This window comes from Paractinoplanes lichenicola (genome assembly GCF_016785085.1).
GTDB lineage: Bacteria > Actinomycetota > Actinomycetes > Mycobacteriales > Micromonosporaceae > Actinoplanes > Actinoplanes lichenicola.
In genome coordinates this window covers 56,159-113,010 of record NZ_JAENHO010000002.1, presented here as the reverse complement: position 1 = coordinate 113,010, position 56,852 = coordinate 56,159, and the positions used below count along the sequence as shown (strand labels likewise).

Below are 56,852 nucleotides of genomic sequence, written 5' to 3'. Positions count from 1 at the left end.
CAGCGCCTCTGGGAACGCTTCCGGGCCGCTCAGGACGCCTTCTTCACCCGCCGCAGCGAGGTCTTCTCGGCCCGCGACGCCGAATACAAGGGCAACCTCGACAAGAAGCAGGCGATCCTGGCCGAGGTGGAGGCGCTCGACGTCGACGCCGACCCGCGGGGCGCGCAGAACAAGATGCGTGACGCGCAGGCCGCCTGGCACGACGCGGGCCGGGTGCCGCGCGAGTCGGCCGCCTCGCTCGACCGTCGCTGGCGGGCCGCCGAGGAGCGCATCCGCGTGGCGATGGACTCGGCCTGGCGCAAGACCACCCCGCAGGACAACCCGCTGCTGCAGCAGATGCGCGAGCAGGTGGCCGAGGCCGAGCAGCGCCTCGAACGAGCCAAGGCCGCCGGCGACGCCAAGCGGGTCAAGGAAGCGGAGCAGGCGCTCAACTCGAAGAAGCAGTTCCTGGCCCTCGCCGAGCAGGCTTCCTGAACCCATCCCGTACGAGTTCCGGCGGCTCCTCAACCTTCCGAGGGGCCCCCGGTTCTCCGGTCCCGCTTCGCCCGGCACGTGACACATCGCTCTCAGGGGGCGGCGTGCCCGCTCGGCGTGTGCGATCCTCTCCGCTGATCGAGCGGAGGAGATCGATGGCGGGGAACGTACGGTGGGCCGGGGTTGTGGCCGTGCTGGCGCTGGCCGGCGGCTGCGCGGAGATCGATGCGGGCGAGACGGTGTGGACGCTCTGGGCCGAGAAGTGCCCGGCCTGGACTGCTCCCGAACTGGCCGCGGCGGCACCGTCGGGCCCGCCCCAGACGGCCGACCTGCCCCACGTCACGACGCTCACCTGCGCCTACGGTTCGGCCGAGAAGCCGCCCGCGGTGATCGCGCACGTGCAGGTCGGCAAGAACGACGACCTTCGCGCCGCGGCCGTCGACGAGGCCCGCGAGCAGCGGGAGGCGGCCCGCGCCAACGACGAGCCGTTTGCGAGGTTGAGGTATTTTCCCAGCCCCGCGCAGGTCTACGCGTCCGGCGAGGGTGCGCTGGAGGCCACCCTGTGGACGGGCAACGCCAAGGTCCAGGCCACGATCCTGCTGCAGTCGCCGGTCACCACGCAGAAGCAGCTCGACGGGCACAAGGATCTGGTCAGCACCGCGCTGGAGGATCTAGCGGCCGGCGCCCTGACCTAGCCTTTCCAGCTCGGCCGGCGAAGCGTTGCCGCCCGAGCAGACGACGGCCACCTCGCGGCCGGCGAAGCGGTCCGGGAATTCCAGCAGGGCGGCCAACGCGGCCGCGCCGGCGCCCTCGGCCAGGGTGTGGGCGGTCGTGGCGAGCAGGCGTTGGGCCTCGGCGATGCGGTCGTCGGAGACCAGCACGAAGTCGGTCAGGTGCTTGCGCAGGATCTGCTGCGGCAGGTCGTAGCCGCGGCCGGTGGCCAGGCCCTCGACGCGGGTCTCGTTGGGGCGGACGCACGGGGTGCCCGAGCGCCACGAGTCGTGGGCCGCGGGCGAGGCCGCGGACTGCACGGCGATCACCTCGCAGCGCGGCGCCAGCGCCTCGGCGACGATCGCGGCGGCGGCCGCGCCCGTGCCGCTGCCGACGGGCACGACGATCGCTTCCAGGCCCGGGCGCGCGGTCAGGATCTCCTCGTAGAGCGTGCCCACGCCGGCCAGCAGCTCCGGGGTGTCGCCCGGGCTGACCAGGCGGTGACCGGTCTTCGCGGCGAGCTCGGTGGCGTGGGCTTCGGCATCGGCCAGCCGCGCGCCGGTCAGGACGACCGTGGCGCCCCAGGCCCGCACCGCGGCGACCTTGGCCGGGTTGGCGCCCTCGGGCATGACGATCGTGCACGGGGTGTCGAAGAGGTGGCCGGCCCAGGCCATCGACTGCGCGTGATTGCCGGTCGAATAGGTGACCATGCCACGACCGGGCGTCGAGGCGAGCAGGTTGAGCGCGCCGCGGGCCTTGAAGGCGCCGACCGGCTGCGTGTTCTCGTGCTTGACGTGCACGGTCGCGCCGACGGCGGCGTTCAGCACCGGGTACGACCACATCGGGGTGGGCGGCAGGTGGCGGGTGACTGTGGGGACGGCGGCGCGCACATCGGCGTACGAGAACATGCCTTTGATCGTCGCCCCGGCATCACTGATCGGTCCAATGCCACCTGCCGAGGAAACTCATAGACGGGATCGATAGGTTGGCCTGATGCTCGACGTCACCCGCCTGCGCGTGCTGGTCGCCGTGGCCCGGCACAAAAGCGTCACCGCCGCCGCCGAGGCGCTGCATTACGCCCAGCCCTCGGTCAGCCACCACCTCGCCCGGCTCGAGGCCGAGACCGGCAGCCGGCTGGTGCAGCGGGTGGGTCGCGGGATCCGGCTGACCGAGGCGGGACGGCTGCTGGCCGATCGGGCCGAGGAGATCCTGGGCCGCCTCGACGCGGCCGAGGAGGAGCTGGCCGCGCACTCGGGGCTGCGGGCGGGACGCGTCCGGCTGGCGGCTTTCCCCTCGGCCCTCGGCACCTTCGTGCCCGCCGCGGCGGCCGCCTTCGACGCCGAGCATCCCGGAGTCGACCTGCGCTTCCGTGAGGCCGAGCCGCCCGAGGCGATCGGGCTGCTGCGCCGGGGCGAGGTGGACGTGGCGGTGATCTTCACGCATGACGACGGTCCCGACGTGGCCGGCCTGCGCACCGAGCAGCTCTTCGAGGACGAGACCTACCTGGTCGCACCCGAGGACTGGCCGGGTGACCGGCTCGCCGACCATCGCGAGCGACGCTGGATCGGCGGGTGTGAGCGGTGCCGCGACGAGCTGCTGCGGGCGTGCGCGGCCGAGGGGTTCACGCCCGACATCCGGTTCACCACCGACGACTACGTGGCGGCGCAGCAGCTGGTGGCGCGCAACCTCGGGGTCACCACGCTGCCCGCGCTCGCGCTGACGGCCCATCGCAACGACCGCGTACGGGTGGTGAGGTTGCCCGGACGGGTGCGGCGGGTGCTCGTCGCGGTGGCCGGGGCGGCGCCCGACCCGCCCGCGACGAGGGCGCTGCTGGAGCGGATCAGAGCGAGCAGCCCTCGGCCGCCGGCAGCGGGGCCGGAACCCCGAGCGACGGCAGGCCGAGCGAGACACCCTTGAGCTTCGGCGTGCGGCCGGCCTCGAAGGCGTCGCCCGCGCGGGTGCGGCGGTGGCTGAGCGGCTCGCCGTCGGCGTTGAGGTGGTGCGGCGCCGCGTACGTCACCACGGTCTCGACGATGTCGCCGGGGCGCGGGGCGAGGCCGCCGGTCGCGAAGTGCACCAGCCGGCCGTCCCGGGCCCGGCCGCTCATCCGGCCCGTACGCTCGTCCTTGCGCCCCTCGCCGACCGCGACGAGCACCTCGACCTTCTCGCCGACGAGCCGCTTGTTCTCGGCCCACGTGGTCTCCTCGAGCAGCGCGATCAGCCGCTCGTAGCGCTCCTGCACGACGGCCTTGGGCAGCTGCTCCTCCATGATCGCGGCGGGGGTGCCGGGGCGCTTCGAATACTGGAACGTGAAGGCGCTGGAGAACCGGGCCCGCCGCACGACCTCGAGGGTCTGCTCGAAATCCTCGTCGGTCTCGCCGGGGAAGCCGACGATGATGTCGGTGGTGATCGCGGCGTCGGGCATCGCGGCCCGCACCTTGTCGATGATGCCGAGGTATTTCTCCTGGCGGTAGCTGCGGCGCATGGCCTTGAGCACCCGGTCGGAGCCGGACTGCAGCGGCATGTGCAGCGAGTGGCAGACGTTCGGCGTCTCGGCCATCGCGGCGATCACGTCGTCGGTGAAGTCCTTGGGGTGGGGGCTGGTGAAACGCACCCGCTCCAGCCCCTCGATCTGACCGGTCGAGCGCAGCAGCTTGCCGAACGCCAGACGGTCGCCGAACTCCACCCCGTACGAGTTGACGTTCTGCCCGAGCAGCGTGACCTCGAGGACGCCCTCTTTCGTCAGGGCTTCGACGTCGGCCAGGATTTCGCCGGGGCGGCGGTCCTTCTCCTTGCCACGCAGCGACGGCACGATGCAGAACGTGCAGGTGTTGTTGCAGCCCACGGAGATCGAGACCCAGCCCGCGTACGTCGATTCGCGCTTGGTGGGCAGCGTCGACGGGAACACCTCGAGCGACTCGAGGATCTCGACCTCGGCCTCCTGGTTGTGCCGGGCGCGTTCGAGCAGCGCGGGCAGCGAGCCGATGTTGTGGGTGCCGAAGACGACGTCGACCCAGGGCGCCTTCTTGACGATGTCGCCGCGGTCCTTCTGGGCCAGGCAGCCGCCGACCGCGATCTGCATGTCCGGATTCTTGACCTTGGTCGGGCGCAGGTGGCCGAGGTTGCCGTAGAGGCGGTTGTCGGCATTTTCCCGTACGGCACAGGTGTTGAACACCACGACGTCGGCCGACTCGGGGTCGGCGGCGCGCACGTAGCCCGCGTCCTCCATCAGACCGGAGATGCGCTCGCTGTCGTGCACGTTCATCTGGCAGCCGTACGTGCGCACGTCGTACGTGCGCGTGGCGCCCACAGTCTCTGTAGTCATGGCAATTGACCAGGGTACGCCGTAGTCGATTCAGGCGGCAGGGCGCTCGCAACCAGTGGGTCCGCCGTCGCACGAACGCACGTTGCGCCGCTCCGGGCCGTCGTCGGTCTCGACCTCGTCGACGTGCACCAGCCCGAGGCTGCCGTCGGGCCGGGCCAGCACGTACCTCGTCGGGTCGAGGGTGTCGTCCGGAAGGATGATCTCGACCTCGAGCCGCACCGCGACCGCGCTGGCCGCGGTGGCCTCGGCGAGGTCCTCCGGGGCCAGGTAGACATCGATCAGCGTCGGGAAGTCGCCCCCGACGTGATAGACGTCGCACAACATGGCGCCACCGGCCGGCTCCGGGCCGAGCGGCACGACTGAGCGCTCCAGCGCGCCCGCGAGCGCGCTGTGGACCCGCTCCTCGGATAGGGACGATGAGGCGGCCCAGTTCCAAAGGCCGCCTGTCGGATCCATGTCAGCCATACCGAACATGGTGGACAAAGGTCGCGCCTCGCACTTCCTGTGTTACCGCTCCGTGACCATTCTCGGTGTGAACCGATACAACAGCCCCCATAGAGTGTGCCCATCCGGGTGATCCGCCAGAACAGGGACGGTGGTCCAGCAGTGTCCGACGAGGCTCTCATCGTCCTCGACAAAGTGAACAAGTGGTTCGGTCCGCTGCACGTGCTCAACGACGTGAGTCTCACCGTCGCCAAGGGCGAAGTCGTAGTCGTGATCGGACCGTCGGGTTCCGGTAAATCCACGCTTTGTCGCTCCATCAACCGGCTCGAGCCGATCAACGACGGCACCATCACCTTCGACGGCCAGGCGCTGCCCGCCGAGGGCCGCCCGCTCGCGCGGCTGCGCAGCGAGGTCGGCATGGTGTTCCAGTCCTTCAACCTGTTCGCGCACAAGACGATCCTGCAGAACGTCATGCTCGGCCCGCTGAAGGTGCGCAAGGAGAAGCCGGCCGTCGTCCGTGACCGTGCCATGTCCCTGCTCGACCGGGTCGGCATCGGCAACCAGGCGGAGAAATACCCGGCCCAGCTCTCCGGCGGCCAGCAGCAGCGCGTGGCCATCGCCCGCGCCCTGGCCATGCAGCCCAAAGCGATGCTGTTCGACGAGCCCACCAGCGCCCTCGACCCCGAGATGGTCGGCGAGGTGCTCGAGGTCATGACCTCGCTCGCCAAGGAGGGCATGACGATGGTGGTCGTCACGCACGAGATGGGCTTCGCCCGCCACGCCGCCAACCGCGTGGTCTTCATGGCCGACGGTCAGCTCGTTGAGTCCGCTCCCCCGGCCGAGTTCTTCGCCAACCCGAAGAGCGACCGCGCCAAGGACTTCCTCTCCAAAATCCTCACGCACTAGGTCCAGAAGACAGAAACAGAATTCGAGGAGCGACACCATGCGCATCACCCGATTGGCCGCCACGCTCGGAGCGCTCACCATGGCGCTGGCCGTGGCCGCGTGCGGCGGGGACGACGAGGGCACCGGCAGCGGCAGCAGCGCCAAGGGCATCGAGGGCAAGGCCGCCAGCGGCAAGCTCGTCATCGGCGTCAAGGCCGACCAGCCCGGCCTCGGCCTGCAGACCGGCAGCACCTACGCCGGCTTCGACATCGAGATCGGCAAGATCATCGCCAAGGGCCTGGGCGTTCCGGATTCCGGCATCGAGTGGAAGACCACGGTCTCCTCGAACCGTGAGCCGTACATCCAGCAGGGCCAGGTTGACCTGGTCGTGGCGACGTACACGATCAACGACGAGCGCAAGAAGGTCGTCAACTTCGCCGGGCCGTACTACAAGGCCGGCCAGGACCTGCTCGTCCCGACCGCCTCGACCATCACCGGCCCCGAGGCGCTGGCCGGCAAGCGGGTCTGCTCGGTGAGCGGCTCGACCCCGGCCAAGCGGATCCAGACCGACTACAAGGACGCCAAGCTCCAGCAGTTCGACTCGTACTCGAAGTGCGTGACGGCGCTGGCCGGCGGTCAGGTCGACGCGGTCACCACCGACGACATCATCCTCGCCGGGTACGCCGCGCAGGACCAGTACGCCGGCAAGTTCAAGGTGGTCGGCAAGCCGTTCAGCGAGGAGCCGTACGGCATCGGCCTCAAGAAGGACGACTCCGCGGGCTGCAACAAGATCAACGACATCCTGAAGGCGGCCGCGACCGACGGGTCGTACAAGAAGGCCTGGGACGACACCCTGGGCAAGAGCGGCACCCCGGCGCCGGAGCTCGACACCGCGGCGCTCTCCAACTGCAGCTGATCCACTTCTAGTCGGCGGGGCCGGGCGACCGGCCCCGCCGCCTTTTGTTCCACCTCACTAGCCGAAGGTGCCGATGGACGTCTTCTCCGACCCGCTGAACCGGGACGTGTACATCACCGGGTTCCTCTGGATCCTGAAGCTCACCGTGGCCGGCGGCGCCGGCGCTCTGGTGCTGGGTGTGCTGCTCGCCGCGATGCGGGTCTCGCCGGTTCCGGTGCTGCGTGGCTTCGGCACCGCCTGGGTCAACATCTTCCGGAACACCCCCCTCACGCTGATCATCTTCTTCTGCTACTTCGGTCTCTTCTCGACGCTGGGCCTCTCGCTCGCCGACGACATCGACCTCAACAACTTCTGGCTCGGCGTGATCGGCGTGGCGGTCTACACCGCGGCGTTCGTCTGCGAGGCCATCCGCTCCGGTATCAACACGGTGCCGCCGGGCCAGGCCGAGGCGGCCCGGGCGATCGGCATGACGTTCCTGCAGACCCTGACGATCGTCATCCTGCCGCAGGCCGGCCGGGCGGTCATCGCGCCGCTGGGCAGCATCCTCATCGCCCTCTGCAAGAACACGACCATCGTCGGCACGATCGGCCTGATGGAGTCGTCGAGCGCGATGAAGCAGCTGATCAACGAGAACGGCGACAACGTCATCCCGATCTTCCTGGTCTTCGCGGGCACGTTCGCCATCGTCCTCATCCCCACCGGCTACGCGTTCGGCTGGCTGGCGAATCGTCTGGCGGTAAAGCGATGAGCACGGATGCGGTTCTTTACGACCACCCGGGGCCCAAGGCCAAGGCGCGCAACCTCGTCCTGACGATCGTCTTCGGCATCGCCCTGCTGGGGCTGCTCTACTGGGTCTATTCGCGCTTCGACGCCAAGGGCCAGTGGGACTCCGTGCTCTGGAAGCCCTTCACGGAGAGCAGCACCTGGACCGACTACATCCTCCCGGGCCTGCTCAACACGCTGAAGGCGGCCGCGGTGGCGATGGTGCTGTCGCTGGCGTTCGGCATCATCTTCGCCGTGGGACGGCTCTCCGACCACTGGTGGGTGCGGTGGCCCGCGGGCGCGGTCGTCGAGTTCTTCCGGGCCGTGCCCCTGCTGCTGATGATGTTCTTCATCTTCTTCGGGGTGCCGTTCCTCACCGAGCAGCCGATGTCGATCTTCTGGGCCGTGGTCATCGGCCTGACCCTCTACAACGGGTCGGTGCTGGCCGAGGCGTTCCGGGCCGGCGTCCACTCGGTGCCGCGGGGGCAGAGCGAGGCCGCATACGCGATCGGCATGCGCAAGAGCCAGGTGATGAGCGAGATCCTGATCCCGCAGGCGGCCCGCGCGATGCTCCCGGTGATCGTCAGCCAGCTCGTCGTGCTGGTGAAGGACACCGCGCTGGGCTACATCATCTCGTACAGCGAGCTCATCCAGCTCGGCGTCAACAACCTGTCGGCCAACTACGGCAACGTGCTGCAGGCCGCGATCGTGGCCGCGATCATCTACATCATCGTCAACTCGATCCTCACCTCCTTCGCGGGCTGGCTCAGCCGGCGCACCCGCCGCAAGGGCCGGGCCCCGCGATCCCCGGGGGCCGCGACCCAGCAGGTGACGGCCGAGCCGGGCCTCGGCGGAGGCGTCGCCTGAGTCCGCGTGGTGGTCCCGGTTTGCCCCGGGGCCGCCACGCTTGACAGGCTGACGTCATGATCTCCACGGACGACGTCCTCCACCAGCCGTTGCGAGCCCAGTTCGAGGCCTTCCTCGACGAGCACCGCCGGGCCCTGCACGACTGCCTCGACGATCTGACCGAGGAGCAGGTGCGGCGGTCGCTCGTGCCGTCCCGCACCACCCTGCTGGGCCTGGTCAAGCACGCGACCTTCGTCGAGAAGGTGTGGTTCGACGAGGCCGTGACCGGGCGGTCGCGCGCCGACATCGGCATTCCCGACGATCCGGATGAGTCATTCATCCTGGATGATTCGGACACAATTGCCAGTGTGCGATCGGCTTATGTGGCGGCCTGCTCGTCGTCGCGGCAAACCGTGGCCGGGCTGGGGCTGGACGATCTTCTCACCGGCAATCGGCGCGGGCCGCTTCCGCTGCGCTGGGTCTACCTGCACCTGCTGCGCGAGCTGGCCCAGCACTGCGGCCACGCCGACATCCTGCGTGAGCAGCTGGGGCTAACGAGCGAGCTCGGTGACTCGTGATTCCCGGACGACCGTGACCCGGATCTGCCCCGGGTAGGTCAGCTCCTCCTCGATCTGCTTCGCCACGTCGCGGGCCAGCACCGCGGCGCCGATGTCGTCGATGTCGTCCGGGCGCACCATCACCCTGATCTCGCGCCCGGCCTGCATCGCGAACACCTTCTCGACGCCGGTCTTGCTCGCGGCGATCTCCTCGATGCGCTCGAGCCGCTTCACGTACGCCTCGAGGCTCTCCCGCCGGGCCCCCGGCCGGCCGCCCGAGCAGGCATCCGCGGCCTGGGTCAGCACGGCCTCGATGGTCTGGGGCTGCACCTCGTTGTGATGCGCCTCGATCGCGTGCACCACGTCCTCGGACTCGCCGTACTTGCGGGCCAGGTCGGCGCCGATCAGCGCGTGGCTGCCCTCGACCTCGTGGGTGAGCGCCTTGCCGATGTCGTGCAGGAACGCCGCCCGCTTCATCGTCGGCACGTCCAGGCCCAGCTCGGCGGCCATGATGCCGGCGATGTGGGCGGTCTCGACGAGGTGCTTGAGCACGTTCTGACCGTAGCTGGTGCGATACCGCAGGCGGCCCAGCAGCTTGGACAGCTCGGGGTGCAGGTTGGTGATGCCGACGTCGACCAGCGCCTCCTCGGCGGCCCGGTCGCAGAGGACGTCGACCTCGTTCTTGGCGCTGTCGTAGACCTCCTCGATGCGGTGCGGGTGGATCCGCCCGTCCAGCACCAGCTTCTCGAGGGTGAGGCGACCGACCTCCCGGCGTACGGGGTCGAAGCAGGAGAGCAGCACCGCCTCGGGGGTGTCGTCGATGATCAGATTGACGCCGGTGACCGACTCGAACGCGCGGATGTTGCGGCCCTCGCGCCCGATGATCCGGCCCTTCATCTCGTCGCTCGGCAGATGCAGCACGCTGACCACGCTCTCCGAGGTCTGCTCGCTGGCGATCCGCTGGATGGCGTCGACCACGATGTGCCGGGCCCGGGTGTCGGCCGTGTTCTTGGCCTCGCTCTCGATGTCGCGCACCAGGATCGCGGCCTCGCGCTTGGCCTGCGCCTCGATGCCCTCGACGAGCTCGGTGCGGGCCACCTCGGCGGTCAGGCCGGCGATCCGCTCCAGTTCGCGGCGCTTCGACTCCTCGACGCCGGCCAGGGCGGCCTCGCGATCGGCCAGGGCGGCCTCGCGGCTGACAAGATCGGCATCCATGGTGGCGAGGCGGCGCTCCCGCTCGACCAGGCGCTCGACCTCGTCGGCGTGCAGGCGCTCGCGCTCGTCGATGCGGGCGGTGCGCCGCTCGACCTCGGCCGCCTGCTCCTTGGCGGTCGTGTTGAGCAGCGCGACCTCCCGCTCACCCTGGCGGCGGGCGGCCGTGCGAACCTGCTCGGCGTCGGCCTCGGCCTGGCGGTGGGCGTGCTCGAGGATCGTGTCGGCCTCGCTGTGTGCGGCCTCGAGAACCCGGCGGGCCTCGGCGCGGGCGGCCCCGGCCTCGGCCTTGGCCGCGGCGGCCTCGGCCTTGACGGAAGCGGCCTTGGCGTTCGCGTCGTCGACCTTGGCGTTGGCGTCCTCGACCTTGGCGTTCGCGTCCTCGACCTTGGCCAGCGCGTCGTCGACCGCCTGGCCCTGCCCGTGGTCGTCCGCCCGGACCTTGTGCAGCTGGCGCAGCGCACGGGCGCCGAGCACCATGCCGGCCACCACCGAGGTCGCCAGGACGACGATCGCCACCACCAGCACCCAGTCCAGGGCGGTCATCTCGCCGCGTCTCCCTTCGCCGCCCGGCGCGTTGTCAGCGCGCGGACCATTTGACGGGATGCCCGACCAAGGCAAACGACCGCAGGCGTCATCGGACCGCCACCCACCAGGGGTGCAACGGCGCCGACCGCCCATATATCGGACCTCACGGCGCGTGCGGTGCGGGCGCCGGGGCCAAAATTGCTGGCTGCTTGCAGGCTACAAGTGATGCCGTAATGTAATGCGATCTATGTTGTGCGTGTTGCATGCGATGGTCGAACAAACCTTGTGTAACGCGAGGCTAGGTCGCGGATGGCACTTCGGTCAAGGATCCATGATTCGGCAGCGGATGGGACTTAGGGCACAGACTTGCTTACGCCCAGCTCACGATACCGACGGGCAATTCAGGCGTACCGGGACCAGAGATCGCGCATCGGGTCCCACTTCTCACCCAAACCGTCTTTCCAGTACGCCAAGAGGTAGCCGGCGACCGGCGTCTGCGCGTCGTCCCACCAGATCCCGCTGACCGTCCGCGTGGCGCCACTCTCCGTGAGACGGTATGCGTACTCCAAGTAGTTGCCGGTGACGCGACCCGACGGAGTGGCCTGCTCGACCGCCGGGGCGACACCCGGAGTGAGGGTGCGCGCGTCGACGGCCTGCCCCAGCGCCTTGACCCACGCCTTGTCCCGATCGGCGACCGAGTTGTATTCGACGAAGATCGCGCTCATGCCGTCGAGCGTGCAGCGGACCCGGACCTTCTCGCCCGCGTTGGCCTTGGGGCGGGCGCACGCCGAGAGGTAAGGAAGGAAGCCCTCGGAGAGCGCGGTCAGGCCGGTGCCGGTGAACTCGGCCTGATTGATCGTCGCCTGGCTCTGCTCGAACGCGCCCAGCTGGCCGCTCGGGGTGGGCTCGGCCGAGGAGGTGGGGGCGGCGACGGGGGCCTTGGGGGCGGTGGCGCGGCCGGCGAAATAGCCACCCGTGCCGAACAGGAGGAGACCCGTCACCAGGCCGGCGAGGATGCCTATGACCAGGCGGTTGCGCTCGGGCGGGGGCGAGGGCTCGATGCGGCGGCCGGGTGGGGCGTTGAAGCCGTACGGGGTTTCGGTCCAGCCTTCCTGCTTCTCGCCGAAGGGGTCGGGGGCGGCTTGGAAGGGACCGTAACTCGCGGTGCCGCCGGTCGGGGCGCCGCTCGACGGTGGGCCGCTCGCGGGGATGCCGCTCGACGGCTGGCCGCTCATAGGGGCGCCGCTCATGGGGATGCCAGTCGATGGCGGGCCGCTCATGGGGGTGCCGCTCGACGGTGGGCCGCTTGACGGGGCGCCGCCGCTGGTCGGGTAGGGCGGGCCGGACGGGGTGCCTGGATAGGGGCCGCCGCTCGTCGGGCCCTCAGGGGCCGGGCCGCTCGCCGCCGATGCGGGCTCGACGGGGGCTCCGGCCGGCTGGTGCGGGACGGGGGCGGCGGGCTGCTGCATGCCGATCGGCGCGGTCGGCTCGGCACCCTCCGGGAAGGGACCATAGCCCCGCATGCTGCCCTGCGAAGACTCGGTCACAACGTCGCATATTACCAACCAGTGGCGAACGCCGATGTCCGGCCGCAGGCCCGCGACCTGGGAATTCGATCACGTTTTGGAGCTCCGGGAACGACGGATCCGGCCGCGGCGGGTGCGCCACGGCCGGATGCGATCGCGTGCTGTCAGGCCTGGGTCTCCGGACGACGCCGCGTCAGCAGAACCAGAACCACGCCGCCGACCATGACGGCGCCGCCGAGGCCGGCCATCCCGGCCACGTTGAGCCCGGTGACCGGAAGGCCGCCGCCGCCACCGTTGCCCCCGCCACCGCCACCGCCGCCGTTGTCGTCGTCGGCCTCGTCATCGACGCCGGCGTCCTCGTCGTCGCCGCCGGTGCCGCCACCCGCGCCGGTGTCGTCGGTGGGCGGAGTCTCCCCCGGCCCGTCGTCACCCGGCGGAGTCTCGCCACCGTTGCCGGGCGGGGTCTCGCCACCGTTGCCGGGCGGGGTCTCGCCGCCATTGCCGGGCGGGGTCTCGCCGCCATTGCCGGGCGGGGTCTCGCCGCCATTGCCGGGCGGGGTCTCGCCACCGTTACCGGGCGGGGTCTCGCCACCATTACCGGGCGGGGTCTCGCCTCCGTCACCCGGCGGAGTCTCGCCGCCGTCGCCAGGCGGGTTTTCGCCGCCGCCACCGGGCGGGGTCCCCCCACCGTCACCCGGCGGGGTCTCGCCACCGCCCGGGGTGCCCGGGGTCTCGTCGTCGCCCGGAGTCTCCTCGTCGGCCGCGGTGCCGGCGGTCGCGTCGGTGCTCTTCGGGTCCTCGGCCACGATGACGACCCCGCGCGCGGCGGCCTGAGTGGTCGCCGCGCTCGCGGCGTGCCCACCGGCGAGCGCCGCGACGCCGACCGCCCCGGCCAGAACACCGAGGCGCCCGACCATGCGCACACCTCGATGGCGTGCAAGCTGGTTGATCCGCATGTCCCTCCCCGTTTCGTACTGCGGGGAACACGCCAAAACAGAGATCCCCCGCGATCCGGCCAGCAACGTAGCCCAGATCAGAACCCCTGCGCCATCCACACCCAGCGATATGTGGACTTCCGAACACAGATCGTTACCTATATAGACCGTTTTCACCCGACCGAGATCGGCCGGCTACGGCGACGCCGGGTGGGAAGGCGGTGGTGGTCAGGCGGTGGGGTCGGCGTCGGTGGCCAGGGCGTCCGCGTCCAGCTGGTCGGCGAACTCGGCGGCCTCGGCATCCCGGTCGGCCAGGGCGTCCTTCACGGCCCGGATGGCCACGCCGGCCGGGTAGCCCTTGCGGGCCAGCATGCCGACCAGCCGCCGGAAGACCGCGTCGGGCGCGCCGGTGGCCGTGCGCAGCTTGCGGTCGACCAGGGCACGGGCGGTGGCCGCCTCGTCCTCGTCGTCGACGGACTCGAGGGCCTCGCTCGCGACCTCGGCGTCGACGCCCCGCTGCCGCAGCTCGTTGGCGAGCGCGCGGCGGGCCAGCCCACGGCCGTGATGCCGGCTGGACACCCACGCCCGGGCGAACGCGGCATCGTCGATGATCCCGACCTCGTCGTAACGGTCGAGAACCTCGGCGATCACCTCTTCCGAGATCTCCTTGCGGGCCAGCACCTTGGCCAGCTCGGCCCGGGTGCGCGGCCGCACGGCGAGCTGGCGCAGGCAGATCTCGCGGGCCCGTTCGCCCTCGGTCTGCTCGGGCTGCCCACCCCGGCCGGCAGACCTGCCCCGACCACCGGCGGAACGCCCAGCACCGTCCTCGACAGAACGCCCACCACCGTCGTCGGTGGAACGCCCACCACGGTTGTCGGTGGAGCGCCCGCCCCTGGAACGCCCGCCGCGACGCCGCCCACCCGGACCCCACGCCGAGGCGCCGGCCGCGTCATAGCGGCCGGAATCGCCGTCGCCGGCCGAGTCGTAACCGCCCGGCTCACCATCGTCGGCCGCGTCGTAACCGCCGGGCTCACCATCGTCGGCCGCGTCGTAACGGCCGGGCTCGCCGTCATCGGCCGGGTGGCGCCGGCCGGGATCGCCCCGGGGGACGAGGTTGTATCGGCCCGGTTCGGGGTTGATGGTCAGGTCGTCGCGGTAGGGGATTCCGCCCGGCGAGGCCCGACGGCGACGGGTCGGAACGTTGCCGCGTTCCGGGTCGTCGCCGGGCGGGGGCTCGCCGGGCGGGTGCTCATCGTAGGCGCGGGCTGGGCGGGGTGGGAGAGCATCCCACCCGCGCCCGGAGCGCGCACCCCGTCGGGCCGGCATGATCAGTGCCTACCGATCAGAAGTCGACCGGGGGAAGCTCGGGGCCGCCCGCGGCGTCGCCGGTGGTCTGACCGACGCCGAGCTTCTCGAGGATCTTCTTCTCGATCTCGGCGGCGACGTCGGGGTTCTCCTTGAGGAACTCGCGCGCCTTCTCCTTGCCCTGGCCCAGCTGGTCACCGTCGTACGTGTACCACGCGCCGGACTTGCGGATGATGCTCTGCTCGACGCCGACGTCGATCAGCGAGCCCTCGCGCGAGATGCCCTTGCCGTACATGATGTCGAACTCGGCCTGCTTGAACGGCGCGGCCACCTTGTTCTTCACCACCTTGACGCGGGTGCGGTTGCCGATCACGTCGGTGCCGTCCTTCAGGCTCTCGATGCGACGCACGTCGAGGCGCACCGAGGAGTAGAACTTCAGCGCGCGACCACCGGTCGTCGTCTCGGGCGAGCCGAACATGACGCCGATCTTCTCGCGGAGCTGGTTGATGAAGATCGCGGTGGTGCCCGAGTTGTTGAGCACACCGGTGATCTTGCGGAGCGCCTGGCTCATGAGGCGGGCCTGCAGACCGACGTGGCTGTCGCCCATCTCGCCCTCGATCTCGGCGCGCGGCACGAGCGCGGCCACCGAGTCGATGACGATGATGTCGAGCGCGCCCGACCGGATCAGCATGTCGGCGATCTCGAGAGCCTGCTCACCCGTGTCGGGCTGGGAGACCAGCAGCGCGTCGGTGTCGACGCCGAGCGCCTTCGCGTACTCCGGGTCGAGCGCGTGCTCGGCGTCGATGAACGCCGCGATGCCGCCGTTGCGCTGGGCGCTGGCCACCGCGTGCAGCGCGACGGTCGTCTTACCACTGGACTCGGGGCCGTAGACCTCGATGACCCGGCCCCGCGGCAGGCCGCCGACGCCGAGCGCCACGTCGAGGGCGATGGAGCCGGTGGGGATGATGGCGGTCTGCACGACCGGCCGCTCCCCCAGCCGCATCACCGAGCCCTTGCCGAACTGCTTGTCGATCTGCGCCAGCGCCAGATCGAGCGCCTTGTCCCGGTCGGGTCCTGCCACCATGTCCGCCACCCCTGTACTCGATTTCGCGGGCGTCTTCGCCGATGCGCTTCTGTTCACCACGGCAACAAGGTAGGCGGTGGGTATGACAAAAATCGACCGGCCTGCCGTGGCCTGTGGATAACTGAGCCGCTGTGGACAATAGCCGAACACGTGTACGACGAACGAGTGACACGCCAGAACGGGTGTACTAAAAATGGGTCAGCGCAGGCGGGAAGGCACCCGATCGGGGTAAGCGGCGACAACCGCGCGCCAGATAGTAGCCGTTTCGATACCGTCCGCAATTGCTTTGTCGATCGTCCGGTCGCCGAGGCCGGCAAAAGAATGGTCCGCCGCCATGCTGCGCGCGTAAACGGGGCCGAAGGCCTCCTCCAGCCGCGTCCAGAAATCTGTCAACCGCACACCACGAGCCTACCCATTCCCCTGACCGACCCCAGCCCCGCGGGAGGAAGGGAAGGGAGCTGACCGGCCCGGCCCCGCGGGAGGGAGGGGACAGGCTCGGCAGGAGGGAGGGGCGGGAGCTGACCGGCCCGGCCCGGCAGCAGGGAGCGGAGCCGGGCCGGCCGGACAGAACAGCCGGGGGTCAGGCGCGCAGCCGCCGGTACGCCCGTGCCGACAGCGGCAGGAAGACCGCCGTGAGCAGCAACGGCCAGCCCAGCGCGAGCCACACCGCCGAGTCGGCCAGCGGTCCGGAGGTGATGCCGGTCGGGTTGCCGAAGAGCTCACGCACCGCCGACGCCGTCGCCGAGAGCGGGTTCCACGCGGCGATCGCACCCAGCCAGCCCGGCATCGTCTCGGCCGACACGATCGCGGTCGACAGGAAGCCGATCGGCCACACCAGAACCTGGACCGCCATCGTCGCGCCGTCGCCGCGGAAGCTCAGGCCGACGAAGATGCCGATCCACAGCATGGCGAACCGGAAGAGCAACAGCAGCAGGACGGCCAGCACGGCCGGCCCCGGGTCCGAAGTGATCCGCCAGCCGATCAGCAGGCCGCCGGCCAGCAGCACCAGCAGCTCGACGGTCGAGTTGGCCATGTCCGCGCCGACCCGTCCCAGCGCGACCGAGGCACTGCCGATCGGCAGCGAGCGGAATCGGTCGGTGATGCCCTTGCGGGCGTCGGCCGCCATCGCGGTGGCCGTGCTCTCGACGCCGAACATCATGCTCAGCGCCAGCATGCCGGGCAGCAGGAACGTGATGTAGTCGCCGCCGCCGGGCACGGTGATGGCGCCGCCGAACAGGAAACCGAAGACCAGCAACAGCATGATCGAGAACATCAGGCCGAAGATCGGCGCCCACGGCTGACGGACCCAGTGGGCGAGGTTGCGCTGCGTGAGGATCCACCCCGCGCGTACGGCGGTCATTTCACGGCCTCCCGGGGAGTGTCGGTCAAGGTGAGGAAGACCTCGTCGAGGGTGGGCCGGCGCAGCACCAGATCCTCCGGCGTGACGCCGAACTCGTCGAGCGCCCGGACGAGGCGGGACAGCCCGGTCACCCCCGAGCCCACCTCGAACGTCAGGCTGCGCGTGTCGGCGTCGATCACGGCCGGGATCCCGACGGCCGTGCCGAGCCGCTCGGCCAGCTCGTCGAGCGGCTCGCCGGGGGCGATCGTGAGCGTCACGCGGTCGCCGCCGATCTCGCGCTTGAGCACGCCGGGGGTGTCGTCGGCCACGACCCGGCCGTGGTTCATGACCGAGATCCGCGCGGCCAGCTGGTCCGCCTCGTCGAGATATTGCGTGGTCAGCAGCACCGTGGTGCCGGCCGCGGCGACCTCGCGGACCGCGGCCCAGACCTCGTTGCGGCCGCGCGGGTCGAGCCCGGTGGTGGGTTCGTCGAGGAAGAGCACGGCCGGGGTGAGGATGAAGCCGGCGGCGATGTCGAGGCGCCGCCGCATTCCCCCGCTGTAGGTCGAGACCGCCCGCTCCGCGGCCTCGGTGAGCCCGAACATGGCGAGCAGCCGGTCGGCCGCGGCCCGGGCGTCCACCGTGCTCAGACCGTAGAGCCGGCCGAACATCACGAGGTTTTGCCGGCCGCCGAGGATCTCGTCGACCGCCGCGTTCTGCCCGATCAGGCCGATCCGCTTACGCACCTGCGCGGCCTGGGTGCGTACGTCAAATCCTGCGACTTTTGCCACGCCCTCGTCGACATCGATGAGAGTGGCCAGCGCCTTGACCGCCGTGGTCTTGCCGGCGCCGTTGGGGCCCAGCAGGCCGTGGATCACTCCGGGTGGCACCTCCAGGTCGAAACCGTCCAGCGCCTGCACGTCGCCGTACCTTTTGCGCAGTCCATCCGCCACCAGGTTCACCGCTGCTCCTAACTCCGTATGCCTTACGGTATTTGGGTGCGCCGAACACCGTACACCCCACGGGGTAATCTCCGCACATGGAAAATCAGGACGTCGACCGCACGCTGACCCTGCTGTGGCGGCGGAAGCTGGGGACTCCGCAGGGTTCGCGCGGGCCCAAGCAGCGGTTCAGCGTCGACGAGGTGCTCGCGGCCGGCATCGCGGTGGCCGACGAGGAGGGCCTACCGGCGTTCTCGATGCGCAAGGTGGCCGACCGGCTCGGGCTCAAGCTGATGTCGATCTACACGTATGTGCCGAGTCGCGACGAGCTCATCGGCCTGATGGTCGACGAGGTGATGGGCGAGCCCGACCTGCCGCCGCACGAGGGCGGCTGGCGCGAGCGGCTCGTCGTGGTGGCGCGGCAGATGTGGAACGAGTTCCATCGGCATCCGTGGCTGCTGCAGGTCGACCCGAGCCGCCCGTGGATCGGGCCCAACGGCTCCGACCGGTATGAGTGGCAGCTGGCGGCGATCGAGGGCGCCGGCTTCACCGATCTCGAGATGGACCAGACCATCACGCTGATCAGCGACTTCACGGCGGCCTCGGCGCGGGCCGACGTCAACGCCCTGCGCGCGGCCGAGCAGTCCGGCATCTCGGACGCCGAGTGGTGGGCGGTCAACGCGCCGGTGCTGGACCGCCTGATGCCACCGGACGCCTATCCGATCTCGGGCCGGGTCGGCGTCGCCGCGGGCGAGGAATACAACGCCGTACGCGACTCGGAGCGGTCCTTCCGGTTCGGCCTGGACCGCATCCTCGACGGCCTCGAGCAGCTGCTCAGCTCACGGCCGCGGCCGCGATCTTGAGATCGTCGACCAGGCCCCCGTACGCGACCTCGCGGTTGTCGGCGCGCAGCACCGCCGACGGGTGGATCGTGGCGAGCGCATGGATCTCGGCGACCGGAAAGTCGCCGGGATGCTGGGCCGAGGCGGGCCACGGCATCAGGCGGCCGCGCTGCTGAGTGACCCGGAACGACGGGCCGAGCAGCGCGCGCCCGGCGGTGGCGCCCAGAATCACCACGAGCTCGGGCTTGAGCAGCGAGAACTCGGCCACCAGCCAGGGCCGGCAGGCGGTGATGTGCGCCGGGCCCGGATTTTGGTGGATGCGCCGGTTGCCCCGCCGCTCGAACCTGAAGTGCTTCACCGCGTTCGTGATGTAGACGTCGCTCGCGTCGAGACCGGCGTCGTCGACCGCCTCGCGCAGCAGCCGGCCGGCCGGGCCGACGAAGGGCAGGCCCTTCTGATCCTCCACGTCGCCCGGCTGCTCGCCGACGAGCACGACGCGGGCGTCGGCCGCGCCCCGGCCGAAGACCGTCTGCGTGGCGTCGGCGTGCAGCTCACAGCCCTCACACCCGCCGGCGGCCGACTTCAGCTGCTCGATGCTCCGCGGCTCGGGCGGCACCCACTGCTGCGCGCCGACCGGCGCTTCGGTCCTAGGCATGGAGAAGGTTCTACCCGAACTGGGGCCGAAGAAGCATCCGGGCACCCTAACGAGTCGGCGCGGAGAGCGAGGGCGGGCTGACGGCCAGGGCCACGGCGTCGGCCAGCGCGGGGGTCTGCTCCTCGGGCAGGGGGCCGATGGAGATCCGTACGCCCGGGGGTGCCGACTGCCGGAACAGCGAACCCGGGGCCACGGCGTAACCGGCCTCGCGCAGCACGCCCACCGTGCGGGTCTCGTCGGGCACCGGGACCCAGACGTTGATGCCGGTGGCCCCCTCGGCGGCGACTCCCCTGGCCGCCAGCGCCTCGATCAGGGCGACACGACGCCTGCCGTACGCCCGGGCGGCCTCGGCGATCACGGCGGTGACCTCGTCGTCCGCCCAGAGATGCAGGAGCAGGCGCTGCAGCACCGTGGAGACCCAGCCCGAACCGATGCGCATGCGCCCGACGACCCGCGCGATGGTGGCCTCGTCGCCCGCGAGCACGGCGACGCGCAGATCGGGGCCGAAGGGCTTGGAGGCCGAGCGCGTGAGGGCCCACGCGCCGGTGACCGGGCCGATGCAATGGGGTGGATGCTCGGCCAGCTCGGCGGCGTGATCGTCCTCGATCACCAGGACGCCCGGGCTGCCCGCGAACAGGGCGCGCAGCGACTCGGCACGCGCCTCGCTGACGGCGGCGCCGGTCGGATTCTGCGCGCGCACGGTGATCACCGCGGCCCGCGCGCCGGACTGCAGGGCGGCGGCCATGGACGCCGGCTCGGGCCCCTCGTCATCGACGGTCACCGGCACCGGGCGCAGGCCGAGCGCGGCCACCAGGTCGAGCAGGTTGGCCCAGCCCGGATCCTCCACGGCGACCGCGTCACCCGGGCGCAGATGGGCCGTGAGCAGGCGCTCGACGGCATCGAGGGTGCCGGCGGTGACGGTGATCTCGGTGTCGTCGGCCGGGATGCCCCCGGCGATCAGCCGCGGCCGGGCCGCCTCGATCAGCTCGGGCATGGCGGCGGCCGACGCATAACCCTGGGGCGGGCCGTTGGTCTCGGCGACCGCCCGCAGCGCCCGGCCCAAAGACGGCAGCAGCTCGATGTCGGGCTCGCCGGAGGAAAGGTCGAGCACGCCCGCGGGCACGGGCAGGCGCAGCGCGGAGCGGGGGCCGGCAACGGGCGGACGCGACCGGATGCGGGTGCCGCGGCGGCCCTCGGTCTCGACCACGCCGCGCTGCCGCAGCTCCTGATACGCCTTCGACACCGTAGCCGGGCTGACATGCAAGAAGTCGGCTAGCACGCGGACGGGCGGCAAAACCATGTTGACCTCCCACACGCCTCGGCGGACCCCGGTCTCGATGCTGGCGGAAATCGAGGCGGCGCTGTCACCCTCGACCTGATACTGTGCTGACACACAAAGGATTCTGTACTAGCACAAAGAGTTACGCAAGCAGGGAGGGCCGATGTCCGACACCTATACGCGGACGAGCCGCACGACCGCCACCCGCTATCGCGACCGCATGCACTACGACCGCGCCCTGGCCCACGAGATCCTCGACGAGGCCTACGACTGCACGGTGGGTTTCGTCGCCGACGGTGAGCCGCGGGTGCTGCCGACCCTGCACGTCCGCGTCGGCGAGACGCTCTATCTGCACGGGTCGTCGGGCGGCCGGATGGGCCTGTCGGCGCGCGGCGGCGCGGTGCCGGTCGCGGTCAGCGTCACCCTGCTCGACGGGCTGGTCTACGCCCGCTCCCACCTGCACCACAGCGCCAACTATCGGTCCGTCGTCGTGCACGGCGAGGCCCGGCTGGTCACCGACCCTCAGGAGAAACTGGCGGCGATGGCGGCCCTGGTCGACAAGGTCGGCGCGGGCCGGTCCACCGACAGCCGCCCGGCCGACGCGAAGGAGGCCGCGCAGACCAGCGTGCTCGCGCTGCCGCTGGTCGAGGTCTCGGCCCGGGCCCGGCGCGGCGGCGTGATCGACGACCCCGGCGACCTCCCGCTGCCGCACTGGGCCGGGGTGCTGCCCGTGCGCCGTGTGTTCGGCCCACCGGAGCCCGACGCCGGCGTCGAGGCCGACCTGCCGGCCTATCTGCCCGGGGCCGGGCTACCCTGGGCCGCGCCGGTGCCGCTCACCGGGCAGCACGTGCGCCTCGAGCCGCTGAGGCTCGGCCACGCGACCGGGCTGGTCGAGGCGCTCGGCGACGACGAGGTGTGGGAGCACCTGCCGGTCCGCCGCCCGCAGACGGTCGCGGCCATGCGCGACTATCTGGCTGAGCTCCTGCGCGACCGCTGGACGGGCAGCCGGATCTGCTGGGCCCAGGTCGATCCGGCCGACGGCCGGGTCATCGGCATGACCAGCTATCACGACGTCGATCCCGGCCGGCGCGCCCTGGCGATCGGGCACACCGCCGTGGGCAAGCGGTGGTGGCGCACGGGGGTCAACACGGAGGCCAAGCTGCTGCTGCTCGAGCACGCCTTCGACACGCTCGGGGCCGAGCGCGTGTTCTGGTATGCCGACAATCGCAACGAGCGCTCCCAGCGGGCGATCGCCCGGCTCGGGGCGGTCCGCGAGGGGGTGCTCAGGCGGCACAAACAGCGGCCGGACGGGTCGTGGCGCGACACCGTAGTGTTCGGCATGACCGTCGACGACTGGCCTGTGGCCGGCCCTCGGCTGCGGAGACTGCTGGCCGCGGGTGGGTCCCCCGCCCACGCGGCCGCATAGGGAGGCGTGATGCTGGGGATTACCGACTTCTGGACTTATGTCGTCGGCACGCTGGCGATCATCCTGCTGCCCGGGCCCAACTCGATCTTCGTGTTGTCGGTCGGCGCCCGGCTCGGCGTGCGGGCGGGCTATCGGGCCGCCGCCGGGGTGTTCCTCGGCGACACCGTGCTGATGGTGCTGTCGGCGGCCGGGGTGGCCTCGCTGCTGCGCACCTATCCGCCGTTGTTCCTGGTCATCAAATATGCGGGCGCGGCCTACCTGTTGTGGGTGGGGTTCGGCATCGTGCGCGGCGGCTGGCGCAAGTGGCGCGACCGCGGCGAGCCGGGCGCGGCGCCGCAGCTCGAGGAGCCGGCCGAGGCGCGCAGCCCGTTCCGGCGGGCCGCCGTGATCAGCCTGCTCAACCCGAAGGCGATCCTGTTCTTCGTGTCGTTCTTCATCCAGTTCGTCGAGCCGGGCTATGCCCACCCGGCCCTGTCGTTCCTGGTGCTGGGCGCGGTGGTCCAGCTGTTCAGCGCGCTCTACCTGTCCGCCCTGATCTTCGGCGGCCGGTTCCTGGCCGGCCAGTTCCAGCGCCGTCGCCGCCTGGCCGCGGGCGCCGCCGCCGGGGTGGGCGCCCTGTTCGTCGGCTTCAGCATCAAACTGGCCACCGCCAGCGTCGGCTGATCCCCCGGGGACTCACGAACGCGGGCAGGCCGCGGGCGAGTGCTGTCGCGCGGGCCCGGGCTGGTGTTGTCGCGCGGGCCGCGGGCGGGCGTTGTCGCGCGGGCCCGGCCGGGTGCGCGGGGGCCGGCAGGGCCGGGCGGGTGCTGTCGCGCGGGAGCCGGCAGGGCCGGGCGGGTGCTGTCGCGCGGGAGCCGGCAGGGCCGGGCGGGTGCTGTCGCGCGGGAGCCAGCGGGGCCAGGCGGGTGCTGTCAGCCGGAGGACGGCGAGGCCGGGCGGGTGCTGTCAGGCGGGGTGCCGCGGGCGGCCCGGCCGTCGCTGGGCCGCCCGCGGGCGGGCCGTGCGTTCCGCCCCAAATGGGAGCGCACGGCCGGGGAGAGTCACTCCTCGTCGCCGCCGCCGTCGTCGTCGCCCTCGAAAGCCTCGTCCATGACCTCGCCGAGGATCATGCCGCCGACGACACCGCCGGCCACGCCCGCGGCCATCGCGCCCATGCCCATGCCGCCGCGGCCGTGACCGCCGTGGCCGGCGTAGTGGCCGTGGTGCCCGTAGCCGCCGCCGTGCCCGTAGCCGGGCGCGCCATAGCCGGGCGCGCCATAGCCGGGCGCGCCATAGCCGGGCGCGCCGTGGCCGCCGTAGCCGGGCCCGCCATAACCGGGTGCACCGTGGCCGAAGCCGCCGGCCGAGCGGAGGCCCTGGTAGCGGCCCGCCGCCTCGGAGACCCACTGCTCCACGACGGCGGCCCAGTCGGTTGTGTCGGCGTCGGCGTGCGAGACGCGGAAACGGCCGTACGCGTCGTGGCCGGGCTGCAGGAAGCCGCCCCGCTTGTCGAACTCGAGCACCACCTCGACGCCCTCCGGGTCGGCGATGAAGGTGACCTCGACCTCGTTGATCGCGCCGGCGTACTGCGGCGGCGGGTAGAACTCGATCTCCTGGTAGAAGGGCAGCGTCATGCGTACGCCGTAGATCGCGCCGTGCTCCAGGTCGGCGTTCTTGAACCGGAAGCCCAGCCGCGCGAACGCGTCGAGGATCCGCTCCTGCGACGGCAGCGGGTGCACCGACACGTGGTCGAGGTCGCCCTTGTCGACGGCCTTGGCCACGGACAGCTCCGTCCGCAGCCCCATCGTCATGCCGTGCAGCCGCTGGCCGTAGACGTCCGTGATCGGCGTCTCCCACGGCATCGGGAACGAGAACGGCAGGTCCCTGTTCTCGCCCTTGCGCAGCTGGAAGGCCCCGGCGACCGGCAGCCGGTGGAACTCGATGAGATTCTCGCCGTGCTCGGACTCGACCCGGGTCACCAGGCCGAGCACGATTCCCTCGATGGTGACGTCGTGGTCGCCGCCGGCGATCCGCACCTGGCCCTCCAGGGCCAGACCGGGCCGCGTGTTCGGGTTGGCCAGCACGGTGTCGACGGTCGGCCCGCCGACGCCGAAGGCGCGCATCATCTTCTTGAAAACCACCGGGTCATTCCTCCTTGAATCAACACTGGGGTGGCTTGAAACAAACAGCTCAGGCGCCCGCCGTGGCCGGCAAAGCGTCGGTCTCGTCGTCGAACCGGCCGATGACCTGCTCGAGCAGGTCTTCCAGGGCGACGAACCCGACCTGAGCCGACTCGTCGCCGGTCACGATGGCGAGCTGGGTGCGACCGGCGCGCAGGGCCTCGACCGCCTCGACCACGTTGACCCCGGCGTCGAGCAGGAAGGCGGGCTCCATCAGCTCGCCGGCGGTGGCGGCCCGGCCCGTCGCGCTGGCCCGGACGGCCTCGCGGACGTGCACGACCCCGACCACCTGCTCGTCGGCGCCGGTCACGGCGATCCGGGCGCGGCCGCTGGTCAGCGAGGCCAGCTCGATGTCGGCCACCGAGGCCGCCTCCGGCACCGACACCAGCTGCGCCGTGGGCAGCATGACGTCGCGTACGGGCAGGGAGGCCAGGGCCAGGACGCTGGTCAGCAGCTCACTCTGCTCGGCCTCGATCAGGCCCTCGGCCCGCGAGCGGTCGAGCAGGATGCGCATCTCGGCCGGGCCGTGGGCCTGGGCCAGCTGATCCTGCGGGTGCACCCCGAACGGCTTGAGGGCCAGGTTGGCCAGCGCGTTGAGCACGCGCAGGGCCGGGCCGACGATCCGGGCGTACATCCGGAAGGGCAGCGCCAGCAGGATGGCCGAGCGCTCCGGGTGGGTGATCGCCCACGACTTCGGCATCATCTCGCCGATCACCAGGTGCAGGAACGTGACGATGATCAGCGCCAGCAGGAACGCGATGACGTGGCTGGCCACGTCGGGCAGGCCGAGGGCGTGCAGCGCCGGGCCGAACAGGTGCTCCAGCGAGGGCTCGGCCAGCGCGCCCAGGCCCAGCGAGCACAGCGTGATGCCGAGCTGGGCGCCGGCCAGCATGACCGACAGCTCCTTGGTGCCGTCGAGCGCGGCCTTGGCGGCTCGGCTGCCCGAGGCGGCGGATTGTTCGAGGCGGTGCCGCTTGCTCGCCACGAGGGCGAACTCGGCGGCGACGAAGAAGGCGTTGCCGATCAGCAGCAACGTGACCCAGAGGGCGTTCATCGTGAGATCCGAACCGTGTGAGGAACGTGCCGGTCGACGCTTTCCACCCGTACGGAAAGGGACCCGCCGTTGAGGGTGACCGAGTCGCCGGCCTTGGCCACGCGCCCGAGCCGGGCCAGCACCAGGCCGGAGACCGTCTCGTAGTCGTCGCCCAGCGGCAGGTCGACGCCCGTGGCGTCGGTGATCTCATCGATCCGCCAGCGGGCCGGGACGAGCCAGGAGCCGTCGGGCTGACGCTCCGGGGCGGGCTCGGCCTCGTCGTCCTCGTCGCGGATCTGGCCGACCAGCTCCTCGGCGATGTCTTCGAGCGTGATGATGCCGGCGAAGCCGCCGAACTCGTCGACCACACAGGCGAGCTGGCGGTGGGCCGAGCGCAGCCGCTCGAGCACGGTCGGCAGGCGCAACGACGACGGCACCAGCACGGGGGCCGACATCACGGACGTGACGGTCGTCGTGGCACGGTCGGCGGGGGCGATGGCCAGGATGTCGGCGATGCTGACGACACCGACGATTTCGTCGACCACGTCACCCCGTACGGGGAAACGGGATCTGTGGGTGTCGAGGAGGGCGACGACATCGGCCGCCGTGGCAGTGGCGGGAACGGTGTGGACGTCGACGCGCGGAATCATCGCCTCGGCCGCCGTGCGCCCGCGGAAGTCGAGACCGCGGTCGAGCAGCAGGGACAGGTCGGCGTCGAGCCCGCCGTTGGCCCGCGACTCGCGGATGATCTGCTCGAGATCCTCCTCGGTCGCGCCCTCGGGCAGCTCCTCGATCGGCTCGATGCCGATGCGGCGCAGCAGGCCCGCGGCCGTGCGGTCGAAGAGCCGGATGATCGGGCCGAACACCGTGAGATACATCAGCGTCGAACGGCTGAGCACCTTGGCCAGGGTCTCGGCGCGGGCGATCGCGAGGTTCTTCGGGGCCAGCTCGCCGAACACCATCTGCACGATGGTGGCGATGAGCAGGGCCGCGGCGACCGAGATCGGCATGCTGACCGCGGTCGGCACGCCGGCCCCGTCGAGCAGCGCGGACAGGCCCTCGCCGATGAACGGCTCGGCCACGTAACCCACGAGGAGCGCGGTCACGGTGATGCCGAGTTGTGCCCCGGAGAGAACGAAGGAGAGACGCTCGGTGACCTTGAGAGCTCGGGCGGCGGCCTGATCGCCGTTCTCGGCATCGGCGCGAAGCTTGCCACGGTCGGCTGCGACATAGCCGAACTCTTGCGCGACGAAATAGCCGGTGACGGCGGTCACCACAAGCACCAGGAGAAGGCCGGTGACGATCAACACGGCCGGGGGAATCTGACGGGACGCCGGGCCGAGCCCGGCTGTCTACTGCCACTCATGACCGCAGACCCTAGCAACCGACGCTGAAGGATTGCTGTGAGTCAGCCGCCCGGCCGCTGGGCGTAAAAGGTGGTCAGGACCATGTTGATCTTTGCCAGGTCGCCGGTCCAGTCGAAGTCGCGGGTGACCCAGCTGATCGCGAAGCCGCGGCCCGCCTTGACGAACCAGCGGGTCTGGGCGTGCATGAGCACCCCGTCCCGTTCGAACCGGTATTCCCAGTCCGCGGTCTTGTTCAGCAGTGGTGTCGGTTCCAGCGCCAGCTCCTCGTAGCCGGGCAGGGCACCCGCTCGCACCAGCCGGGTCGCCTCGGCGCGGCACGCCTCGACCGGGTCGCCGGCCGGGTTGCGCCCGGTGTCGAGGCTCAGCACGGTGTCGCCGACCGGGTCCCGGAAGCAGTACGTGGTGCCGATCCGCTGCCACGACCAGCCGTCCGGCACGGGCATGTGGATGCCGGAGTTGTTGGTGAAATATGACCAGCCGGGGAACAGGGACCAGCCGCTGACGCCGCGCGACGCGCCCTTGAGCGGAAGCACGGGCAGGCCGGGCGGCGCCGGGCGGTCGCAGGCCAGGGCCGAGAAACCGGCGGCCACCGGCTTCGCGCTCGCCGGCGCCGCAGGCGACGCCTCGGTCTCGTCCCTGACCAGATAGCCGGCCAGGATGCCGCCCACGCCGAGCACGGCGACCAGCGCGAGACCGGCCGCGACCAGGCTCGGGCGGGCCGGCGGCTGCCTCTCCTCGAAAGGCAGCTCGACAGGACTGTGCGCCCGCACCTCGGCCGACTGATCAACTTCGGCCGAGATGATGGCCCGCACCCGCCGCGGCGACGGCACCTTGGGCGGCACCGGGGTGGAGGCGACGATCATGCGGAGGCGGCGCTCGGTCTCGGCCGCGGTGAGCCGGTCGCGCGGGTGGCGGCGCAGCAACCCGGTCAGCACGGGACCGAGCATCCCGGCCCGGGCGGGCGGGTCCGGCTCCTCGGTGGCCAGCGCCATCAGGGTGGCCATGGCGTTCTCGCGCGCGTACGGGGAGCGGCCCTCGACGGCGGCGTAGAGCGTGGCGCCCAGCGACCACAGGTCGGACTCGGGCAGCGAAGTGCCGTCGCGGGCGCGCTCGGGCGACACGTACTGCGGGGAGCCGACAACCAGGCCGGGACCGGTGACGGCGCCGTCGTCGACAAACGTGGCCAGGCCGAAATCGGTCAGCACCACGCGACCGTCGTGGCCGATCAGCACGTTGTGCGGCTTCACGTCGCGATGCAGCACCCCGGCCGCGTGGGCGGCGCGCAACGCGTCGAGCAGGGCCACCCCGATGCGCGCGGCGGTGGCCGGCGAGAACGGGCCGTCCTCGTGGATGACCTGGTGCAACGAACGCGACGGCACATACTCCATGACGATCCACGGGAGGCCGTCGGCGTGCACGACGTCATAGATGCGGACCACGTGCGGATGGTTGAGCCGGCCGGCGCTGCGGGCCTCGCGCAGGGTGCGATCGCGCAGGCGGGCGCGCTCCTCGTCGCTCATCCACTCGGGCGGGACGAACTCCTTGACTGCCACGTCACGGTCGAGCATCTCGTCGCGGGCACGCCAGACCCGGCCCATGCCGCCCGAGCCGACCGGTTCGCCCAGGCGATACCGACCGGCGACGAGCATGCGTGCGACCGCCATCCCGCCCCCACCCGTCGACCCGATCTCCACCATAGACACGGCCCTCCGGACAGCGGAACGACTATTCACCCGGCCACCGCGTAGACCACGAGGTTGTCGCGGTAGGAGCGCAGCGATCGATCGAAGACGCCGCCGCACGTGATGAGGCGCAGCTGGCGGTCCGGGGTGGGGCCGTACACCTCCTCCGTCGGGAATTCGGACTTCGGATACCAGCGGATTGCCGTGACGGTGAAAGTCACGAGCTCGCCCCCGCGGACCACGTCGAGGCGATCGCCGGGGGTGAGCTCGCGCAGGCGGTAGAAGACGGCGGGGCCGTCCTTGGAGTCGACGTGGCCGGCTATGACCGCGGGGCCGGTGTCGCCGGGGGCGGTGCCGGCGGCGTACCAGCCGGCCTGGGCGAACTTGACCGGGGGTTGCAGGGCGCCGTCGCGGCCGATCTCCAGGGTCTCGAGTGGAGTGTCGACCTTGATCGCGCCTATGCGGAGCCTGGTGGGGGCGCCGCTGGGGGCGGCAGCGACGCTGCCGAAGGGGTCGCCGGCGGGACGTCCGGCCTCGGCGCTTCTTTCCGCCGTTTTTTCGGGCGTGGCGGCGCTTTCAATCGCAGGGCTGGCCCCGACCCCGACTCCGGCCCATCGGCCCAGTTCGGCGGGGGTGCGGCCGGTGACAGCGAGGTATCCGCCCGCGGCGACCACGGCAGCGATGGCAGCGGCCGTCATCGGCAGCGCCAACCCCCTCTTTGGTACTGGTCCAGGGCGGTCCTTTCGTAGCTGTTCAGGCGCGGCGACGGGCGGAAGACTCGTGCCGTCAGGGACAAAGGCGTTTCCCCGTACGGCGGAAGGAGTGCTCATGGACACGGGATGATCGGGGCTGGCCGCCCGAATGGCCGGCGCGACGATCGTGACCGGCTCCGCCGGGTCCTCGTCTCGCGCGCTCACTTCCCGCGCGCTCCCACCCCCCGCGACGCCGACCGGCGCGTTCTTCGCAACCTCGTCCCGCGCGTTCCCTCTCTTCGCCTCGTCGAGCGCGTTACCCCTCTCGGCGGTTTCCTGCCACGCGCTGCTCCTCTCCGCGATCCCCTCTCGCTCGTTCGCCCTGTCCGCGACTTCCTCCCGCCCGCTGCCCCTCTCAGCGATCCCCTCCCGCGCGTTCCCCTTCTCCGCAACCTCGTCTCGCGCGCTTCCCGTCTCCGCGATCTCCTCCTGAGGGGCGGACGGGGGTTCCGGCTGGGCGTGCGGGAAGACGCGGCGGGGGAAGGGGGCGGCGGCCTGGCCCAACCTCAGTTTCCGGCTCGGTTTGGGGCGCGGGATCGAGAGGGCGCCGGGCACGAGGGCTCGGGCCCTTATCGTTCCGGGCTTGACGACTTTGGCCTGGCCGCGGGCGATCCAGCTGATCTCGCCCTCGGCGAGCGGTGGCACGATCGGGACGGGGATCGCCTCGTAGTCGGCCGACGACGGACGGACCGGCGTTTCGGGCTGGGCCAGAGCCTCCCTCTGAGCCGGCGCCTCACGCTGCGGCAGGGCCACCAGCCGGGCTGCCGTCTCATGCTGGGGCGGGGCGTCGCGCAGGGGCGGGGCGTCGCGCTGGGGCGGGGCGTCGCGCAGGGGCGGGGCGTCGCGCTGCGGCGAGGCGTCGCGCTGGGGTGCTGTGACGGGGGCGTGCGGGGTAGCTGGTGCGCTCCGTGCTCGGCGGCCCGGCAGTTCGATGATCAGCGGGGTGTCGGAGTCGTCGGCTTTCACCGGGGCCTCAGGCCGTGCGCGACCGGCGGCGGAGGGCGAGCACCGACGCCGCGGCGATCAGGGCGGCGGCCGCGGCCGCGGTCAGGGTGCCCGTGATCGGGGCGGCGGGGGCCGTGCCGCCGGCGCCGGTGGCAACGCTGCCCAGCGGGACAGTGCCTTGGCGTTCGGCGTCGACGTGCAGTTCCGGTTTGAGGCCGCCCGCGTCGTCGTCGAGCACGATCAGCGAATAGACGCTGCCCGCGCCCAGTGTGCAGGGCAGCTCTTCGGCACCGCCGCCGCCCGCGGGCACGACTCGGACGCTCCACCGGCCGGGGTTGACCTCGCGGTAGGCCGTCGTGGTGGCGAACTGGACGCCGTCCGCGATCTTCGCGCCGTTCTTGCCCGCCACGTCGAGCACGGGAGCCTTGACCGAGGCCTGGATGATGCGCACCTTCGACTTGCCGGGGTCGGGCAGGCGCAGGTCGTCCTTGAGCACGCGCAGGCCCAGGTCGGCGAAGCGGCCCACCCCCGCGACCGTGTAGGCGCCTTTGTTCTGCACGCCGACCTCGGTCGTGATCACCGGCTGCTCGCTCGCGGGAGCGCCGACCCTGCGCATGGCGACCTGATAGGCCCCGGCGGGCAGGCGCAGATAACGGGACATGTCGCCGTAGGCCACCGCGCGGAACGTCTGCGGCTCGACCGCGCCGGAGGTCGACCGCAGATAGACGTCGACCGCGGGGGTGTCGGGTGACAGGTGTGCCAGCCGCACATACCCACTGCCCTCGGCGGCGTGGGCCGGGGCCGCGCCGAGCAGCACGAGCGTCAGCGTCGCGGCGCCGGCCGCGAGGCGCCGCAGGGGACGGATCGGGAGGATCATGGAGCCTCCTTTCAGTGGCGCCCATGTATATCCAGCGCCACTCGATCGCACCATGGTGCGCGAGGTCAGGAAATTTCGCTGCCCGGACGTCCCGCCCATGCCCGGATGACCATTTCGCGGCGGTTCTGTTTTTGTCGTACCCCCGAGGGAGCATGGGTTCATGCAAGAAGTCCTGGAGCAGTTCGGCCCCGCCACCCGCGAGTGGTTCACGGCAGCGTTCGCCGCGCCCACCGCGGCGCAGGCGGGCGCCTGGCGGGCGGTCGGCGCGGGGCGCAACGCCCTCGTCGTCGCGCCCACCGGCTCCGGCAAAACGCTGGCCTCGTTCCTCTGGTCGCTCGACCGGCTGGCCCGCGAGCCCATGCCCGAGGATCCGAAGCGCCGCTGCCGGGTGCTCTACGTGAGCCCGCTCAAGGCGCTGGCGGTCGACGTCGAGCGCAACCTGCGGGCCCCGCTCACGGGCATCCGCCAGGCGGCCGGGCGGCTCGGGCTCGCCCCGCCCGACATCACGGTCTCCATGCGTACGGGGGACACTCCGGCCGACGAGAGGCGACTTTTCGCCCGCACCCCGCCCGACATCCTGATCACCACCCCCGAGTCGCTGTTCCTGCTGCTCACGTCGGCCGCGCGCGATTCGCTGCGCGGGGTCGAGACGGTGATCGTCGACGAGGTGCACGCGGTCGCGGCGACCAAGCGCGGCGCGCATCTGGCGCTCTCCCTCGAGCGGCTCGACGCGCTGCTCGGCCGCCCGGCCCAGCGCATCGGCCTGTCCGCCACCGTGCGGCCGATCGACGAGACGGCCCGGTTCCTCGGCGGGGCGCACGACGTCGAGATCGTCCAGCCGCCCAGCGCCAAGACGATCGAGGTCTCGGTCGAGGTCCCGGTCGAAGACATGACCCGCCTCGACGAGGCGCCCGAGGTCGACCCCGACGATCCGGGCGCGGGCCGCAACTCGCCGTCGATCTGGCCCGCCGTCGAGGAGAGGGTGCTCGATCTCATCCAGGGCCACCGCTCGACGATCGTCTTCACCAACTCCCGTCGCGGCGCCGAGCGGCTCTGCGCGCGCATCAACGAGCTGGCCGCCGAGCGCGCCGGGGTCGAGCTGACCGAGCCGGCGAAGCCCCCGGCCCAGGTCATGGCCCAGGCCGGCCAGTCGGGCGGCGCGCCCCCGGTGGTCGCCCGGGCCCACCACGGCAGCGTCTCGCGCGAGGAGCGCAAACAGATCGAGGAGGCGCTGAAATCCGGCCTCCTGCCCGCCGTGGTCGCCACCTCCAGCCTCGAGCTCGGCATCGACATGGGCGCGGTCGACCTCGTGGTGCAGATCGAGGCGCCGCCGTCGGTCGCGGCCGGGCTGCAGCGCATCGGCCGGGCCGGTCACCAGGTCGGCGCGGTCTCGCGGGGGGTGGTCTTCCCCAAGCATCGGGGCGACCTCGTCTCGTGCGCCGTGGTGGCCGACCGGATGAGCGCCGGCGCGATCGAGGAGCTGCGTTATCCGCGCAACCCGCTCGACGTGCTGGCCCAGCAGATCGTGGCGATGGTCTCGCTCGACGCGTGGCAGGTCGACGAGATGGCCGCACTGGTGCGCCGGGCCGCGCCGTTCGCCGAGCTGCCCGAGTCGGCGCTGCACGCGGTGCTCGACATGCTCTCCGGGCGCTATCCGTCGACGGCCTTCGCCGAGCTGCGCCCCCGCCTGGTGTGGGATCGCGGCACCGACGAGCTGACCGGCCGGCCCGGCGCCCAGCGGCTCGCCGTCACCAGCGGCGGCACGATTCCCGACCGGGGCATGTTCGGCGTCTTCCTGGCCGGTTCCGAGCGCGCGTCCCGGGTCGGCGAGCTCGACGAGGAGATGGTCTACGAGTCCCGGGTGGGCGACGTGTTCCTGCTCGGCTCGACGTCGTGGCGCATCGAGGACATCACGCCCGACCGGGTGCTGGTCTCTCCCGCGCCCGGCGCCCCGGCCCGCATGCCGTTCTGGAAGGGTGACTCCCCCGGCCGGCCGATCGAGCTGGGCCGCGCGATCGGCGCCCAGCTGCGCGCGCTGACCCGGGCCGATGACGAGAAGGCGACTGCCACGCTGCGCGAGTCCGGGCTCGACGAGTGGGCCGCGGGCAACCTGGTGGCCTATCTGCGCGAGCAGCGCGAGGCGACCCGCAACCTGCCCGACGACCGTACTGTGGTGGTCGAGCGCTTCCGCGACGAGCTGGGCGACTGGCGCATGACCGTCCACTGTGTGCTCGGAGCCAAGGTCAACGCGCCCTGGGCGCTGGCCATCGCGCGCCGGCTCTCGGAGCGCTACGGCGTGGACGGCCAGGTCATGCCCTCCGACGACGGCATCGTGGTGCGCCTGCCCGACACGGCCGAGGAACCGCCCGGCGCCGACCTGGTCGCGTTCGACCCCGAGGAGATCACGCAGCTGGTCGAGGAGTCGGTGGGCACGTCGGCGCTGTTCGCCTCCCGGTTCCGCGAGTGCGCGGCCCGGTCGCTGCTGCTGCCCCGCCGCGACCCGCGCCGCCGCCAGCCGCTCTGGCAGCAGCGGCAGCGCTCGGCCCAGCTGCTCGACGTGGCCCGCGAGTTCGCCGATTTCCCGGTCACGCTCGAGGCCGCCCGCGAATGCCTGCAGGACGTGTTCGACCTGCCCGGCCTGACCGGCCTGATGCGCGAGCTGGCCGGCCGCAAGGTGCGCCTGGTCGAGGTCGAGACCCCGCGGCCCTCGCCGTTCGCCCGGTCCCTGCTGTTCGGCTATGTCGGGGCCTTCCTCTACGAGGGCGACGCCCCGCTCGCCGAGCGGCGCGCGGCCGCCCTGGCCCTCGACTCCACCCTGCTCGGCGAGCTGCTGGGCCGGGTCGACCTGCGCGAGCTGCTCGACCCCGAGGTGGTCGGCGAGACCGAGGCGCAGCTGCAGTGGCTGACCACGCAACGCCAGCCGCGCGACGCCGAAGACGCGGCCGAGCTGCTCCGGCTGCTGGGTGACCTCTCCCCGACCGAGCTGGCCGTGCGCGGCGTCGAGGAGTCCTGGCTGTCCACCTTGGAGCAGAATCGCCGGGCGATCCGCATCCGGGTGGCCGGCGAGGAGCGCTGGATCGGCATCGACGACGCCGGCCGTTATCGTGACGCGCTCGGCGTGGCCCTGCCGGTCGGCCTGCCCGAGGCCTATCTGTCGTCGGTCGCCGACCCCCTCGGCGATCTGGTGGCTCGTTACGCGCGCACGCACGGCCCGTTCGCCGCGACCACCTGCGCGGCCCGGTTCGGGCTCGGCGTCTTCGTGGTCGAGCAGGCCCTCAAGCGGCTCTCGGCGACCGGCCGGGTGGCGCAGGGCGAGTTCTCCCCCGGCGGCGCGGGCAACGAGTGGTGCGACGCCGAGGTGCTGCGCATGCTGCGGCGCCGGTCGCTGGCCGCCCTGCGCCGCGAGATCGAGCCGGTGCCGCCGCGCGTGCTGGCCGCCTTCTTGCCGCGCTGGCACCAGATCGGCGGCAACGCCCGCGGGATCGACGCGCTGGCCGCCTCGATCGAGCAGCTGCAGGGCATCGCCGTGCCCGCCTCGGCCTGGGAGCGGCTGGTGCTGCCGGCGCGCGTGGCCGACTACGCGCCGCCCATGCTCGACGAGATGAGCAGCGGCGGTGACGTGCTCTGGGCCGGTTCCGGGTCGATCGGCAACAACGACGGGTGGATCACGCTGGCCTACGCCGACGCCGCTCCCCTGCTGCTGCCGCCGCCCGACGACGAGTTCGCGGCGACACCGCTGCACCAGTCAGTGCTCGACGCGCTCGGCGACGGGCAGGCGCTGTTCTTCCGCTCGCTCTCCGACCGGGTCGGCGCCACCGACGACACCGCCCTGGCCGCCGTCGTGTGGGATCTGGTCTGGGCCGGTCACCTCACGAACGACACGCTCGCCCCGCTGCGGGCCCTGCTCGGCGGCAGCGGCGCCCACAAGTCAAAAGCAGCCCCCGCCCGTACGAGATATCGCCGCCCCGGCCGCCCGGTGATGCCGGCCCGCAGCGGTCCGCTCATGATGGCCGGTCGCTGGTCCCGCCTGCCCGACCGCGACCTCGACCCCACCCGTCGCGCCGCCGCCCTGGCCGACCTGCTGCTCGAACGGCACGGCGTGGTCACCCGGGGCGCGGTCATGTCGGAGGGCCCGGTCGGCGGCTTCGCCGGGGTCTATCCGGTGCTCGGCGCGCTGGAAGAGCGGGGCGCGGCCCGCCGGGGCTATTTCGTCGAGGGCCTGGGGGCGGCGCAGTTCGCCGTGCCCGGCGCGGTCGATCGCCTGCGGGCCTTGGCCGAGCCGGCCGAGCTGGCCAAGCGCACCGGGGCCACGGCCGTGGTGCTGGCGTCGACCGACCCCGCCAACCCTTACGGCGCGGCGCTGCCCTGGCCCGAGCGCATCATCGACAGCGGCGACGGCGAGCCGGTCGCCAAGGCGGGCCATCGCGCGGGCCGCAAGGCGGGCGCCCTGGTCGTGCTGGTCTCCGGCGAGGTCGTCCTCTACGTCGAACGCGGCGGCCGCACCCTGCTGTCCTTCGTGGACGATCCCGAGGCCCTGATCGCGGCCGGCCAGGCCCTGGCCGCCGCGGTGCGGTCGGGCGCGCTGGGCGCCATGTCGGTCGAGCGCGCCGACGGCGAGTCGGTCCACTCCTCCCCGCTGCGCGACGCGCTGACCGCGGCCGGCTTCCGCGCCACGCCGAGGGGGTTGCGCCTGCGGGGCTGACTCCCTACGAGTGTGTGGAATCCGGCACGCGGCTCAGGTCGGCGCAGGGTGTCGTGGGCGGGAGACGGCCGGCTGCGTAGGCGGCGGGGGTCACGCCCATGAACGAGCGGAAGTCGCTGATCATGTGGGCCTGATCGAAGAAGCCGGCGTCGTCGGCCACGGCGGCCCATGTATGGGTGGCGTCGGCCTGGTCGAGAACGCGGCGCACGCGGGTGATGCGGGCGTAGTGCTTGGGTGAGAGGCCGGTTTCGCGGGCGAAAAGGTTGCGGAGGTGGCGTTCGCTGACACCCAGGCCGGCGGCCACGTCGGTCAGGCGGGGCACAGTGGACATCGCCCGCACGGCCGCCACCAGCAGACCGCCTGCGCTCATTGCCGAAGTCCGGTCGATGATCGGCAGAGTGCTGAAGCCCCGGGCAGGGGCCGATCCGCGGATGCGGCCCGCGACGGCGGCCTGCATCAGGGTGAGCACCTGTGGGGTGTCGTCGCCCGCCGCGAAGAGCGACTCGGTCAGTTCGGCGGCGGCCGGCCCCCAGAGGTCGGTCAGGGGCAGCGTCTTGTCGACCAGGGCGTGAACCGGCACGCCTAGCACGGCTCGGGCCACGCCGGGGCGCAGGCGCAGCCGTACGCAGACGGGGACGCCCTTGACCGGGTGGTAGCGGCCCCGGGTGCGCGGCCCCACCACGTACAGGTCGCTTTGGCCGGTTGTCGTGGTGCGGAACGCGAGCGCCGTGGCGGGGTCGGGGAGCTGGACCGCCGTCGTGCCCTCGGTCAGGCTGGCGATCACCTCGGGGTCGGCTAGCACGGGTCCACGCTAGCCCGCCGGCGTGCGGCCGGGGAGTGCCGAAACTTCCAATACGCCGGGCCCAAGTACGCGGCACGGTGGGCGGCATGATTCTCGTTCTCGGTGCCACCGGCACCACCGGCTCCGCCCTGGTCGAGACGCTGCTCGCCCGCCATCACACCGTCACCGCGGTCACCCGCGATCCGGCCCGCGTCGCGCCGAGGAAGGGCTTGACCGTCACGACCGGGATCGTTCCGGCCGACGCGATCTATCTGGTCGCGCCGCCGGGGCCGGAGATTCCGGAGCACGACCGGCGCAATCTGCGGGCCGCCCTCGACGCGGGGATCGGCCGGGTGGTCAAGCTGTCGGCCATCGGGACCGACGACGACCGGCTGGGCGGCTGGCATCAGCCCGGCGAGGAGGCGGTCCGGACGAGCGGGCTGCGGTGGACGATCCTGCGGCCGACCACGTTCGCGTCGAACTCGCTGGCCTGGGTGCCCGGCATCAAGGCGGGTCGGCCGGTCGCGAACTTCTGGGGTGACGGCAAGCAGGGTGTGATCGATCCGGCCGACATCGCCGAGGTCGCCGCCGAGGCGCTGACCGGCGACGACCATCATGGACGGACCTACACGCTGACCGGGCCCGAGCTGATCACAGTGCCCGAGCAGGTGGCGGTGCTCGGCGAGATTCTCGGGGTGGAGGCCACCGCGAACGACACGCCACCGGAGGGGGTCGGCGTCTTCGCGGACGGCGCCCGTTTCGTCCGCGACGGCCACAACGCGATCGTCACCGGCGAAGCCGAACAGGTTCTCGGTCGCCGGCCGGCCCCGTTCCGCGCCTGGGCCGGCCGCAACCGCGCGAGATTCTGAGGAGGAAGAGGTCAGAGCTGCGGCGCCACCGCGGAGGCGACCAGCTCGATGTGGTCGAGGTCGCCCAGGTCGAGCACCTGCAGGAACATGCGCGAGGCGCCCGCCGAGGCATAAGCCCGAATGATCTCGGCGGCCTGGTCGGGCGTGCCGACCACGCCCCCGTTCTCGCGCATCTCGTCGACCTCGCGACCGATCGCCGCGGCCCGCCGCTTGACCTCGGCGTCGTCGCGGCCCACGCAGAGCACCGCCGCGGCCGAGAACGCGGGCGGCGTCGTCCGCCCGATGGCCGTCGAGGCCGCGCGCACCCGCTCGTACATCGGCGCGATGTCGGCGACCTTGGAGAACGGGACGTTGAACTCGTCGGCGAAGCGGGCGGCCAGCGCCGGGGTCCGCTTCTTGCCGTGGCCGCCGACGATCACCGGCGGGCGCGGCGCCTGGGCCGGCTTGGGCAGGGCCGGCGAGTCGTTGAGCTGGTAGTGCTTGCCCTGGAAGTCGTACGTGCGGCCGAGCGGCGTCGACCACAGCCCGGTGATGATCTCGAGCTGCTCCTCGAGCCGGTCGAAGCGCTCGCCGACCGGCGGGAACGGGATGCCGTACGCGGTGTGCTCGGCCTCGAACCACCCGCCGCCGAGCCCGAACTCGATGCGGCCGCCGCTGATCTGGTCGGCCTGGGCGACCGCGATGGCCAGCGGGCCCGGCAGCCGGAAGGTGGCCGAGGTGACGAGCGTGCCGAGCCGGATGCGGGAGGTCTGCACCGCCAGCGCGGCCAGGGTCAGCCACGCGTCGCTGGGCCCGGGCAGCCCGTCGCCGCCCATCGTGAGGTAGTGGTCGGAGCGGAAGAACCCGTCGTAGCCGCTGGCCTCGGCGGTCTGCGCGACCTTGCGCAGATCGTCGTGGCTTGCCCCCTGCTGGGGCTCGGTGAAGATCACGAGACGCATGACCCAACCCTGCCAGATCACCCCCGGCGCGCCCTGTGGAACCTGCCACACACGATCCGTAGCAAGGCAGTAACGTTTCCCACCATGGCCGGGTATGCATGGATCAGCCTCACCACCGACTACGGAACGTTCGACGGCTTCGTCGCGGCGTGCCACGGGTCGATCGCCCGCATCGCGCCTGATGTGCGCGTCATCGACGTCACGCACCACGTGCCCCCGGCCGATGTGGCCCGCGGCGCGGCCGTGCTGGCGCAGACGGCGCCGCATCTGCCGCCGAGCGTGCATGTCGCCGTGGTCGATCCCGGCGTGGGCACCTCCCGCCGGGGCGTCGTGCTCACCACGCCGGGCGGCCTGCTCGTCGGCCCCGACAACGGCCTGCTGATCTGGGCCGCCGAGGCGCTGGGGGGCATCGACGCGGCCCACGAGATCCGCGGTGACGTCCCCGTCTCCAGCACTTTCCACGGGCGTGACGTCTTCGCCCCGGCGGCGGCCCGGCTCGCCCTCGGGAGCAAGCCCGCCGAGGCCGGCCCCGAGATCGACAAAGCTTCCCTCGTACGCCTGCCCGACCCGATCGTCACGTCCGGCGACGGCTGGATCGAGGCCGAGGTGCTGACCGTCGACCGGTTCGGCAACGTCCAGCTGGCCGCCGGCGGCGACATGCTGCGCGGCCTGGGCAACGACCTGGTGCTCAACGGCACGGTCAGCGCCCGTCTGGGCAGCACGTTCGCCGACGTCGACCAGGGCGACCTGCTCGTCTTCACCGACTCGGCGGGTCACGTGGCGATCGCCGTCAACAACGGCCGCGCCGTCGTCGTGCTGTCGGTCACCCCGGGCGACGTCGTCAAGATCGCCACCCGTCAGTAGGCGCGGATCCGGTCGCGCGACGCGGCGTAGGTCCGTTCCCCGGCGAGCCGCCACAGCAGCCGTACGGGCCAGGGCAGTTCGCCGAGGAAGCGGCGCCGTTCCGCCGGCGAGGCCTCCTCGAGGAGCGAGCCCAGAAAGACGAGCGCCATCTTGCCCTTGGGCAGCACCTCCTTGCCCCGGTCACCGACCGCCTTCCACTCGGCCGGGGTGAGGTGCTCCTCGATCAGCGGCAGGATCTCGCGCTCCTCGTCGGCCAGGTGCTCGTCGAGGGCGACCGCCGCCTGCGCGATCACGTCGGCCAGCCCGTCCCGGTCGGCGGCGAGCGCGCTGTCCCGCCACCGCGGCAGGATCTCGGTGATCTTTTCGAGCGGCTCGTGCAGGCGGTGGTGCTGCGCCTCCATGCGGTGGATCAGCGCGGCGTGCAGCTGCGCGCGCCGCAGCAGGAGCGGCCAGACCAGGTCGTCCTCGGCACTGTGATGGTGGTGCAGCCCGAGCGCGAGGTTGGCCAGGTGGGCGCCGAGCACCTCGGCGCGGGTCGTGTCGCCGGGCGCGACCGCGCGCACCAGGGCGGGCAGAATGCGGAACTCGCGCCGGAACACCCGGTGGACGACGACCATGTCCCAGGTGTCGGTGCGTTCGATGGTGGCAGCCGAAGTCATGCGTCAACGGTCGCAACGTCTACTTGCAGACTGCCTGCAAGCGGCCTGCACTCCTATGCTCTGACCCGTGCTGATCGGCAAGGTGCTCGGGTCCACCGAGATCGAGGTGGACGGCGTGGTCGCCGACCTCGGCGGTCCGCTGCCGCGGCGGCTCGTCACCGCGTTGCTCGCCGCCGAGGGCCGGCCGGTCGCGGAGCCCACGCTGGCCGAGGCGATCTGGGGTGACGAGGCGCCCGCCAGCCCGACGTCCTCCCTGCAGGCGAACGTCTCCCGGCTGCGTCGCACGCTGGGCCGCCCGGCCCTGGCCCGGGCCGGCGAGGGTTATCGGCTCGCCGTCGACGACACCGACGCGGCCCGGTTCGCGGCCGATGTGCGGCGCGGTCGCGAGCTGCTGGCCGACGAGCGCCCGGGCGAGGCGTTGCGCCTGTTCGACTCGGCCCTGGCCCGCTGGCGGGGTGACGCCTACGCCGACCTGCCGCACACCTACGCCCGCCCGGCGCTCGAGGAGCTGCGCGCCGTGGCCGAGGAGGAGCGCCTGGCCGCGCGTCTGACCGCGGGCGACGCACCCGGCGTGACCGGCGACCTGGAGGCGGCCGTCACCGCTCAGCCCTATCGCGAGCGCCGCTGGGAGCTGCTCATCCTCGCGCTCTATCGCGGTGGCCGGCAGGCCGACTCGTTGGCCGCGCTGCGCCGCGTGCGTAAGCGGCTCGCCGACGACCTGGGCATCGATCCCGGCCCGGCGCTGCAGGAGCTCGAGGGCCGCCTGCTCGCCCAGGATCCGGGGCTGCTGCTGGCGTCCCGGCCCGCTCCCGCCGTACGGCCGCTCTCGCATTTCTTCGGACGCGCCGCCGAGCTGGCCGCCCTGAGCGAGCTGCTCGCTTCCGCGCGCCTGGTCACGCTGGTCGGCCCGGGTGGAGCGGGCAAGACCCGGCTGGCCATCGAATACGCGGCCGCGCGTGACCCCTGGTTCGTGCGCCTGGCCGACGTGACCGAGCCGGCCCTGGTGCCCGCGGCCGTCGCCGCGGCCGCCGGGGTGCGCGGCGCCACGACCGACGCGATCGCCACCGCGCTGGGCGATCGGCCCGGCCTGCTGCTGCTCGACAACTGCGAGCACGTCGTGGCGGCGGCCGCGGAGCTGACCCTCGGCCTGCTTGCCCGCTGTCCCCGCCTGCGGGTGCTGGCCACGAGCCGGGAGCCGCTCGCGGTCGACGGCGAGCGGCTGCTCCCGGTGGCGCCGCTGCCCGCGGCCGACGCGATCGCGCTGCTGACCGACCGGATCACCGCCGTACGCCCCGGCTGGCGCCCCGGCCCCGAGGAGTCGGCGACGCTGACCCGCCTGGCCGCGGCCCTCGACGGCATCCCGCTGGCCCTGGAGCTGGCGGCCGCCCGGGCTCGCGTGCTGGGCCTGGCCGAGCTGCTGGACATGCTGCACGACCGGTTCCCGGCGCTGGGCCCGGTGCCGCGCGGCGCGCTCGCTCCGCACGAGACGCTCGAGGCCGCCGTGGCCTGGAGCGTCGACCTGCTCGGGGCGGACGACCGGGCGATGCTGCTGCGGCTGTGGCCGTTCGAGGGCGGCTTCCCGCTGTCGGCCGTCGAGGACGACCTGGACGCCCTGTCGTCGCTGGTGGCCCGCTCGGTGGTGGTGGCCGACACGACGGTCACGCCGGCCCGCTACCGGCTGCTGGAGATCGTCCGGGCGTACTGCCGGCAGCACGACCCCGACCGGGAGGACAGCCGGGAGCGGCACGCGGCCTGGGTGCGCCGGCTGGTCGAGCGGCACGCGCCCCTGCTGCGCGGCGACCGCTCGGCCCACTCCGTCCGCCTGCTCAACCGCGAGCTCGCCAACCTGCGGGCCGGCATCGTGCACGACCTCGGCGTCCGCCCCGCCGCGGCGCTGCGCACGGCCGGCCTGCTGGAGTGGCTCTGGTTCCGCGGCGGGCTGGTCGCGGAGGGGCTGCCGCTGCTGCGCGCCGCGCTGGCCGCCGCCCCGGACGCGCCGGCGACCGACCGGGCCCGGGCCCACCTGGGCGCCTCGATGCTGCGCTACATGTCGGGCGACCAGGGCGCGACCGACGACCTCTACGAAGGCCTCGACCTGCTGGGCGACGGACCGGACCACGACGGCGCGATCCTGGCCACGCAGGCCGCCTACTACGAGTCGCTCTACTGGTCGTTCCGCGGCGACTTCGAGCGGGCGATCGCGCCCGCCCGTCGCTCCATCGCGCGGTCGACCACGCTCGGCGAGGAGTGGATCCGGCCCGCGGCCGAGATGTCGCTCGGCGCCGCCCTGGCCGGTGCGGGCGAGCTCGACGAGGGCCGCCGGGTGCTGGCCGCGGCCCGCGAGCAGGCGATCGCGCGCGGCCAGGGCTGGACGGCCGCCATGTGCGGGCTGCTGCTGGCCCGGGCGCTGCTCGCGAGGCCCGCCCAGCCCGGGGCGGCGCTCTCCGTCGTACGGGAAGCTCTTGATCTTTTCGACGCCGAGGACGACGTCGGCAACGTGCTGGCCGGGTTGCACACCGGGGCGTACGCGATGGTCCTGACCGGACGGGTCGCCGAGGCCGCGCGCCTGTTGGTGGCCGTGCGCCGAGCCGCCGGCCGCCGCGGCCTCGACCCCGACCTGGCCGACCCGATCCGGGCCGCCGCCCTGGCCGCGGCGATCCCGCAGACCGAGCTCGAGGCGGCCGAGGGCAACGATGATCAGGACGAGTCGGCCCTGCTCGCGTTGCTCGGACCGAAAAGCGGGAACACTTAGGCCATGCCCGAGGGCGATACCGTCTGGAACACCGCGCGCGTGATCGAGAAGGCGCTGCAGGGTGACGTGCTGACCGGCTCCGACTTCCGGGTGCCGCAGCTCGCCACCACCGACCTCAGCGGATGGCTGGTCGCCGAGTCGGCCAGCCGCGGCAAGCATCTGCTGCTGCGGCTGACCCGCGACGGTCAGACGCCGCTCACGCTGCACTCACACCTGCGCATGGAGGGCGCCTGGCGGGCGTACGCGCCGGGGGAACGCTGGACGGGCCGCCCGGCATACCTGATCCGCGTCGTGCTGCGCACCCAGCGGTCGGTCGCCGTCGGCTATCACCTGCACGAGCTAGCGCTCTATCCGACGGCCGAGGAGGAACGGCACGTCGGGCATCTCGGGCCCGACCTGCTGGGCGCCGACTGGGATGCCGACGAGGCCGTACGCCGGATCGCCGAGCACCCTGACACGACCATCGCCGAGGCCCTGCTCGACCAGCGCAACCTGGCCGGGGTCGGCAACCTCTACAAGGCCGAGACCCTGTTCCTGCGTGGACTGTGGCCGTGGACGCCGGTGTCGCAGGTGGCCGACCTGACCGGGACCGTCACGCTGGCGCAGAAGCTGGTCGCCTCGAACCGCGGGCGCTGGACGCAGACCACGACCGGCTCGCTGCGGCGCGGCGAGACCAGCTATGTCTACGGGCGGCGCGCGAAGCCGTGCCGGCGGTGCGGAAGCGCGATCCAGAAGGACGAGAAGGGCGAACGGATCACGTACTGGTGCCCGCGTTGTCAGCCGCGGCCTGCTTGAACACCGTGGTGGGGGTCCGCTTGAGCTCGGACAGGCCCTCGGCGAAGCCGCGCAGCCGGTCGGTCGCGTCGATGAGGCTGCCCAGGGCCGGATGCGCGCCCTCGGCGACCGGGTGGCCGTCCTCGGCGACGTAACTCGCGGCCGCCGCGACCAGCCGCTCGTACGCGTCGACGCCCTCGGTGAACTGCGTGGCCAGCGACCCGTGCGACTCGACCAGGGCCGCGCGCTGGTCGGGCGGGGTCAGCGGCAGGGCCCGTTCGACGCTGGCCACCCGCTGGCCGAGATCGCGCAGCCACTCCTCGGCCACGGCCGCCTCGAGCAGGGCGCCCTCGCCGGGGCCGTGCAGCCGGCCGGCCAGCGCGGTCAGGGTGGCCGAGGCCCGGTCGAGCCTGTCCCACGCCTGGGTGATCTCGGAGCCGCGCAGGGCGTAGCGGTTCTTCTGCCGGCGCACCTCGTTCATCACCGTGCGCCCGGCCGGGAACCGCTCGAGGGCCGCGGTCAGCTTGGCCCCGGGCAGCACCGGCGGGGGCGGGGGCGGCGCCGGGGTGGCGGCCAGCTCACGATGGTCGCTGTGCCGCCACCAGGCCAGCGCGATCGACGAGCCGGCGGCACCGGCCCAGATCGCGTCGGCCCAGCCGATCCCCGCATAGGGAGTGAGGACGGCGGTGGCCGCGGCCAGCCCGCCTCCCAGCACGCTCCACCGCCGCGCCGAACCGCGCAGCCGCTTGAGTCGCCGGAAGTATCTGGTCCGCTCGTCCACCGTCGCCCTCCCCGTGGATCTAACTCAGCCGGCGGCGGTCGTGTCGCCGCGCTTCTGATTCATGCTGGCCCGGATCTCGTCGAGCCGGGCGACGCTGGCCGGGTCGGCCGACGGACCGGCCTGCTCGACCGCGGGCTGCGCCGGAGCGGCGCCGAGCTTGTCGCCCGCCATGCTGGCGCGGATCTGCTCGAGCCGGGACGAACCGGCCATGTCGAGGCTGGACTTCTGCACCTCGAGCATGCGGCCCTCGACCGAGTTGCCGGCCAGCTCGGCGCGGCCCATCGCGTCGGCGTAGCGGCGCTCGATCTTGTCGCGCACCTCGTCGAGCGACGGGGTGTTGCCCGGCGCGGCCAGCGACGACATCGACTCGAGCGACTTGGCCACGGTCTCCTGCATTTTGGCCTGCTCGAGCTGGCTCAGCAGACGCGAGCGCTCGGCGATGCGCTGCTGCAGCACCATGGCGTTGTTCTCGACGGCCTTGCGGGCCTGGCCCGCCGCCGAGAGCGCCTGGTCGTGCAGCGTCTTGAGGTCTTCCATCGACTGCTCGCCCGAGACCAGCTGGGTCGCGAGCGTCTGGGCGGTGGACTCGTACTTCTGGGCCTCGGACTCGTCGCCGCCGGCGCGGGCCCGGTCGGCCAGGACGAGCGCCTGCCGCGCCATGCCCTGCAGCTTCTCGACCTCGGACATCTGCCGGGACAGCTTCATCTCCAGCTGACGCTGGTTGCCGATCACCGCCGCAGCCTGCTGCACGAGGGCCTGGTGCTGGCGCTGTGCGTCCTCGATGGCCTGCTGGATCTGGACCTTGGGGTCGGCGTATTCATCAATCTTCGCGCCGAAGAGCGCCATCATGTATCGCCAGCCCTTGACGAACGGATTCGCCATCTCGCGGTATCCCCTCAATGTCGCTCAGTCGGGTCCGCCACCGACGCAGATCGAGGAGCTGTCGCGATGGCGAGTTACCTGGTGTGGTCATGCCATCGTGTCAGCTCGACGCCACCGACGTCACGTGACCTCCGGGGGATCTCAGGGTGTCCCCCAGGCTTCGAGGCTACGCGCTATCCCCGGTCGGGGTCGATCCCGAGGGGCCGTCCCCGAGGAGCCACAGCAACCTCACAGGGCACAAATAGGAAACGGGCCGGATCCGCTCCAATAAAGAGCGGACCCGGCCCGATTCAAATGATCTCTCAGGCGGCGTACACGACGTCGCGATGCTGCTTTCGAGTGGCGTGCAGAGTCGCCTTGAGCGGCGAATCCTGACGGACCTTGACCGACACACTGCCGTCGCTGGTGACGGTCTTCTTGTTGTCGTCGACCGGCACGAGCACCCCGTCCATGTCCTCGGCGAGGGACAGCGTGTCGCTGACCTCGATGAGGAGCTCGGAGAGACGGGCGCCGAGCGCGTCGCAGATGGCGGCGAGCAGCTCGCTGGACGCTTCCTTCTGACCGCGCTCGATCTCGGACAGGTATCCCAGGCTGACGTTCGCGGCGGTGGACACCTCGCGCAGCGTGCGGTGCTGCCCCTGCCGGCGCGCCCGTAGTGCGTCGCCGATGACCCGGCGTAGCAGGACCATGGCACCTCCTCCTGCGGCGGGGCCGCCGGCACACGCCGGAGGCTTCCCGCAACCGTACCCGCTGCCGACGATACCGACATCCCGCCCCGCCGAATTCTGGGGGCGGCCCGACAGCGGGGCCTTCACGTAACCACCCTGATCACTGGGACATTCCCCAGCTCAGACCACCGCTGGGGCGTCCTTGAGACAGTCTGCGAGCAGGAGTAGCGCTCTCGTCACACTTTCGGTGCGGATTGCCGCCCGGTCTCCGTCGAGTCTGAGCTCACGCACTTGAGCGCCGCTCGGGCCCGCGACGGCCACGTAGACCAGGCCCACCGGCTTGCCGTCCTGCGGCTCGGGACCCGCCACCCCGGTCGTGGCCACGCCCCAGGTGGCGCCGCAGCGCTCGCGCACACCCTCGGCCAGCGCCGTCGCCACCTCCGAGTCGACCGCGCCCCGCTCGGCCAGCAGCCTTTCCGGTACGCCGGCCAGGACGTGTTTCATCTCGGTCGCGTAGACCACCACGCCGCCGAGATAGACCTTGCTCACGCCCTCGATCTCGACCACGGTCGCGGCGACCAGACCCCCGGTCAGCGACTCGGCGGTGGCGAACGTCTCACGGCGTTCCTTCAGCCTGCGGACGGCCACCTGGGCCGCGATCTCAGTTCCCACAGCGAAAAGTCTAGGCTCCCGAACCTGTCCCGCGCCGGGCATCGCGCCGCAGCCGCAGCGCCTCGACCACATAGTCCACACCGGTCACGACGGTCACGAGGGTGGCCGCTCCCATCAGCCACGGGCCGACGATGTCGAACGGCGTGGGGACGGGCCACAGATACCACGCGATCGCGGCGATCTGCAGCACGGTCTTGAGCTTGCCGCCGCGGCTGGCCGGGATGATGCCGTACCGGATGACCCAGAACCGGAGCGCGGTGATGCCCCACTCGCGCACCAGGATCAGCACGGTCACCCACCAGGGCAGCCGGTCGTAGACCGAGAGCAGCACCAACGCCGTGCCGGTGAGCGCCTTGTCGGCGATCGGGTCGGCGACCTTGCCGAACGAGGTGACCAGCGACCAGCGCCGGGCGATCCAGCCGTCCACGAAGTCGGTCGCCGAGGCCACGCAGAAGACCAGGCACGTGACGATGCGCGCGCCGGTGCCGGTGAGCTGCGACGAGACGACCAGCGCGAGGAACACCGGGACCAGCACGATCCGCAGCACGGTGAGGATGTTCGCCGGGTTGTACGGCGAGACCGTACGCGGAGCGGTCACCGGGACCGGCTCCTCGGTCACCGCGGGGACACCGGCGCCGCGGAGATCATCTCGACCGGCACGGCGACCAGGTCGACGCCCTCGGTCGCGGTGACCCTGGCCCGCACGAAGTCGCCGGGGCGCAGCGCGGCCAGGTCGGCCCCGCCGCTGCCGGGGACGAGCATGGTGGAGCCGTCGACCTCGGGCGCCTGGTGCTCGGCGCGGCCCTCGACCTCGCCGCCCTCGACCGTGTCGACCAGCACCTCGACGATCGAGCCGAGACGCTCCTCGGCCCGCTGGTTGCAGAGCTCGTCGGCCAGCGTGACGATCCGGTCGTACCGGCGCTTGATCGTGTCTTCCTTGACCTTTTTGTCGAGCCCGGCCGCCTCGGTGCCGTCCTCGTCGCTGTAGTCGAAGACGCCGATCGCGTCGAGCCGGGCCTCGGACAGGAAGCGCACCAGCTCGTCGACGTCGGCCTTGGTCTCGCCGGGGAAGCCGACGATGAAGTTGCTGCGCGCGCCGGCCGCCGGGGCCAGCTCGCGGGCCGAGGCGAGCAGGTCGAGGAACCGGTCGGTCGAGCCGAAACGCCGCATCCGGCGCAGCAGGGGCTCGCTGGAGTGCTGGAACGACAGGTCGAAGTAGGGCGCGACGCCGGGCGTGGTGGCGATCGTCTCGACCAGGCCGGGCCGGGTCTCGGCGGGCTGCAGATAGCTGGCCCGCACGCGCACGATGCCGTCGACCCGCGCGAGCTGCGGCAACAGCTTCTCGAGCAGACGTGGATCACCAAGATCTTTCCCGTACGAGGTGCTGTTCTCGCTCACCAGCACCAGCTCGCGCACGCCGGACTTGGCCAGCCACTCGGCCTCGGCCAGCAGCTCCTGAGGGTCGCGGGAGACGAAGGCGCCGCGGAAGGACGGGATCGCGCAGAACGCGCACTTGCGGTCGCAGCCGCTGGCCAGCTTGAGGCTCGCGACCGGCCCGTTGTCGAGCCGGCGGCGCAGCACCGTGCGCAGGTGGGCCGGGGTGTGCTCGTCGACGGTGGCGTGCCCGGGGATGACGACCTTGGCCGACTGGCGCTGCACGGGGGTGATCGGCAGCAGCTCGCGCCGGTCGCGCGGGGTGTGCGCGTCGAACGTCTCGCCCGCCAGCACCCCGTCGAGGCGGGCCGCGATGTCGGTGTAGTCGTCGAAGCTGACCACGGCGGACGCCTCGGGCAGGCTGTCGGCGAGCTCCTTGCCGTAGCGCTCGGCCATGCAGCCGGCGGCGACCACCTTGGCGCCCGTGTCGGCCGCGGCGAGCAGCGTCTCGATCGAGTCCTGCTTCGCCTTCTCGACGAAACCGCAGGTGTTGACGACCACCACATCGGCCCCGTCGGCGTCGGTGCTCACCTGCCATCCGCCCGCGTCGAGGCGGGCCGCGAGCTCTTCCGAGTCGACCTCGTTACGGGCACAGCCGAGGGTGAGCAGGGCGACACGGCGGGGAGAAGGAGTTACCGACACCAGGCAAGGTTAGCCGGGTTCCCCGCCTCGTTCATCCGCGCACTGATCCGATCGGGGGCCCGGGCCGTACCCCAGGTCACCATGCAGACTTCAAACAGGCCCGCCCGGCACGCGGAGTGGCTGCTCATCGGCGCGCTCGTCGTGCTCGCGATCCTGGCCCGCGGGGCCGGCTTCGGCGAGAAGACGAACGACATGAACATCTTCTTCCAGTGGTATCACCAGCTGGGCCGGGCCGGCGAGTGGCGCGCGCTGGGGGCCGACGTCGGCAACTACAACGCGCCGTTCCTCTATCTGCTGGCGTTCACCCATCTGCTGCCCGGCCCGCTGCTGTTCAAGATCAAGGCGATGTGGGTCGTCTTCGACGTCGTGCTGGCGTTCTTCGCCTACCGCATCGTCGCGCTGCGCTACCCGAACAGCCGCATCCCGACGGCCGCCGCGCTGGTCGTCGTGATGCTGCCGACAGTCGTGCTCAACGCGTCGTGGTGGGGCCAGATCGACTCGATCTGGGCCGCGCCCGCCCTGGGCGGCGTCTATTACCTGCTGCGGGGCAAGCCCTGGTGGGGTGTCGCCCTGTGCGGCGTCGCGCTGGCCCTCAAACCGCAGGGCGTGTTCATCTTCCCGCTCCTGCTGCTGCTCGCCCTGGCCGGCAAAATTCCCTGGCGTACGCTCCTGGCCGCCCCCGCCGCGTATCTGCTGCTCGACCTCCCGGCGATCGTCTTCGGCCGCGACCCGGTCGAGCTGCTCACGATCTATTCGATGAACCGGCAGGCCGTCAACGTGCCCGAGCTGAGCCTGCGCGCGCCTAACGTGTTCGCCCTGGTCACCGGCGGCGCCCGGGAAGACAGCCTGCGTACGTTGGGCTATCTGTTCACCGCGGCGGTCGTCATCGGGGTCATCTATGTGCTGATCGCGCGCTCGGTCGAGCTGACCACCGAACGGATCGTCGTGGTGGCCGCGCTGTTCTCGATCCTCGTGCCGTTCCTGCTGCCCGGCATGCACGAACGCTATTTCTTCCTGGCCGACGTGACGACGGTGCTGCTCGCGGTCTTCATCCCACGCCTCTGGTTCGTCCCGCTGCTGGTGCAGGCATCCTCACTGCTGTCCTACCAGCCCTACCTGTTCGGCCGCGTCGTCCCCGTGCTGCCCACGGTCGCCGCCCTACTGATGCTGGCCGCCCTGCTCACGGTCCTCGTCTATCTGATGCGTGAAGCCTTCCGGCGGGACTCATTCGAGATCGAACTGGAGAAGCTCACTCGTCCAGTCGAAGCGTCGCCAAGGTCTCTTCCAGCTCGTCGGGCTTGATCAGCACGTCGCGAGCCTTCGAGCCCTCGGACGGGCCGACGATGCCGCGCGTCTCCATCAGGTCCATCAGGCGGCCGGCCTTGGCGAACCCGACCCGCAGCTTGCGCTGCAGCATCGACGTCGAGCCGAACTGCGAGGTCACGACCAGCTCGATGGCCTGGATCAGCACCTCGAGGTCGTCGCCGATCTCCTCGTCGATCTGCTTCTTCTTGCTGGCCGGGGCCTCGGTGACGTCCTCGCGGAACTCCGGCTCGCGCTGGTCCTTGCAGAACTTGACGACCGCGGCGATTTCCTTCTCGTCGACCCAGGCGCCCTGGATACGGGTCGGCTTGGAGGCGCCCATCGGCAGGAACAGGCCGTCGCCGCGGCCCAGCAGCTTCTCGGCGCCCGGCTGGTCGAGGATGACCCGGCTGTCGGCCAGCGACGAGGTGGCGAACGCGAGCCGCGACGGCACGTTCGCCTTGATCAGGCCGGTGACCACGTCGACCGACGGGCGCTGGGTGGCCAGCACGAGGTGGATGCCGGCGGCCCGGGCGAGCTGGGTGATGCGGACGACCGAGTCCTCCACGTCGCGCGGCGCGACCATCATCAGGTCGGCCAGCTCGTCGATGATGACGAGCAGATAGGGGTACGGCTTCATCACGCGCTCGCTGCCGGGCGGCGCGACGATCTCGCCGCTGCGCACCTTGCGGTTGAAGTCGTCGATGTGCCGTACGCCGTTGGCCGCGAGGTCGTCGTAGCGCATGTCCATCTCGCGGACGACCCACTCGAGCGCGTCGGCGGCCTTCTTCGGGTTCGTGATGATCGGCGTGACGAGGTGCGGAATCCCCTCGTACGCGGTCATCTCCACCCGCTTCGGGTCGACCAGCAGCAGGCGGACCTCGTCGGGGGTCGACCGGGTCAGCAGCGACACGAGCAGCGAGTTGAGGCAGGAGCTCTTGCCGGCGCCGGTCGCGCCCGCGATCAGGATGTGCGGCATCTTGGCCAGGTTGGCCACCACGAAGCCGCCCTCGATGTCCTTGCCCAGCGCGACCAGCATCGGGTGGTGATCGGCGGTCGAGGCCCGGGAGCGCAGCACGTCGCCGAGCGACACGTTCTCGGGGTCGGTGTTGGGGATCTCGACGCCGACGGCGCTCTTGCCGGGGATCGGGCTCAGGATCCGGACATCGGGCGACTTCACCGCGTACGCGATGTTGCGCGAGAGCTGCGTGATGCGCTCGACCTTGGTGCCCGGCCCGATCTCGACCTCGTAGCGGGTGACCGTCGGGCCCCGGGTGAAGCCGGTGACCATCGCGTCGACGTTGAACTGCTCGAACACCCCGCTCAGGGCGGCCATGATCTCGTCGTTGGCCCGGCTCCGCGACTTCGGCGGCGCGCCCTTGCCGAGCAGCGACGGCGGCGGCAGGCGGTAGTCGCCCGGCACCGAGCTGATCTCGAGCTGCTCGGCCCGGGTCGGCAGCGGCTCGGAGTGCTCCGGCGGCTCGGGCTTCTTGCGCGAGGCGGGCACCTTGGGCACGACCACCGTGTCGTGCACCAGGAAGTCGTCCTCGGCGGCGGGCTCGGGCTCCGGCTCGGCCAGCCCGATGTCGGACAGCGAGCCCTGCCGGCGACGTGAGGGGCGGCGCTTCTTGGCCGGCTCCTCCTCGTCGTTGTCGTCGTCGGGGTCGTAGTCGTCGGGCAGCTCGGGCGTGGGCAGCGGCGCGCGCTCGGTCGAGCGGCCCATCAGCACGTCGACCAGCAGCATGATCCGCTCGGGGATCTTGTTGATCGGCGTGGCCGTGATCACCAGCAGGCCGAAGACGAAGAGCAGCACCAGCAGCGGCACGGCCACCCAGGCGGTGACCGCGCGCTCGAGCAGCGCACCGAAGGCGTAGCCGAGCAGGCCGCCCGCCTTGGTGATGCCGACGTCGTCGGTGGGCCGCTCGCTGATGTGCAGCAGCGCCGCGGTGGCGATGACCAGGGCCGTCCAGCCGACGACCGAGCGGCCGCGATGCTCGGGGTCGGCCGGCTTGCGCATCAGCCGGATCGCGCCGTAGAGCAGCAGCAGCGGAAGGAAGACGGCGAGCCCGCCGAGGAACAGGTGGGTCGAGTCGGCCAGCCACTGTCCGACCGGGCCGGCACTGTTGGCCCAGACCGCCACCCCGACCAGGATGGCCAGGCCGAGCATGAGCAGACCGGCGCCGTCGCGGCGATGCTCGGGATCGATCTCCTTGGCCGTGGCGGCCTGCCGGCCGACGCCGCGGGCGGCCCAGCCGACGCTGTGGGCCAGGCCCATCCAGACGGCGCCCAGGCCGCGGCCCATGCCGGTGGCGATCGCCGAGCCCATGCTGGGCCGGGCGCGGGCCGCCGAGCGACGGGCGGCGGGGCGAGCGGACTTGGTGGCCTTGGCCGGCTTGCGAGCCGGCTGGCGTGCCGCCGGCTGCCGGGCACGACTGGTCGCGGCGCCGCGCGGCGTGGACGCGGCGCGACCCCGGCTCGCCGGAGAGGTTCGGCCCGCCATGCGAACACCGTAACGCCGCGATGCTCATGAATCCGGAAGGCGCACCGACGTAGGGTCGTCGAGTGCAGCCGTTCACCAAGGAAATGATCACGGACGCGCTCGACGCGCGCGACTTCAAGTACTTCGAGGACGCCGACGGCGACATCGGGGGCAATTTCCAGGGCAACCTGGTCTATTTCTTCCGGATCGGCCAGCAGCAGGAGGTGCTGCAGGTCCGGACGATGGTGCAGCACCTGTTCGACATGGACGCGGTCCCCCGGCTCTACGAGTTCTGCAACTCGTGGAACCACGACCAGCTCTTCCCCAAGGCCTACGTGCACGTCAACGACGACGGGACGGTGCTCGTGGTCGGCGAGGTGATCGCCGACTGGGAGAAGGGCGTGACCCCCGAGCAGCTCGACCAGGTGATGATCGCCGCGATCGCCACCAGCGTGCAGCTCGCCACCGAGGTCGCCGAGCTGCGCCAGCAGTCCTGAGAAACGTGTGATGCCGGGGAGCCATCACGGCTCCCCGGCATCAGTGCGCTTCGCCACCTAGGCAGGGTTGGTGGCCGGGCGCGTCACGGGGTGCTGAACCCCAGGTCGTACGTGCCGTTGCCGGAGGTGGCAACAACGACGTACCGGTACGTGCCGGAGCGGCCGTTGAACGAGATCGACTTGTCGCCCTCGCCCGTGTCGCTGGCCACCGTGCGGAAGCCCCGGTTGGTCAGGCGCTGCAGGAACAGGTCGAAGTCGGCGCCGTCGGCCGCCGTCAGGCAGGCGGTCTGCCGGCCGGCGTTCGCCCGGAAGGCGGCGCCGTCGGGCTGGGCCTGCGCGGTGCGTGCGCGGGGCAGGGTGCCCGAGCGCTGCACGGCCTGGTCGTCACAGGCGCCGGCCGACTCGGCCGGCGGGGCGGCCTCGCCGCCACCGTTGCCCGCGCCCGCGTTGTCGCCGCCGCCGCTGGTCACCAGCGTCAGGTCCTCGGCGGCCAGGATCTCGTTGATCGGCTGGAAGAACGTCTCGCCGCCGACCGTGCAGTCGCCGGAGCCGCCCGAGGTCATGCCCTGGGCCTGGTCACCGCTGAGCCACGGGCCGCCGGAGTCGCCGCCCTCGGCGCAGACGTCGGTGCGGGTCAGACCGGTGACCGCGCCCTCCGGGTAGACCACGGTCTGGTTCTTGGCCAGGATCGTGCCGCAGAAGGTGCCGGTCGTGGAGCCGGAGCGGCAGACCGCCGCGCCCACCGGGGCCTCGGTGTTGCCGGCCACGGGCAGCTCGTTGCCCTCGAAGTCGTTGACCACCGCGCGCGGGGTCCAGTCGCCGTTGACCTCGACGAAGCCCATGTCGGCGTCGCCCGGGAAGGTCGAGGCCCGCACGACGCCCTGCGCCTGCTGGTTGAAGCCGGTCGTGGTGGTGCCGACCTCGCCGCAGTGCCCGGCCGTGACGAAGCCGCCCTCGACCGAGAAGCCGATCGAGCAGCGGGCCGTGCCGCCGTCGACCGCGATGAAGTAGGGGTCGGCGCCGCGCACGTCGAACAGCGGCTTCGGGCTCGCGGTGCTGACCACGACCGCATACGACCCGGCCGCGACGCCGGCCGCGCGGGCCAGCTTCTTCGCGGCCGCCTGCTCGCCGGGCTTGGCCACGACGACCAGCTTGTTGGTCGAGACGTCGACATACCACCCGGTGATGCCCGCGGCCTCGGACCGCACCGAGTCGAGGCTCTCCTTGGCCTTGACGAGCGCCTGCTCACTGCGCTTGACGAGCACCGGCTCGGCGCCGGCGGCACGCACTGCCTCCTGCGCCGCCGGGTCGGTCACGGCGATCTTGAGCGTGTTGCCGTCGGCCGCCAGCCAGGCGCCGCCGAAATCGGCGCCCGTCTGGGCCGACAGCTTGGCGCTCACGCCGCTCGCCCACTTCGACCGCTGCAAGCGGGCCGTCGCCTGATCGCCATCCAGACCCAGGTCACGCTTCATCGCCGCCAGAATCTGCGGCGCCACGCCACCCGGGCTGGGCTTGGCGGCCTTGCTCGACGGCGTGGTGCCGGCCATGGACGGCAGGGTGAAAGCCACCGCTGCCCCGGCCGCGACCACGACCGCCGCCGCCACGGCGATCCGTCTGCGCTGCATCTGAGGTACTCCCCTCGCCAACGGGTGCCGTGGGGGCGGCACCGGTGACTAGAAGTACGGGAGACGGCAGCGAAAGGTTTAAATCGAATCAGACTTCTACGACGGTCGGCACGATCATCGGGCGCCGGCGGTACGCGTCGTTGACCCAGCGGCCGACCGTACGCCGCACAACCTGCTGCAACTGGTGCGTGTCGGTGATGCCGTCCTCGGCCGAGCGGTGCAGCGCGGCGGTCAGCAACGGAATCACCGGGTTGAACGCCTCCGGGTCCTCGCTGAAGCCCTTGGCCGAGATGTTCGGCTCGCCGACCACCTTGCCGGTCACCGAGTCGATCACCACCGTGGCCGAGATGAAGCCGCCGTCGCCCAGGATCCGCCGCTCGGTCAGCAGCGACTCGCTGACGTCGCCGACCGCGAGCCCGTCGACGTAGACGTATCTGTTCTGCACGCGGCCGACATGCCGGGCGTGACCCTCGACGAGGTCGACCACGTCGCCGTCCTCGCAGAGCACGACCCGGTCGGGCGCGACACCGGTCTCGACGCCGAGCTGGGCGTGGGCGCGCAGATGCCGCCACTCGCCGTGCACCGGCATGAGGTTGCTCGGGCGGACGACGTTGAGCAGGTAGCGCAGCTCGCCGGCCGGAGCGTGACCCGAGACGTGCACCTTGGCCGTCTCTTTGTGCACGACCGTGGCGCCGGCCCGGGACAGCCGGTTGATCACCCGGTAGACCGAGGTCTCGTTGCCCGGCACCAGCGAGCTGGCCAGCACGACCGTGTCGCCGGGCTCGATGGTGATGTGCCGGTGGTCGCCGGTGGCCATGCGGCCCAGCGCGCTCATCGGCTCACCCTGCGAGCCGGTCGACATGAAGACGATCTCGTCGGCCGGCATGTTGGTCGCCTCGTCGAGGTTGACCAGCAGGCCGTCCGGGATGTTGAGCAGACCCAGGTCACGGGCGATGCCCATGTTGCGGACCATCGAGCGGCCGATCAGCGCGACCTTGCGCTCGTATTCCCAGGCGGCGTCCATGACCTGCTGCACGCGGTGCACGTGGGAGGCGAAGCTGGCCACGATGATGCGGCCGCGGGCCTTGCCGAAGATCGAGCTGAGCACCGGGCCGATGTCGCGCTCGGGCGCCACGAACCCGGGCACCTCGGCGTTCGTCGAGTCGGAGAGCAGCAGGTCGACGCCCTCGGCACCGAGCCGCGCGAACCCGGCCAGGTCGGTGATGCGGCCGTCGAGCGGCACCTGGTCCATCTTGAAGTCGCCGGTGTGCAGGATCAGGCCGGCCGGGGTGCGCACGGCGACGGCCAGCGCGTCGGGAATCGAGTGGTTGACCGCGAAGAACTCGCACTCGAACGGCCCGAGCCGCTCGACCTGGCCCTCGCGCACGGTCAGCGTGTACGGATCGAGGCGGCGCTCGGCCAGCTTGGCCTCGACCAGCGCGAGCGTGAACTCGGAGCCGACCAGCGGGATGTCGGCCTTGTGGGCCAGCAGATAGGGCACGGCGCCGATGTGGTCCTCGTGGCCGTGCGTGAGCACGATCGCCTGGACGTCGTCGAGCCGGTCGAGGATCGGGGAGAAGTCGGGCAGGATCAGGTCGACGCCCGGCTGCTCCACGTCGGGGAAGAGCACGCCGCAGTCAATGACCAGCAGCTTCCCGTCGAACTCGAGGACGGTCATGTTGCGGCCGATGGCGCCGAGGCCACCCATCGGGATGACGCGCAGGGCGCCCTCCGGCAGCGGCGGCGGCGGATCGAGTTCCACGTGGGCTTGGCTCATGCGGTTTATCTGTCTTTCGTCGGTGAGGCCGGCCGCCCCTTTTACAGGGCGATGCCGGCGGCGGCGGCGTCCTGGCGCAGCTGGTCGAGCTCGGCGCCGGTCGCGTCGACCAGCGGCGAGCGGACCGGGCCCGCCGGGCGGCCCTGAGCGTTGAGGCCCGCCTTGACCAGCATGGTGCCCGGAGAGCGGAAGATGCCGGTGAACAGCGGCATGGCCTGCCGGTGCAGGGCCAGAGCGGCGGCGTTGTCGCCGCGCTCGAACGCCTCGATCATGTCTTTGGCGAGCACGCCGGTGAAGTGGGTGGACGTGCCGACCAGACCGGCCCCGCCGATCGACAGCAGCGGCAAGGTGGCCGCGTCGTCGCCGGAGTAATAGGCCAGGCCGGTGCGGCTGAGCACCTCTGAGCTGGCGACGAGGTCGCCCTTGGCGTCCTTGACCGCCACGATGCGGTCGTGCTCGGCGATGCGGCACATCGTGTCGGTCGCGATCGCCGTGCCGGCGCGATGCGGGATGTCGTAGACCATCACCGGCAGGCCCACCGCGTCCGCGACGGTGAGGAAATGCCTGGCCACGCCCGCCTGCGGCGGCTTGTTGTAATACGGCGTCACGACCAGCAGGCCGTGGGCCCCGGCCTTCTCCGCGGCGTGCGCCAGCTCGACGGTGTGGGCGGTGTTGTTGGTGCCCACGCCCGCGACGACCCGGGCCCGGTCGCCGACCGCGTCGACCACGGCCCGCAGCAGGATTTCCTTCTCGGCGTCGGTGGTGGTCGGCGACTCGCCCGTGGTGCCGCTGACGACGAGAGCATCGTTGCGCTGCTCGTCCACGAGATAGGTGGCCAGTTTCGCCGCGCCCTCGACGTCGAGGGAGCCGTCCGGGGCGAACGGGGTGACCATCGCGGTCAGCAGCCGTCCGAAGGGTCGCGGGTCGTGCGTCATACCCACAACCTA

Annotated in this window: 47 protein-coding genes and 4 pseudogenes (1 of these 51 cut by a window edge); 18 read left to right on the top strand and 33 right to left on the bottom strand. The window is 71.9% G+C overall.

Annotation, left to right across the window (positions count from 1 at the left end):
* A protein-coding gene (locus JKJ07_RS05070; protein WP_202990074.1) for a DUF349 domain-containing protein crosses the window boundary here: on the top strand, positions 1–474 show its 3' end. Its footprint begins 735 nt before the window's first position; 474 of the gene's 1,209 nt are visible here — the last part of the coding sequence; its start codon lies beyond the left edge, outside the window; the stop codon is at positions 472–474.
* 155 nt (positions 475–629) lie between these two features.
* Positions 630–1,169: a hypothetical protein gene (locus JKJ07_RS05065; RefSeq protein ID WP_202990073.1), complete on the top strand. Its 540-nt coding sequence runs from the start codon at positions 630–632 to the stop codon at positions 1,167–1,169.
* Here the strand turns inward: JKJ07_RS05065 and JKJ07_RS05060 are convergent.
* Positions 1,146–2,093 carry a threonine ammonia-lyase gene (locus tag JKJ07_RS05060; protein WP_202990072.1) on the bottom strand — a complete coding sequence of 316 codons (948 nt, stop codon included), beginning with the start codon at positions 2,091–2,093 and terminating at the stop codon, positions 1,146–1,148. The genes JKJ07_RS05065 and JKJ07_RS05060 overlap by 24 nt on opposite strands.
* 85 nt (positions 2,094–2,178) lie before the next feature.
* On the opposite strand from JKJ07_RS05060, the gene JKJ07_RS05055 reads away from it, so the two are divergent.
* Complete coding sequence (locus JKJ07_RS05055; RefSeq protein WP_202990071.1) at positions 2,179–3,102, top strand: LysR family transcriptional regulator; 924 nt, start codon at positions 2,179–2,181, stop codon at positions 3,100–3,102.
* On the opposite strand, the gene miaB is transcribed toward JKJ07_RS05055, so the two are convergent.
* Together miaB and JKJ07_RS05045 are read right to left on the bottom strand one after the other, a co-directional pair.
* The gene (miaB, locus tag JKJ07_RS05050; protein WP_202990070.1) at positions 3,026–4,510 is read right to left on the bottom strand and encodes a tRNA (N6-isopentenyl adenosine(37)-C2)-methylthiotransferase MiaB; all 1,485 of its coding nucleotides are present in this window, start codon (positions 4,508–4,510) and stop codon (positions 3,026–3,028) included. The genes JKJ07_RS05055 and miaB overlap by 77 nt on opposite strands.
* 30 nt (positions 4,511–4,540) lie before the next feature.
* On the bottom strand, positions 4,541–4,975 hold the full coding sequence (locus tag JKJ07_RS05045) for a hypothetical protein (RefSeq protein ID WP_236028424.1): 435 nt from the start codon (positions 4,973–4,975) through the stop codon (positions 4,541–4,543).
* A gap of 141 nt (positions 4,976–5,116) precedes the next feature.
* Between JKJ07_RS05045 and JKJ07_RS05040 the strand changes: the two genes are divergently transcribed.
* From JKJ07_RS05040 to JKJ07_RS05020, 5 genes are all read left to right on the top strand, one after another.
* Positions 5,117–5,860 carry an amino acid ABC transporter ATP-binding protein gene (locus JKJ07_RS05040; protein ID WP_202990068.1) on the top strand — a complete coding sequence of 248 codons (744 nt, stop codon included), beginning with the start codon at positions 5,117–5,119 and terminating at the stop codon, positions 5,858–5,860.
* A 37-nt stretch (positions 5,861–5,897) separates the two neighbouring features.
* Entirely contained in the window at positions 5,898–6,755 is an 858-nt protein-coding gene (locus JKJ07_RS05035) for a glutamate ABC transporter substrate-binding protein (RefSeq protein WP_202990067.1), read from the top strand.
* A gap of 73 nt (positions 6,756–6,828) precedes the next feature.
* A complete protein-coding gene (locus JKJ07_RS05030) occupies positions 6,829–7,503 on the top strand; it encodes an amino acid ABC transporter permease (RefSeq protein ID WP_202990066.1) in 675 nt (224 codons plus the stop codon).
* Positions 7,500–8,384, top strand: a complete 885-nt coding sequence (locus JKJ07_RS05025) for an amino acid ABC transporter permease (protein WP_202990065.1) — start codon at positions 7,500–7,502, stop codon at positions 8,382–8,384. Before JKJ07_RS05030 ends, JKJ07_RS05025 begins: the two co-directional genes overlap by 4 nt.
* 56 nt (positions 8,385–8,440) lie before the next feature.
* Complete coding sequence (locus JKJ07_RS05020; RefSeq protein ID WP_202990064.1) at positions 8,441–8,941, top strand: DinB family protein; 501 nt, start codon at positions 8,441–8,443, stop codon at positions 8,939–8,941.
* Here JKJ07_RS05020 and rny read toward each other — a convergent pair.
* From rny to JKJ07_RS04980, 8 genes and pseudogenes are all read right to left on the bottom strand, one after another.
* Positions 8,915–10,447: pseudogene (gene rny / locus JKJ07_RS05015) on the bottom strand (ribonuclease Y); the annotation flags it as partial. The gene JKJ07_RS05020 and the pseudogene rny sit on opposite strands and share 27 nt — an antisense overlap.
* A 614-nt stretch (positions 10,448–11,061) precedes the next feature.
* A complete protein-coding gene (locus JKJ07_RS05010) occupies positions 11,062–12,207 on the bottom strand; it encodes a hypothetical protein (RefSeq protein ID WP_202990062.1) in 1,146 nt (381 codons plus the stop codon).
* 143 nt (positions 12,208–12,350) lie between these two features.
* Positions 12,351–13,103 carry a hypothetical protein gene (locus JKJ07_RS05005; RefSeq protein ID WP_202990061.1) on the bottom strand — a complete coding sequence of 251 codons (753 nt, stop codon included), beginning with the start codon at positions 13,101–13,103 and terminating at the stop codon, positions 12,351–12,353.
* Between the two features lie 246 nt (positions 13,104–13,349).
* Positions 13,350–13,877 (bottom strand): annotated as a pseudogene (locus JKJ07_RS05000) (regulatory protein RecX); the annotation flags it as partial.
* 586 nt (positions 13,878–14,463) lie between these two features.
* The gene (recA, locus tag JKJ07_RS04995; RefSeq protein ID WP_202990060.1) at positions 14,464–15,510 is read right to left on the bottom strand and encodes a recombinase RecA; all 1,047 of its coding nucleotides are present in this window, start codon (positions 15,508–15,510) and stop codon (positions 14,464–14,466) included.
* Positions 15,511–15,708: 198 nt separating this feature from the next.
* On the bottom strand, positions 15,709–15,909 hold the full coding sequence (locus JKJ07_RS04990; protein WP_202990059.1) for a DUF3046 domain-containing protein: 201 nt from the start codon (positions 15,907–15,909) through the stop codon (positions 15,709–15,711).
* 181 nt (positions 15,910–16,090) lie between these two features.
* Positions 16,091–16,870, bottom strand: coding sequence for an ABC transporter permease (locus JKJ07_RS04985; protein ID WP_202990058.1), 780 nt, complete (start codon positions 16,868–16,870; stop codon positions 16,091–16,093).
* Entirely contained in the window at positions 16,867–17,811 is a 945-nt protein-coding gene (locus tag JKJ07_RS04980) for an ATP-binding cassette domain-containing protein (RefSeq protein ID WP_202990057.1), read from the bottom strand. Before JKJ07_RS04980 ends, JKJ07_RS04985 begins: the two co-directional genes overlap by 4 nt.
* Positions 17,812–17,888: 77 nt before the next feature.
* Here JKJ07_RS04980 and JKJ07_RS04975 point away from each other — a divergent pair, with 77 nt between their 5' ends.
* Entirely contained in the window at positions 17,889–18,653 is a 765-nt protein-coding gene (locus tag JKJ07_RS04975) for a TetR/AcrR family transcriptional regulator (RefSeq protein ID WP_202990056.1), read from the top strand.
* Here JKJ07_RS04975 and JKJ07_RS04970 read toward each other — a convergent pair.
* On the bottom strand, positions 18,625–19,287 hold the full coding sequence (locus tag JKJ07_RS04970) for a UdgX family uracil-DNA binding protein (RefSeq protein WP_202990055.1): 663 nt from the start codon (positions 19,285–19,287) through the stop codon (positions 18,625–18,627). The two genes, JKJ07_RS04975 and JKJ07_RS04970, sit on opposite strands and share 29 nt — an antisense overlap.
* A gap of 46 nt (positions 19,288–19,333) precedes the next feature.
* Positions 19,334–20,680 carry an aminotransferase class I/II-fold pyridoxal phosphate-dependent enzyme gene (locus tag JKJ07_RS04965; RefSeq protein ID WP_202990054.1) on the bottom strand — a complete coding sequence of 449 codons (1,347 nt, stop codon included), beginning with the start codon at positions 20,678–20,680 and terminating at the stop codon, positions 19,334–19,336.
* A 49-nt stretch (positions 20,681–20,729) separates the two neighbouring features.
* Between JKJ07_RS04965 and JKJ07_RS04960 the strand changes: the two genes are divergently transcribed.
* Positions 20,730–21,992 (top strand): bifunctional pyridoxamine 5'-phosphate oxidase family protein/GNAT family N-acetyltransferase, encoded by a 1,263-nt coding sequence (locus tag JKJ07_RS04960; RefSeq protein ID WP_202990053.1) that lies wholly within the window; start codon positions 20,730–20,732, stop codon positions 21,990–21,992.
* A gap of 9 nt (positions 21,993–22,001) precedes the next feature.
* The gene (gene leuE / locus JKJ07_RS04955) at positions 22,002–22,655 is read left to right on the top strand and encodes a leucine efflux protein LeuE (RefSeq protein WP_202990052.1); all 654 of its coding nucleotides are present in this window, start codon (positions 22,002–22,004) and stop codon (positions 22,653–22,655) included.
* 377 nt (positions 22,656–23,032) lie between these two features.
* Here the strand turns inward: leuE and JKJ07_RS04950 are convergent, their stop codons facing one another.
* From JKJ07_RS04950 to JKJ07_RS04925, 6 genes are all read right to left on the bottom strand, one after another.
* Positions 23,033–24,112 (bottom strand): sporulation protein, encoded by a 1,080-nt coding sequence (locus JKJ07_RS04950; RefSeq protein WP_202990051.1) that lies wholly within the window; start codon positions 24,110–24,112, stop codon positions 23,033–23,035.
* Between the two features lie 49 nt (positions 24,113–24,161).
* Positions 24,162–25,205 carry a hemolysin family protein gene (locus tag JKJ07_RS04945; RefSeq protein WP_202990050.1) on the bottom strand — a complete coding sequence of 348 codons (1,044 nt, stop codon included), beginning with the start codon at positions 25,203–25,205 and terminating at the stop codon, positions 24,162–24,164.
* Positions 25,202–26,494 carry a hemolysin family protein gene (locus JKJ07_RS04940; protein WP_202990049.1) on the bottom strand — a complete coding sequence of 431 codons (1,293 nt, stop codon included), beginning with the start codon at positions 26,492–26,494 and terminating at the stop codon, positions 25,202–25,204. The genes JKJ07_RS04945 and JKJ07_RS04940 overlap by 4 nt, the downstream gene beginning before the upstream one ends.
* A gap of 98 nt (positions 26,495–26,592) precedes the next feature.
* A complete protein-coding gene (locus JKJ07_RS04935; protein WP_202990048.1) occupies positions 26,593–28,215 on the bottom strand; it encodes a serine/threonine-protein kinase in 1,623 nt (540 codons plus the stop codon).
* Positions 28,216–28,280: 65 nt separating this feature from the next.
* Positions 28,281–28,931 (bottom strand): class F sortase, encoded by a 651-nt coding sequence (locus tag JKJ07_RS04930; protein WP_202990047.1) that lies wholly within the window; start codon positions 28,929–28,931, stop codon positions 28,281–28,283.
* 1,027 nt (positions 28,932–29,958) lie between these two features.
* A complete protein-coding gene (locus JKJ07_RS04925) occupies positions 29,959–30,807 on the bottom strand; it encodes a DUF4397 domain-containing protein (RefSeq protein WP_202990046.1) in 849 nt (282 codons plus the stop codon).
* Positions 30,808–30,967: 160 nt separating this feature from the next.
* On the opposite strand from JKJ07_RS04925, the gene JKJ07_RS04920 reads away from it, so the two are divergent.
* Complete coding sequence (locus JKJ07_RS04920) at positions 30,968–35,509, top strand: ATP-dependent helicase (protein WP_202990045.1); 4,542 nt, start codon at positions 30,968–30,970, stop codon at positions 35,507–35,509.
* A gap of 4 nt (positions 35,510–35,513) precedes the next feature.
* Here JKJ07_RS04920 and JKJ07_RS51590 read toward each other — a convergent pair whose 3' ends face one another.
* Positions 35,514–36,311 (bottom strand): helix-turn-helix domain-containing protein, encoded by a 798-nt coding sequence (locus JKJ07_RS51590; RefSeq protein ID WP_202990044.1) that lies wholly within the window; start codon positions 36,309–36,311, stop codon positions 35,514–35,516.
* A gap of 86 nt (positions 36,312–36,397) precedes the next feature.
* Between JKJ07_RS51590 and JKJ07_RS04910 the strand changes: the two genes are divergently transcribed.
* Complete coding sequence (locus JKJ07_RS04910) at positions 36,398–37,159, top strand: NAD(P)H-binding protein (protein WP_202990043.1); 762 nt, start codon at positions 36,398–36,400, stop codon at positions 37,157–37,159.
* Between the two features lie 11 nt (positions 37,160–37,170).
* On the opposite strand, the gene JKJ07_RS04905 is transcribed toward JKJ07_RS04910, so the two are convergent.
* Positions 37,171–38,097, bottom strand: a complete 927-nt coding sequence (locus tag JKJ07_RS04905; RefSeq protein ID WP_202990042.1) for an LLM class F420-dependent oxidoreductase — start codon at positions 38,095–38,097, stop codon at positions 37,171–37,173.
* An 84-nt stretch (positions 38,098–38,181) separates the two neighbouring features.
* On the opposite strand from JKJ07_RS04905, the gene JKJ07_RS04900 reads away from it, so the two are divergent.
* Entirely contained in the window at positions 38,182–38,961 is a 780-nt protein-coding gene (locus JKJ07_RS04900; RefSeq protein ID WP_202990041.1) for an SAM hydrolase/SAM-dependent halogenase family protein, read from the top strand.
* Here the strand turns inward: JKJ07_RS04900 and JKJ07_RS04895 are convergent.
* Positions 38,955–39,620 (bottom strand): hemerythrin domain-containing protein, encoded by a 666-nt coding sequence (locus tag JKJ07_RS04895; protein ID WP_202990040.1) that lies wholly within the window; start codon positions 39,618–39,620, stop codon positions 38,955–38,957. The two genes, JKJ07_RS04900 and JKJ07_RS04895, sit on opposite strands and share 7 nt — an antisense overlap.
* Positions 39,621–39,687: 67 nt before the next feature.
* Between JKJ07_RS04895 and JKJ07_RS04890 the strand changes: the two genes are divergently transcribed.
* Positions 39,688–42,372, top strand: coding sequence for an AfsR/SARP family transcriptional regulator (locus tag JKJ07_RS04890; RefSeq protein WP_202990039.1), 2,685 nt, complete (start codon positions 39,688–39,690; stop codon positions 42,370–42,372).
* Positions 42,373–42,375: 3 nt separating this feature from the next.
* Positions 42,376–43,167, top strand: coding sequence for a DNA-formamidopyrimidine glycosylase family protein (locus tag JKJ07_RS04885; protein ID WP_202990038.1), 792 nt, complete (start codon positions 42,376–42,378; stop codon positions 43,165–43,167).
* On the opposite strand, the gene pspM is transcribed toward JKJ07_RS04885, so the two are convergent.
* The 7 genes and pseudogenes from pspM to rimO form a co-directional block, all read right to left on the bottom strand.
* Entirely contained in the window at positions 43,127–43,927 is an 801-nt protein-coding gene (pspM, locus tag JKJ07_RS04880) for a phage shock envelope stress response protein PspM (protein ID WP_202990037.1), read from the bottom strand. The genes JKJ07_RS04885 and pspM overlap by 41 nt on opposite strands.
* 24 nt (positions 43,928–43,951) lie before the next feature.
* The gene (locus JKJ07_RS04875; protein WP_202990036.1) at positions 43,952–44,809 is read right to left on the bottom strand and encodes a PspA/IM30 family protein; all 858 of its coding nucleotides are present in this window, start codon (positions 44,807–44,809) and stop codon (positions 43,952–43,954) included.
* A 302-nt stretch (positions 44,810–45,111) separates the two neighbouring features.
* Positions 45,112–45,219, bottom strand: a pseudogene (locus JKJ07_RS52415) (helix-turn-helix domain-containing protein); the annotation flags it as partial.
* Between the two features lie 14 nt (positions 45,220–45,233).
* Positions 45,234–45,498 (bottom strand): annotated as a pseudogene (locus tag JKJ07_RS04870) (helix-turn-helix domain-containing protein); the annotation flags it as partial.
* Positions 45,499–45,657: 159 nt separating this feature from the next.
* Positions 45,658–46,191 (bottom strand): CinA family protein, encoded by a 534-nt coding sequence (locus JKJ07_RS04865; protein WP_202990034.1) that lies wholly within the window; start codon positions 46,189–46,191, stop codon positions 45,658–45,660.
* Positions 46,160–46,768 carry a CDP-diacylglycerol--glycerol-3-phosphate 3-phosphatidyltransferase gene (pgsA, locus tag JKJ07_RS04860; RefSeq protein WP_202990033.1) on the bottom strand — a complete coding sequence of 203 codons (609 nt, stop codon included), beginning with the start codon at positions 46,766–46,768 and terminating at the stop codon, positions 46,160–46,162. The genes JKJ07_RS04865 and pgsA overlap by 32 nt, the downstream gene beginning before the upstream one ends.
* A complete protein-coding gene (gene rimO / locus JKJ07_RS04855) occupies positions 46,765–48,225 on the bottom strand; it encodes a 30S ribosomal protein S12 methylthiotransferase RimO (protein ID WP_438871362.1) in 1,461 nt (486 codons plus the stop codon). Before rimO ends, pgsA begins: the two co-directional genes overlap by 4 nt.
* Before the next feature lie 81 nt (positions 48,226–48,306).
* Between rimO and JKJ07_RS04850 the strand changes: the two genes are divergently transcribed.
* A complete protein-coding gene (locus tag JKJ07_RS04850; RefSeq protein ID WP_202990032.1) occupies positions 48,307–49,527 on the top strand; it encodes a glycosyltransferase 87 family protein in 1,221 nt (406 codons plus the stop codon).
* Here JKJ07_RS04850 and JKJ07_RS04845 read toward each other — a convergent pair.
* A complete protein-coding gene (locus tag JKJ07_RS04845) occupies positions 49,475–52,027 on the bottom strand; it encodes an FtsK/SpoIIIE family DNA translocase (protein WP_202990031.1) in 2,553 nt (850 codons plus the stop codon). The genes JKJ07_RS04850 and JKJ07_RS04845 overlap by 53 nt on opposite strands.
* A 62-nt stretch (positions 52,028–52,089) precedes the next feature.
* Here JKJ07_RS04845 and JKJ07_RS04840 point away from each other — a divergent pair, with 62 nt between their 5' ends.
* The gene (locus tag JKJ07_RS04840) at positions 52,090–52,503 is read left to right on the top strand and encodes a YbjN domain-containing protein (RefSeq protein WP_307834120.1); all 414 of its coding nucleotides are present in this window, start codon (positions 52,090–52,092) and stop codon (positions 52,501–52,503) included.
* An 83-nt stretch (positions 52,504–52,586) separates the two neighbouring features.
* On the opposite strand, the gene JKJ07_RS04835 is transcribed toward JKJ07_RS04840, so the two are convergent.
* From JKJ07_RS04835 to dapA, 3 genes are all read right to left on the bottom strand, one after another.
* A complete protein-coding gene (locus JKJ07_RS04835) occupies positions 52,587–54,128 on the bottom strand; it encodes a S1 family peptidase (RefSeq protein ID WP_202990030.1) in 1,542 nt (513 codons plus the stop codon).
* Between the two features lie 88 nt (positions 54,129–54,216).
* Positions 54,217–55,905 carry a ribonuclease J gene (locus JKJ07_RS04830; RefSeq protein ID WP_202990029.1) on the bottom strand — a complete coding sequence of 563 codons (1,689 nt, stop codon included), beginning with the start codon at positions 55,903–55,905 and terminating at the stop codon, positions 54,217–54,219.
* 41 nt (positions 55,906–55,946) lie between these two features.
* Positions 55,947–56,840: a 4-hydroxy-tetrahydrodipicolinate synthase gene (gene dapA, locus JKJ07_RS04825; protein WP_202990028.1), complete on the bottom strand. Its 894-nt coding sequence runs from the start codon at positions 56,838–56,840 to the stop codon at positions 55,947–55,949.
* Positions 56,841–56,852: the final 12 nt, after the last annotated feature.

Excerpts from the sequence above, each read along its gene's own strand:
- JKJ07_RS05025 (WP_202990065.1), top strand. The coding sequence starts at position 7,500 with ATGAGCACGGATGCGGTTCTTTACGACCACCCGGGGCCCAAGGCCAAG.
- JKJ07_RS04875 (WP_202990036.1), bottom strand. The coding sequence starts at position 44,809 with ATGGCGAATCCGTTCGTCAAGGGCTGGCGATACATGATGGCGCTCTTC.
- JKJ07_RS04960 (WP_202990053.1), top strand. The coding sequence starts at position 20,730 with ATGTCCGACACCTATACGCGGACGAGCCGCACGACCGCCACCCGCTAT.
- JKJ07_RS04910 (WP_202990043.1), top strand. The coding sequence starts at position 36,398 with ATGATTCTCGTTCTCGGTGCCACCGGCACCACCGGCTCCGCCCTGGTC.
- JKJ07_RS04900 (WP_202990041.1), top strand. The coding sequence starts at position 38,182 with ATGGCCGGGTATGCATGGATCAGCCTCACCACCGACTACGGAACGTTC.
- JKJ07_RS05035 (WP_202990067.1), top strand. The coding sequence starts at position 5,898 with ATGCGCATCACCCGATTGGCCGCCACGCTCGGAGCGCTCACCATGGCG.
- JKJ07_RS04985 (WP_202990058.1), bottom strand. The coding sequence starts at position 16,870 with ATGACCGCCGTACGCGCGGGGTGGATCCTCACGCAGCGCAACCTCGCC.
- JKJ07_RS04935 (WP_202990048.1), bottom strand. The coding sequence starts at position 28,215 with ATGGCGGTCGCACGCATGCTCGTCGCCGGTCGGTATCGCCTGGGCGAA.
- JKJ07_RS05045 (WP_236028424.1), bottom strand. The coding sequence starts at position 4,975 with ATGGCTGACATGGATCCGACAGGCGGCCTTTGGAACTGGGCCGCCTCA.
- JKJ07_RS04945 (WP_202990050.1), bottom strand. The coding sequence starts at position 25,205 with ATGAACGCCCTCTGGGTCACGTTGCTGCTGATCGGCAACGCCTTCTTC.
- JKJ07_RS05030 (WP_202990066.1), top strand. The coding sequence starts at position 6,829 with ATGGACGTCTTCTCCGACCCGCTGAACCGGGACGTGTACATCACCGGG.
- JKJ07_RS05055 (WP_202990071.1), top strand. The coding sequence starts at position 2,179 with ATGCTCGACGTCACCCGCCTGCGCGTGCTGGTCGCCGTGGCCCGGCAC.
- recA (WP_202990060.1), bottom strand. The coding sequence starts at position 15,510 with ATGGTGGCAGGACCCGACCGGGACAAGGCGCTCGATCTGGCGCTGGCG.
- dapA (WP_202990028.1), bottom strand. The coding sequence starts at position 56,840 with ATGACGCACGACCCGCGACCCTTCGGACGGCTGCTGACCGCGATGGTC.
- leuE (WP_202990052.1), top strand. The coding sequence starts at position 22,002 with ATGCTGGGGATTACCGACTTCTGGACTTATGTCGTCGGCACGCTGGCG.
- JKJ07_RS05065 (WP_202990073.1), top strand. The coding sequence starts at position 630 with ATGGCGGGGAACGTACGGTGGGCCGGGGTTGTGGCCGTGCTGGCGCTG.
- JKJ07_RS05005 (WP_202990061.1), bottom strand. The coding sequence starts at position 13,103 with ATGGTCGGGCGCCTCGGTGTTCTGGCCGGGGCGGTCGGCGTCGCGGCG.
- JKJ07_RS05060 (WP_202990072.1), bottom strand. The coding sequence starts at position 2,093 with ATGTTCTCGTACGCCGATGTGCGCGCCGCCGTCCCCACAGTCACCCGC.
- JKJ07_RS04930 (WP_202990047.1), bottom strand. The coding sequence starts at position 28,931 with ATGACGGCCGCTGCCATCGCTGCCGTGGTCGCCGCGGGCGGATACCTC.
- JKJ07_RS04850 (WP_202990032.1), top strand. The coding sequence starts at position 48,307 with ATGCAGACTTCAAACAGGCCCGCCCGGCACGCGGAGTGGCTGCTCATC.
- JKJ07_RS04920 (WP_202990045.1), top strand. The coding sequence starts at position 30,968 with ATGCAAGAAGTCCTGGAGCAGTTCGGCCCCGCCACCCGCGAGTGGTTC.
- JKJ07_RS04905 (WP_202990042.1), bottom strand. The coding sequence starts at position 38,097 with ATGCGTCTCGTGATCTTCACCGAGCCCCAGCAGGGGGCAAGCCACGAC.
- JKJ07_RS04865 (WP_202990034.1), bottom strand. The coding sequence starts at position 46,191 with ATGCCCGGCGCGGGACAGGTTCGGGAGCCTAGACTTTTCGCTGTGGGA.
- JKJ07_RS04895 (WP_202990040.1), bottom strand. The coding sequence starts at position 39,620 with ATGACTTCGGCTGCCACCATCGAACGCACCGACACCTGGGACATGGTC.
- JKJ07_RS04925 (WP_202990046.1), bottom strand. The coding sequence starts at position 30,807 with ATGATCCTCCCGATCCGTCCCCTGCGGCGCCTCGCGGCCGGCGCCGCG.
- miaB (WP_202990070.1), bottom strand. The coding sequence starts at position 4,510 with ATGACTACAGAGACTGTGGGCGCCACGCGCACGTACGACGTGCGCACG.
- JKJ07_RS04830 (WP_202990029.1), bottom strand. The coding sequence starts at position 55,905 with ATGAGCCAAGCCCACGTGGAACTCGATCCGCCGCCGCCGCTGCCGGAG.
- JKJ07_RS04970 (WP_202990055.1), bottom strand. The coding sequence starts at position 19,287 with ATGCCTAGGACCGAAGCGCCGGTCGGCGCGCAGCAGTGGGTGCCGCCC.
- JKJ07_RS04845 (WP_202990031.1), bottom strand. The coding sequence starts at position 52,027 with ATGGCGGGCCGAACCTCTCCGGCGAGCCGGGGTCGCGCCGCGTCCACG.
- JKJ07_RS05020 (WP_202990064.1), top strand. The coding sequence starts at position 8,441 with ATGATCTCCACGGACGACGTCCTCCACCAGCCGTTGCGAGCCCAGTTC.
- JKJ07_RS04885 (WP_202990038.1), top strand. The coding sequence starts at position 42,376 with ATGCCCGAGGGCGATACCGTCTGGAACACCGCGCGCGTGATCGAGAAG.
- JKJ07_RS04835 (WP_202990030.1), bottom strand. The coding sequence starts at position 54,128 with ATGCAGCGCAGACGGATCGCCGTGGCGGCGGCGGTCGTGGTCGCGGCC.
- JKJ07_RS04975 (WP_202990056.1), top strand. The coding sequence starts at position 17,889 with ATGGAAAATCAGGACGTCGACCGCACGCTGACCCTGCTGTGGCGGCGG.